General features: G+C 46.7%; 61 protein-coding genes and 6 tRNA genes (1 of these 67 cut by a window edge). 42 read left to right on the top strand and 25 right to left on the bottom strand.

Annotated elements, in window-relative coordinates:
* Positions 1-124 precede the first annotated feature (124 nt).
* Positions 125-829, top strand: a complete 705-nt coding sequence (locus tag B0187_RS03005) for a tRNA1(Val) (adenine(37)-N6)-methyltransferase (protein ID WP_078236381.1) — start codon at positions 125-127, stop codon at positions 827-829.
* On the opposite strand, the gene B0187_RS03010 is transcribed toward B0187_RS03005, so the two are convergent.
* The gene (locus B0187_RS03010; protein ID WP_078236382.1) at positions 818-1,441 is read right to left on the bottom strand and encodes a ubiquinone biosynthesis accessory factor UbiJ; all 624 of its coding nucleotides are present in this window, start codon (positions 1,439-1,441) and stop codon (positions 818-820) included. The genes B0187_RS03005 and B0187_RS03010 overlap by 12 nt on opposite strands.
* A 9-nt stretch (positions 1,442-1,450) precedes the next feature.
* Entirely contained in the window at positions 1,451-2,221 is a 771-nt protein-coding gene (gene ubiE, locus B0187_RS03015) for a bifunctional demethylmenaquinone methyltransferase/2-methoxy-6-polyprenyl-1,4-benzoquinol methylase UbiE (protein ID WP_078236383.1), read from the bottom strand.
* A 136-nt stretch (positions 2,222-2,357) separates the two neighbouring features.
* On the opposite strand from ubiE, the gene yceD reads away from it, so the two are divergent.
* From yceD to sohB, 7 genes are all read left to right on the top strand, one after another.
* On the top strand, positions 2,358-2,882 hold the full coding sequence (yceD, locus tag B0187_RS03020) for a 23S rRNA accumulation protein YceD (RefSeq protein ID WP_078236384.1): 525 nt from the start codon (positions 2,358-2,360) through the stop codon (positions 2,880-2,882).
* 16 nt (positions 2,883-2,898) lie between these two features.
* Positions 2,899-3,069, top strand: a complete 171-nt coding sequence (gene rpmF / locus B0187_RS03025) for a 50S ribosomal protein L32 (protein WP_011608316.1) — start codon at positions 2,899-2,901, stop codon at positions 3,067-3,069.
* 18 nt (positions 3,070-3,087) lie between these two features.
* Positions 3,088-4,116, top strand: a complete 1,029-nt coding sequence (plsX, locus tag B0187_RS03030) for a phosphate acyltransferase PlsX (RefSeq protein ID WP_078236385.1) — start codon at positions 3,088-3,090, stop codon at positions 4,114-4,116.
* 176 nt (positions 4,117-4,292) lie between these two features.
* A complete protein-coding gene (gene menD, locus B0187_RS03035; RefSeq protein ID WP_078236386.1) occupies positions 4,293-6,002 on the top strand; it encodes a 2-succinyl-5-enolpyruvyl-6-hydroxy-3-cyclohexene-1-carboxylic-acid synthase in 1,710 nt (569 codons plus the stop codon).
* On the top strand, positions 6,002-6,772 hold the full coding sequence (menH, locus tag B0187_RS03040) for a 2-succinyl-6-hydroxy-2,4-cyclohexadiene-1-carboxylate synthase (RefSeq protein WP_078236387.1): 771 nt from the start codon (positions 6,002-6,004) through the stop codon (positions 6,770-6,772). The genes menD and menH overlap by 1 nt, the downstream gene beginning before the upstream one ends.
* A 56-nt stretch (positions 6,773-6,828) precedes the next feature.
* Positions 6,829-7,155, top strand: coding sequence for a thiosulfate sulfurtransferase GlpE (gene glpE / locus B0187_RS03045; protein WP_078236388.1), 327 nt, complete (start codon positions 6,829-6,831; stop codon positions 7,153-7,155).
* A gap of 18 nt (positions 7,156-7,173) precedes the next feature.
* Positions 7,174-8,232: a protease SohB gene (gene sohB / locus B0187_RS03050; RefSeq protein ID WP_078236389.1), complete on the top strand. Its 1,059-nt coding sequence runs from the start codon at positions 7,174-7,176 to the stop codon at positions 8,230-8,232.
* 54 nt (positions 8,233-8,286) lie between these two features.
* On the opposite strand, the gene B0187_RS03055 is transcribed toward sohB, so the two are convergent.
* From B0187_RS03055 to B0187_RS03080, 7 genes are all read right to left on the bottom strand, one after another.
* On the bottom strand, positions 8,287-9,468 hold the full coding sequence (locus B0187_RS03055) for an NRAMP family divalent metal transporter (protein WP_078236390.1): 1,182 nt from the start codon (positions 9,466-9,468) through the stop codon (positions 8,287-8,289).
* Between the two features lie 60 nt (positions 9,469-9,528).
* Entirely contained in the window at positions 9,529-9,771 is a 243-nt protein-coding gene (locus tag B0187_RS10175; protein WP_143413755.1) for a hypothetical protein, read from the bottom strand.
* Positions 9,755-10,492, bottom strand: coding sequence for a 5-oxoprolinase subunit PxpA (gene pxpA / locus B0187_RS03060; RefSeq protein WP_078236391.1), 738 nt, complete (start codon positions 10,490-10,492; stop codon positions 9,755-9,757). The genes B0187_RS10175 and pxpA overlap by 17 nt, the downstream gene beginning before the upstream one ends.
* Positions 10,479-11,405, bottom strand: a complete 927-nt coding sequence (locus tag B0187_RS03065; protein ID WP_078236392.1) for a 5-oxoprolinase subunit C family protein — start codon at positions 11,403-11,405, stop codon at positions 10,479-10,481. Before B0187_RS03065 ends, pxpA begins: the two co-directional genes overlap by 14 nt.
* Positions 11,402-12,046 carry a 5-oxoprolinase subunit PxpB gene (gene pxpB, locus B0187_RS03070; RefSeq protein WP_078236393.1) on the bottom strand — a complete coding sequence of 215 codons (645 nt, stop codon included), beginning with the start codon at positions 12,044-12,046 and terminating at the stop codon, positions 11,402-11,404. The genes B0187_RS03065 and pxpB overlap by 4 nt, the downstream gene beginning before the upstream one ends.
* A gap of 440 nt (positions 12,047-12,486) precedes the next feature.
* Positions 12,487-13,053 carry an elongation factor P hydroxylase gene (locus tag B0187_RS03075; protein WP_078236394.1) on the bottom strand — a complete coding sequence of 189 codons (567 nt, stop codon included), beginning with the start codon at positions 13,051-13,053 and terminating at the stop codon, positions 12,487-12,489.
* Positions 13,054-13,204: 151 nt separating this feature from the next.
* Positions 13,205-14,893 (bottom strand): protein-disulfide reductase DsbD, encoded by a 1,689-nt coding sequence (locus B0187_RS03080; protein WP_078236395.1) that lies wholly within the window; start codon positions 14,891-14,893, stop codon positions 13,205-13,207.
* Between the two features lie 246 nt (positions 14,894-15,139).
* Between B0187_RS03080 and rlmN the strand changes: the two genes are divergently transcribed.
* A complete protein-coding gene (rlmN, locus tag B0187_RS03085) occupies positions 15,140-16,306 on the top strand; it encodes a dual-specificity RNA methyltransferase RlmN (protein WP_078236396.1) in 1,167 nt (388 codons plus the stop codon).
* A gap of 19 nt (positions 16,307-16,325) precedes the next feature.
* Complete coding sequence (gene pilW / locus B0187_RS03090; protein WP_078236397.1) at positions 16,326-16,880, top strand: type IV pilus biogenesis/stability protein PilW; 555 nt, start codon at positions 16,326-16,328, stop codon at positions 16,878-16,880.
* Positions 16,881-17,216: 336 nt separating this feature from the next.
* Here the strand turns inward: pilW and recN are convergent, their stop codons facing one another.
* From recN to B0187_RS10415, 3 genes are all read right to left on the bottom strand, one after another.
* Positions 17,217-18,896 carry a DNA repair protein RecN gene (recN, locus tag B0187_RS03095; RefSeq protein WP_078236398.1) on the bottom strand — a complete coding sequence of 560 codons (1,680 nt, stop codon included), beginning with the start codon at positions 18,894-18,896 and terminating at the stop codon, positions 17,217-17,219.
* Positions 18,897-18,975: 79 nt separating this feature from the next.
* The gene (locus B0187_RS03100) at positions 18,976-19,179 is read right to left on the bottom strand and encodes a cold-shock protein (protein WP_078236399.1); all 204 of its coding nucleotides are present in this window, start codon (positions 19,177-19,179) and stop codon (positions 18,976-18,978) included.
* Positions 19,180-19,215: 36 nt separating this feature from the next.
* A complete protein-coding gene (locus B0187_RS10415) occupies positions 19,216-19,344 on the bottom strand; it encodes a hypothetical protein (RefSeq protein ID WP_281247594.1) in 129 nt (42 codons plus the stop codon).
* 154 nt (positions 19,345-19,498) lie between these two features.
* Here B0187_RS10415 and proQ point away from each other — a divergent pair, with 154 nt between their 5' ends.
* The 9 genes from proQ (at position 19,499) to B0187_RS03145 (ending at position 28,106) form a co-directional block, all read left to right on the top strand.
* Positions 19,499-20,035 (top strand): RNA chaperone ProQ, encoded by a 537-nt coding sequence (gene proQ / locus B0187_RS03105; RefSeq protein WP_078236400.1) that lies wholly within the window; start codon positions 19,499-19,501, stop codon positions 20,033-20,035.
* A gap of 51 nt (positions 20,036-20,086) precedes the next feature.
* Positions 20,087-22,093: a carboxy terminal-processing peptidase gene (gene prc / locus B0187_RS03110; protein WP_078236401.1), complete on the top strand. Its 2,007-nt coding sequence runs from the start codon at positions 20,087-20,089 to the stop codon at positions 22,091-22,093.
* A gap of 90 nt (positions 22,094-22,183) precedes the next feature.
* Complete coding sequence (locus tag B0187_RS03115) at positions 22,184-23,782, top strand: L,D-transpeptidase family protein (protein WP_078236402.1); 1,599 nt, start codon at positions 22,184-22,186, stop codon at positions 23,780-23,782.
* Positions 23,783-23,914: 132 nt separating this feature from the next.
* Entirely contained in the window at positions 23,915-24,472 is a 558-nt protein-coding gene (mepK, locus tag B0187_RS03120; protein WP_078236403.1) for a peptidoglycan L,D-endopeptidase MepK, read from the top strand.
* 14 nt (positions 24,473-24,486) lie between these two features.
* The gene (locus B0187_RS03125; protein WP_078236404.1) at positions 24,487-25,116 is read left to right on the top strand and encodes an MBL fold metallo-hydrolase; all 630 of its coding nucleotides are present in this window, start codon (positions 24,487-24,489) and stop codon (positions 25,114-25,116) included.
* A 223-nt stretch (positions 25,117-25,339) separates the two neighbouring features.
* Positions 25,340-26,293: a beta-ketoacyl-ACP synthase III gene (locus B0187_RS03130; RefSeq protein ID WP_078236405.1), complete on the top strand. Its 954-nt coding sequence runs from the start codon at positions 25,340-25,342 to the stop codon at positions 26,291-26,293.
* Positions 26,294-26,521: 228 nt separating this feature from the next.
* The gene (gene trmB / locus B0187_RS03135; RefSeq protein ID WP_078236406.1) at positions 26,522-27,283 is read left to right on the top strand and encodes a tRNA (guanosine(46)-N7)-methyltransferase TrmB; all 762 of its coding nucleotides are present in this window, start codon (positions 26,522-26,524) and stop codon (positions 27,281-27,283) included.
* On the top strand, positions 27,280-27,744 hold the full coding sequence (locus B0187_RS03140) for a CreA family protein (RefSeq protein ID WP_078236407.1): 465 nt from the start codon (positions 27,280-27,282) through the stop codon (positions 27,742-27,744). Before trmB ends, B0187_RS03140 begins: the two co-directional genes overlap by 4 nt.
* 20 nt (positions 27,745-27,764) lie before the next feature.
* Positions 27,765-28,106, top strand: coding sequence for a YggL family protein (locus B0187_RS03145; RefSeq protein WP_078236408.1), 342 nt, complete (start codon positions 27,765-27,767; stop codon positions 28,104-28,106).
* Between the two features lie 47 nt (positions 28,107-28,153).
* Here the strand turns inward: B0187_RS03145 and B0187_RS03150 are convergent, their stop codons facing one another.
* Positions 28,154-28,522 (bottom strand): helix-turn-helix domain-containing protein, encoded by a 369-nt coding sequence (locus B0187_RS03150; protein ID WP_078236409.1) that lies wholly within the window; start codon positions 28,520-28,522, stop codon positions 28,154-28,156.
* Positions 28,523-28,631: 109 nt separating this feature from the next.
* Here B0187_RS03150 and B0187_RS03155 point away from each other — a divergent pair, with 109 nt between their 5' ends.
* The 6 genes from B0187_RS03155 (at position 28,632) to yggU (ending at position 31,289) form a co-directional block, all read left to right on the top strand.
* Complete coding sequence (locus tag B0187_RS03155; protein WP_078236410.1) at positions 28,632-29,144, top strand: hypothetical protein; 513 nt, start codon at positions 28,632-28,634, stop codon at positions 29,142-29,144.
* A gap of 8 nt (positions 29,145-29,152) precedes the next feature.
* A complete protein-coding gene (locus tag B0187_RS03160; protein WP_078236411.1) occupies positions 29,153-29,416 on the top strand; it encodes a hypothetical protein in 264 nt (87 codons plus the stop codon).
* A gap of 50 nt (positions 29,417-29,466) precedes the next feature.
* Positions 29,467-29,715: a hypothetical protein gene (locus B0187_RS03165; protein WP_078236412.1), complete on the top strand. Its 249-nt coding sequence runs from the start codon at positions 29,467-29,469 to the stop codon at positions 29,713-29,715.
* Between the two features lie 121 nt (positions 29,716-29,836).
* Positions 29,837-30,304 carry a hypothetical protein gene (locus tag B0187_RS03170; protein ID WP_158078220.1) on the top strand — a complete coding sequence of 156 codons (468 nt, stop codon included), beginning with the start codon at positions 29,837-29,839 and terminating at the stop codon, positions 30,302-30,304.
* Between the two features lie 146 nt (positions 30,305-30,450).
* Positions 30,451-30,996, top strand: coding sequence for a YggT family protein (locus B0187_RS03175; RefSeq protein ID WP_245797001.1), 546 nt, complete (start codon positions 30,451-30,453; stop codon positions 30,994-30,996).
* Positions 30,996-31,289: a DUF167 family protein YggU gene (yggU, locus tag B0187_RS03180; RefSeq protein WP_078236414.1), complete on the top strand. Its 294-nt coding sequence runs from the start codon at positions 30,996-30,998 to the stop codon at positions 31,287-31,289. The genes B0187_RS03175 and yggU overlap by 1 nt, the downstream gene beginning before the upstream one ends.
* Before the next feature lie 37 nt (positions 31,290-31,326).
* On the opposite strand, the gene erpA is transcribed toward yggU, so the two are convergent.
* On the bottom strand, positions 31,327-31,668 hold the full coding sequence (gene erpA / locus B0187_RS03185) for an iron-sulfur cluster insertion protein ErpA (protein ID WP_078236415.1): 342 nt from the start codon (positions 31,666-31,668) through the stop codon (positions 31,327-31,329).
* Between the two features lie 209 nt (positions 31,669-31,877).
* Here erpA and rpsU point away from each other — a divergent pair, with 209 nt between their 5' ends.
* The 3 genes from rpsU (at position 31,878) to rpoD (ending at position 35,961) form a co-directional block, all read left to right on the top strand.
* On the top strand, positions 31,878-32,093 hold the full coding sequence (rpsU, locus tag B0187_RS03190) for a 30S ribosomal protein S21 (RefSeq protein ID WP_005598703.1): 216 nt from the start codon (positions 31,878-31,880) through the stop codon (positions 32,091-32,093).
* 163 nt (positions 32,094-32,256) lie between these two features.
* A complete protein-coding gene (gene dnaG, locus B0187_RS03195) occupies positions 32,257-33,996 on the top strand; it encodes a DNA primase (RefSeq protein WP_078236416.1) in 1,740 nt (579 codons plus the stop codon).
* A gap of 99 nt (positions 33,997-34,095) precedes the next feature.
* The gene (gene rpoD / locus B0187_RS03200) at positions 34,096-35,961 is read left to right on the top strand and encodes an RNA polymerase sigma factor RpoD (RefSeq protein WP_078236417.1); all 1,866 of its coding nucleotides are present in this window, start codon (positions 34,096-34,098) and stop codon (positions 35,959-35,961) included.
* A gap of 186 nt (positions 35,962-36,147) precedes the next feature.
* Here rpoD and argH read toward each other — a convergent pair whose 3' ends face one another.
* Positions 36,148-37,527: an argininosuccinate lyase gene (gene argH / locus B0187_RS03205; RefSeq protein WP_078236418.1), complete on the bottom strand. Its 1,380-nt coding sequence runs from the start codon at positions 37,525-37,527 to the stop codon at positions 36,148-36,150.
* 327 nt (positions 37,528-37,854) lie between these two features.
* Between argH and dusB the strand changes: the two genes are divergently transcribed.
* From dusB to B0187_RS03235, 6 genes are all read left to right on the top strand, one after another.
* Complete coding sequence (gene dusB / locus B0187_RS03210) at positions 37,855-38,817, top strand: tRNA dihydrouridine synthase DusB (RefSeq protein WP_078236419.1); 963 nt, start codon at positions 37,855-37,857, stop codon at positions 38,815-38,817.
* A 15-nt stretch (positions 38,818-38,832) separates the two neighbouring features.
* The gene (gene fis / locus B0187_RS03215) at positions 38,833-39,126 is read left to right on the top strand and encodes a DNA-binding transcriptional regulator Fis (protein WP_078236420.1); all 294 of its coding nucleotides are present in this window, start codon (positions 38,833-38,835) and stop codon (positions 39,124-39,126) included.
* Between the two features lie 252 nt (positions 39,127-39,378).
* A tRNA-Ser gene (locus B0187_RS03220) sits at positions 39,379-39,473 on the top strand.
* A 13-nt stretch (positions 39,474-39,486) separates the two neighbouring features.
* Positions 39,487-39,563: transfer RNA gene (locus tag B0187_RS03225), tRNA-Arg, on the top strand.
* A 61-nt stretch (positions 39,564-39,624) separates the two neighbouring features.
* Positions 39,625-39,701 (top strand) — tRNA-Arg (locus tag B0187_RS03230).
* 38 nt (positions 39,702-39,739) lie between these two features.
* Entirely contained in the window at positions 39,740-41,038 is a 1,299-nt protein-coding gene (locus B0187_RS03235; RefSeq protein ID WP_078236421.1) for an NAD(P)/FAD-dependent oxidoreductase, read from the top strand.
* Positions 41,039-41,102: 64 nt separating this feature from the next.
* Here B0187_RS03235 and asd read toward each other — a convergent pair whose 3' ends face one another.
* Complete coding sequence (asd, locus tag B0187_RS03240) at positions 41,103-42,218, bottom strand: aspartate-semialdehyde dehydrogenase (protein ID WP_078236422.1); 1,116 nt, start codon at positions 42,216-42,218, stop codon at positions 41,103-41,105.
* Between the two features lie 175 nt (positions 42,219-42,393).
* Here asd and ygfZ point away from each other — a divergent pair, with 175 nt between their 5' ends.
* Positions 42,394-43,254 (top strand): CAF17-like 4Fe-4S cluster assembly/insertion protein YgfZ, encoded by an 861-nt coding sequence (ygfZ, locus tag B0187_RS03245; RefSeq protein WP_078236423.1) that lies wholly within the window; start codon positions 42,394-42,396, stop codon positions 43,252-43,254.
* A 35-nt stretch (positions 43,255-43,289) separates the two neighbouring features.
* Here ygfZ and hda read toward each other — a convergent pair whose 3' ends face one another.
* The 5 genes from hda to secM form a co-directional block, all read right to left on the bottom strand.
* A complete protein-coding gene (gene hda / locus B0187_RS03250) occupies positions 43,290-44,000 on the bottom strand; it encodes a DnaA regulatory inactivator Hda (protein ID WP_078236424.1) in 711 nt (236 codons plus the stop codon).
* A gap of 158 nt (positions 44,001-44,158) precedes the next feature.
* Positions 44,159-44,560, bottom strand: coding sequence for an 8-oxo-dGTP diphosphatase MutT (mutT, locus tag B0187_RS03255; protein ID WP_078236425.1), 402 nt, complete (start codon positions 44,558-44,560; stop codon positions 44,159-44,161).
* Complete coding sequence (locus B0187_RS03260; protein WP_078236426.1) at positions 44,557-45,732, bottom strand: tetratricopeptide repeat-containing glycosyltransferase family protein; 1,176 nt, start codon at positions 45,730-45,732, stop codon at positions 44,557-44,559. Before B0187_RS03260 ends, mutT begins: the two co-directional genes overlap by 4 nt.
* Before the next feature lie 264 nt (positions 45,733-45,996).
* Positions 45,997-48,714 (bottom strand): preprotein translocase subunit SecA, encoded by a 2,718-nt coding sequence (gene secA / locus B0187_RS03265; protein WP_078236427.1) that lies wholly within the window; start codon positions 48,712-48,714, stop codon positions 45,997-45,999.
* Positions 48,715-48,798: 84 nt separating this feature from the next.
* A complete protein-coding gene (gene secM / locus B0187_RS03270) occupies positions 48,799-49,119 on the bottom strand; it encodes a secA translation cis-regulator SecM (protein WP_078236428.1) in 321 nt (106 codons plus the stop codon).
* Between the two features lie 155 nt (positions 49,120-49,274).
* Between secM and B0187_RS03275 the strand changes: the two genes are divergently transcribed.
* Together B0187_RS03275 and B0187_RS03280 are read left to right on the top strand one after the other, a co-directional pair.
* Positions 49,275-49,592, top strand: coding sequence for a DciA family protein (locus B0187_RS03275; protein WP_078236429.1), 318 nt, complete (start codon positions 49,275-49,277; stop codon positions 49,590-49,592).
* A gap of 22 nt (positions 49,593-49,614) precedes the next feature.
* Positions 49,615-49,986: a copper resistance protein NlpE gene (locus tag B0187_RS03280; protein WP_078236430.1), complete on the top strand. Its 372-nt coding sequence runs from the start codon at positions 49,615-49,617 to the stop codon at positions 49,984-49,986.
* Positions 49,987-50,140: 154 nt separating this feature from the next.
* Here the strand turns inward: B0187_RS03280 and B0187_RS03285 are convergent.
* Positions 50,141-50,230 (bottom strand) — tRNA-Ser (locus tag B0187_RS03285).
* Positions 50,231-50,305: 75 nt separating this feature from the next.
* A complete protein-coding gene (locus tag B0187_RS03290; protein WP_078236431.1) occupies positions 50,306-50,617 on the bottom strand; it encodes a BolA family protein in 312 nt (103 codons plus the stop codon).
* Positions 50,618-50,698: 81 nt separating this feature from the next.
* On the opposite strand from B0187_RS03290, the gene B0187_RS03295 reads away from it, so the two are divergent.
* The 5 genes from B0187_RS03295 to B0187_RS03315 all read left to right on the top strand — a co-directional run bounded on the left by B0187_RS03295 (position 50,699) and on the right by B0187_RS03315 (position 55,305).
* Positions 50,699-51,289, top strand: a complete 591-nt coding sequence (locus tag B0187_RS03295) for a YajG family lipoprotein (RefSeq protein ID WP_078236432.1) — start codon at positions 50,699-50,701, stop codon at positions 51,287-51,289.
* A gap of 201 nt (positions 51,290-51,490) precedes the next feature.
* Complete coding sequence (locus B0187_RS03300) at positions 51,491-52,684, top strand: BaiN/RdsA family NAD(P)/FAD-dependent oxidoreductase (RefSeq protein ID WP_078236433.1); 1,194 nt, start codon at positions 51,491-51,493, stop codon at positions 52,682-52,684.
* Positions 52,685-52,700: 16 nt separating this feature from the next.
* Positions 52,701-55,007, top strand: coding sequence for a Tex family protein (locus tag B0187_RS03305; RefSeq protein WP_078236434.1), 2,307 nt, complete (start codon positions 52,701-52,703; stop codon positions 55,005-55,007).
* 120 nt (positions 55,008-55,127) lie between these two features.
* Positions 55,128-55,214 (top strand) — tRNA-Leu (locus tag B0187_RS03310).
* A gap of 15 nt (positions 55,215-55,229) precedes the next feature.
* Positions 55,230-55,305 (top strand) — tRNA-Gly (locus B0187_RS03315).
* A gap of 119 nt (positions 55,306-55,424) precedes the next feature.
* On the opposite strand, the gene rfbC is transcribed toward B0187_RS03315, so the two are convergent.
* Positions 55,425-55,967 carry a dTDP-4-dehydrorhamnose 3,5-epimerase gene (gene rfbC, locus B0187_RS03320; RefSeq protein WP_078236435.1) on the bottom strand — a complete coding sequence of 181 codons (543 nt, stop codon included), beginning with the start codon at positions 55,965-55,967 and terminating at the stop codon, positions 55,425-55,427.
* Positions 55,968-55,976: 9 nt separating this feature from the next.
* Positions 55,977-56,293, bottom strand: partial view of a dTDP-4-dehydrorhamnose reductase gene (rfbD, locus tag B0187_RS03325; protein ID WP_078236436.1) — the 3' portion only. Its footprint extends 556 nt past the window's final position; 317 of the gene's 873 nt are visible here — the last part of the coding sequence; its start codon lies beyond the right edge, outside the window; it ends in the stop codon at positions 55,977-55,979.

Genomic DNA, 56,293 nt, shown 5'->3' on the forward strand with positions numbered 1-56,293 from the left:
GCAAAATGTTCGGGGTGTGCTTTCTTTTGCTACTTTTCTTTGCACAAGCAAAGAAAAGTAGATCTACAACAAGCGGTAAGATTTTTGAAATTTCCGCATATCAACTAAAAATTCCACCATCACAATGAACGGCTTTCAATTTAAACAATTTTTTATCGCCCACGACCGTTGTGCGATGAAAGTGAATACAGACGGGATTTTGCTCGGGGCGGTGGCGGATGTTGCTGGGGCGAGGAAAATTCTCGATCTTGGGACAGGGACGGGATTGGTGGCGGTGATGTTGGCTCAGCGGACAGTTTCACAGCAGAGCCATATTTTTGCCCTTGAAATTGAGCCGAACGCCTTTAAGCAAGCCTGTGAAAATGTGCGAAATTGCCAATGGGCGGATCGGATTTCCGTGTTGCAGGGCGATGTAATGGGCGAGGATTTTCCGCCAGAAATGGATTTGATTGTGGCAAATCCGCCCTATTTTGAAAGCTCGCTCGCTAGCCGAACGGCGGAACGAGATTTGGCTCGTTGTGCTACCCAAAGCCATTTGGCGTGGTTGGAACAGGGCAAAAAATGGTTGTCGCCAACGGGAAAAATTACGCTGATTTTGCCCGTTGAGGCAGGGCAGAAGTTGCTTTCGCAGGCGGAAACAAGCGGTCTGTTTTGCGTAGAAAAATGGCAGATTTGCACCAAAACGGGCAAGCCACCGAAAAGGTACATTTTGACGTTCAGCCCCACCGCCACGGCGTGCGTTGAGCATCGGCTGGATATTTACGGGGCAGATAATCAATATAGCCCCGCGTTTCGTGAGCTGACGGCGGCGTTTTACCTAAATTTTTAGTTGTGCCAAACGCTCAGCGAGTTGGTTGGTGCGTTTTTCTAATTCACTGACTTGGTCATAAAAATCCACCAGTTGCAAACGATGTACCAACACAGGGCGTTCGTTGAGTAGATTTTCCACCAAATGCTGATTATTTTGCTCAAATTGGCGTTTCGCCTTGCCAAACAGTTTTTTGGCGAAATCAGTCGAGGTCTGGGCGATCACATCACCCACAACAGGCGAGAGCAGTTCGGCAGGATCTTTTTCCAGCTCATCAAGCAAGGTGCTGAAATGTTGCAGGATCTGAATATCCCCCGTCAAAATCAGCGATTTATCATTGATCAGCTCGCTTAATTGCTGTTTAGCGGTCAGTTTCGGCAAAGTTTTGGCAAAAAGTTGCACGCAACAATCCGCTTGATCTTCATAATGGGAAAGCCAGTCGGTGCGGTTTTCGCTAAACACAATGAAAAAACGCAGATCGGGCTGTTTTAGCTCAATTTGTAGAATTTTCCCGTTTAATTTGCGTAAGATCGGCGAAGTTTGGGGCGAACGAGTCAACAACCCATTAAACACCGTTTCCACCGCCCCCACCGCAAATTGCGGCAACATCAGTTGTGCAATCAAATTTTGCATTGTTCGCCCCTAAAATTTGTAGCCCCGATGCAACGCCACAATGCCCGCACTTAAATTGTAGTAACCCACATTGTCGAAACCAGCGTTTTCCATCATCGCTTTGAGTTCGTCCTGTTTCGAGTGCATTCGGATCGACTCGGCGAGGTAACGGTAGCTATCCGCATCATTCACCACCACTTCGCCCACTTTCGGCAAAATGTTGAACGAGTAGAAGTTGTAGAGGTGGCTCAACGGTTCGATAATTGGTTTGGAAAATTCCAACACCAGCAAGCGACCGCCCGGTTTCAGCACCCGATACATTGAGCGTAGGGCTTTGTCTTTGTCGGTAACGTTGCGAAGCCCGAAACTAATCACCACGCAATCGAAAGTGTTATCGGCAAAGGGCAAACATTCGGCGTTGGCTTGCACATAATTGACATTGCCGACCACGCCCAAATTCCGCAATTTTTCTCGCCCCACTTCCAACATTGAGCTGTTAATATCTGCCAGCACCACCTCGCCCGTTTCGCCCACAATGAGAGAGAATTTAGCAGTAAAATCGCCCGTGCCACCAGCCAAATCCAGCACTTTTTGCCCTTTTCTCACCCCACTGCAATCAATGGTAAAGCGTTTCCAAACCCGATGAATGCCAAACGAGAGCAGATCATTCATCAAATCATATTTGCCTGCGACACTATGGAAAACTTGGGCGACAAGTTGCTGCTTCTCTGCTTTGGCAACGGTTTTAAAGCCAAAATGGGTGGTTTCAGCTTGGGAATTTTGCGGTTGTTGTTCGTTCATTTGCGGTTAATTAAAAAGAAAATTTGGGCGATACCATAGCAAAAAAGCGGTCAGATTTCCGCAAAAATTTGCAAATTGACAAAAATGCGATTTTTCCTTTGACTATTTTGCTTTCTATCGGTAATATTCGCACCCTATGCAAAAGGTAAAACTACCCCTCACGATTGACCCATACAAAGACGCTCAACGGCGAATGGATTATCAAGGCTACATTTCCAGTAGTTTGTTAAACCGTTTGGATCAATTCGTAGGTAAAGTGCTAAGCGATGCACAAGTTACTCTCTCGCTGTATGTCGATCCACAAAAATTGACGGTCGTAAAAGGCTCGGCAACCATTGATGTGGAATTTGATTGTCAGCGTTGTGGTAACCTATTTACGCAAACGCTCGACTGCACATTTTGTTTCAGTCCAGTGTCAAATATGGATCAAGCAGACGACTTGCCCGAGATTTATGAGCCTATCGAGTTAAACGAATTTGGCGAAATGAATTTGTTGGACGTAATCGAAGATGAATTTATCCTCGCATTACCGCTCGTTCCGATGCACGAACCAGAACACTGTGAAGTGTCCACGCAGGAACAGGTTTTTGGCGAATTACCCGAAGATTTGGCGAAGAAACCGAACCCGTTCGCTGTATTAGCTAATTTAAAGAAAAACTAAACTAGGAGTATAGCCAATGGCTGTTCAACAAAATAAGAAATCTCGCTCACGTCGTGATATGCGTCGTTCACACGATGCTTTAACTACCGCTGCTGTATCTGTGGATAAAACATCAGGCGAAACGCACTTACGCCACCACGTTACTGCGGACGGTTACTACCGTGGTCGTAAAGTTATCAACAAATAATCTCTTTCGAGGTATCAGTTGAGTCGTCTGACGCTTGCGTTAGATGTAATGGGCGGGGACTTTGGTCCCCGTATTGTTATCCCAGCGGTAGCTACGGCATTGAATCAACATTCAATGCTTTCTTTTCTTTTATATGGCGATCAAGCCATCGCCCAGCCTTATCTCAATAATCTCACGGCAGAACAACAACGCCGCATTACTTTCGTTCATACCCCCCAGCAAATTTCGCCCGATTTACCCCTTGCCACGGCATTACGCCAAAGCAAAGGTTCATCAATGCGAATGGCGATTGAAGCCGTTGCCGAAGGCAAGGCGGACGGTTGCGTCAGCGGTGGCAGCACGGCGGTGTTAATGGCGTTGGCAAAACGCTTGATCCAACCGCTTCCCAACATAGATCGCCCTGCTTTGACCTCGCTGATCCCCACGATGAACGGCAAATCGAGCGTAATGCTCGATTTAGGGGCGAATGTCGAAGCGGATCAGCACCAACTCACTCAATTCGCCGAAATGGGCAACATCTTCGCCGAAGTGATGTTAAAGCTCGTTTTTCCGCGAATGGCGTTGCTCAATATCGGTACGGAAGATAACAAAGGCAGCCAAACCGTGCGAGACACCCACCAAGCGTTAAAAATGCGTAACGACTTGAATTATTTAGGTTTTATCGAGGGCGACAAGTTGATGAACCACCTCGCCGATGTGATCGTGTGCGATGGATTAAGCGGCAACATCGCCCTCAAAACCCTCGAAGGGGCGGTGAAAAACGTGCTTTCGTTCTTCAAAACCCAAGAAGGCGACCTCTGCCGCCTCGCCAAACGCTACCTGTTGCGACTGATTTTCTACCGCTACTACCGCAAACTCAAACAGATCAACCCCGACCGCCACAACGGTGCCACCCTGCTCGGCTTATTGTCCGTGGTGGTCAAAAGCCACAGCGGTGCAGGCTCAAACGCCTTTTACTACGCCATCGAATACGCCCTTTCCCAAATCGAAAACCAAATCCCCCAAAAAATCTCGCAGGGGTTGGGGAGGTTTGGGGATTTAGCTTAGTAGGTTTAATAAATGACAAATTGATGAAACCTCTCAACACAGAATGATGGGTGGATAACAAGGGGTGGATTTATACGAAATTTCCTCTTTTCTCACATCATTCCCCCAACTCAATAAAGAAACAATTCAAAATTTTTGCTACAATCACGCCATTATTTTTTAGCCGAGAAAAATTTATGAACGCAACATCAACCTTTAACCGCACTTGGGCAAGAGTGGTGCTGAATGCACTGATTCGCTATGGGGTGAAGCATTTTTGTATCGCCCCTGGTTCTCGCTCAACCCCGCTAACCTTAGAAGCCCTCGCCCTGCAACAACAACGGGTGGCTCAATGCCATAGCCATTTTGATGAGCGTGGTTTGGGCTTTTTTGCGTTGGGGATCGCCAAAGCGACTAACGATCCCGTGGCGCTCATTGTTACTTCTGGCACGGCGGTGGCGAATCTTTACCCTGCGATTATTGAGGCGAGTTTGAATCATCATAAATTGATTGTCCTTTCGGCGGATCGCCCCCCTGAAATGATCGGCTGTGGCGTGAATCAAGCCATTGATCAGCAAGGGATTTTTGCGAAATATCCTGTGGCGAACCTGAATTTACCAAAGCCGAGCCGTGATTATGCAGCGAGTTGGTTGGTATCATCGGTGGAACAAGCCTGCTCGACTCAGCAACAAAAAGGCGGTGTGGTGCATATCAATGCCCCGTTTGCCGAGCCACTTTACGAGGCGGACGAGCAAGCCATTGGCATTGATCCGTGGCTGAAAGCGGTGCAAAGTTGGCTAAGCAATCCGCAAGCGAAGTGGATTGATAATCAAGCCACCCAAAGTGATGTGTTGATGCACGCAAATTGGGATTATTGGCGTACCAAAAAAGGCGTGGTGGTGGTCGGCAAACTGCCCCTCGAACAAGGGGTAGGAATTAAAGCCTGGGCGGAAACCCTCGGCTGGTGTTTGATTAGCGATGTGCAATCTTGCATTGAGGCGAGCTTGCCTTATGCGGATATTTGGCTCTCAAACAACATCGTGCGTCAGCGGTTACTCAATGCCGATATTGTGGTGCAATTCGGCACGCAGATTGTGAGCAAAAGGGTCAATCAATTCCTTGAAGCCTTTCAAGGGGAATTTTGGCAGGTCGATCAATATCAAGATTACCTCAACCCATTCGCCCACCGCCAAACTCGCTTTGTGGCACAAGCTCACCACTTCTTGCGGGTGCATCCGCCCCTTCGCAACAAACCGTGGCTGTTAGAACCCCTTGCATTGTCGCAATTTTGTGCGGGCTTTATTGAAAATCAAGTGGGCGGCAATTTGAACGAGGCTTCCCTCGCTCGTAACATTCAAGATGTGTTGGCTCAAAACGGCAATCTGTTTATCGGCAACAGTTTATTTGTGCGTTTGGTCGATGCCCTCTCTACCCTGCCAGTCGGCTACAACGTGCTGACCAACCGTGGGGCGAGTGGGATTGACGGCTTAGTCGCCACCATCGCAGGCGTGGCACGCGGCACAGGCTTGCCGACGGTAGGCGTGATTGGCGATGTGTCCGCCTTGCACGATCTCAGCTCGTTCGCCCTACTTCGCCAAATCACCCACCCAACCATTTTATTTGTGGTAAACAACAGCGGCGGGGCAATTTTCGATATGTTGCCAGTGGATAACGCCGCCAAAGACGAATTTTACCGCACCGCCCATAGTTTCGACTTCGCCCAAATCGCCGCGATGTTCGGCTTAGATTACGCCTGCCCGTTCACTTGGGCGGATCTCAAAATCAAGCTCAAACAAGCCTACGGTCGCAAAGGGGTAACGGTGGTGGAAATTAAAGTCAATCCACACGACGGCAGCAACCTTTACAAATCCCTCATCAAACAAATTTCTCAGGCAGAAATCGCTTAATGAAAACGCCGAACCGCCCACCGCTTGCCGTGCTGTTTCTGCACGGCTTGCTTGGTTCAAAGCAAGATTGGGCGGACGTTTTCCGCCACTTGCAGAAATTTCCCCAAATCCAACCCCTTGCAATTGATTTGCCCTTTCACGGCGAGAATGTTAATCAAGGTTGCCTCGATTTTGCCGAAGCGAGAACGTGGTTAGATCAGCAAATTCACACCCTGATCGGCTCTTGCCCATTTTGGCTGGTGGGTTATTCCTTGGGGGGGCGGATCGCCCTTGATTACACCCTTTCGCAACGCAATCCTAACCAACTAGGGGCGATTTTAGAGGGGGCGAATTTGGGTTTAAACAGCGAGGAAGAACGGCAAGCCCGTTGGCAGAATGATCTACATTGGGCGAACCGTTTCCAAAATGAACCTCTCGAACAAGTGCTTAATGATTGGTATCAACAGCCCGTTTTTGCTCACTTAACCGCCGAACAGCGAATAAATTTGATCGCCAAACGAAAACATAATCAAGGGGATAAAATCGCCCAAATGTTGCAAGCGACCAGCCTTGCCAAACAGCCGTTTTTTGAGCCAAGCAAGGGGGCAGATTTTGAAAAATTTCTGCATTTTGTGATTGGCGAGCGGGATCAAAAATTCCGCCAACAAGCGGAAAAATATCAGCTATCCCACCGCTTGATCCCCCACGCAGGGCATAACAGCCACCAAGAAAATCCGCAGGGTTTTGTACAGACATTATTAGAAATTTTACTCAATATAGAATCGCAATAATTGCATTATGTTTTACACTTTTATGATATAGTCCACCTTCTTTTTTAAGCGAGAACATTATGGAAACTTTTAGCGAAATTAGCCCACAACAAGCGTGGGAAATGATGGAAAACGAAGGGGCGGTGTTGGCGGATATTCGTGATCGCCAACGCTTTGCATTCAGCCACCCCGTTGACGCCTTTCACTTAACCAACGAAAGCTACGGGCGTTTTTTGGACGAGTGCGATTATGAAGATCCCGTGATTGTGATTTGCTATCACGGCGTCAGCAGCCGCAATACGGCACAATTCTTGGTGGAACAAGGCTTTGAGCGAGTGTATAGCGTAAAAGGCGGTTTTGAGCAATGGGTAAAATCGGATTTACCGATTGAAACCGCTTACTAATCAATAGGATAGCAATTTATGTGGAAAGAAATTCTACTCAATTACGGCATTTTCTTGCTGGAACTTTTGACGGTATTCGGCATCGTTGCCGTGGTGGTAATGTTGATCATTGAATCTCGCAAACAGACCGAAAACGGGGCGATTTCGATCACCAATTTAACCGAAAAATATCAAGATCAAATCAAATCGTTGCAAAGCGTGTTTCTCAGCGAAGCGGAACTAAAACAGCAGGAAAAAGCCGAGAAAAAGGCGGAAAAAGAGAAAGCCAAAGCCGAGAAAAAACGCCTCAAAGCGGGGGAAGAAAAGCCCGAAGAGGAACAAAAATCTCGCCTGTTTGTGCTAGATTTTCACGGCGATGTGGAAGCCCACGGGGTTGAGGGGTTACGCAAAGAGATCGATGCGGTGCTTGCCCTTGCAGACCCGAAGCAAGATGAAGTGTTGCTCAAATTGGAAAGCCCTGGTGGCGTGGTACACGGTTATGGTTTGGCAGCTTCCCAGTTGCAACGCCTAAAAAATCATCAAATTCCGCTCACGGTGGCGGTGGATAAAGTCGCCGCCAGCGGTGGCTATATGATGGCGTGCGTAGCGAATAAAATCGTCTCTGCCCCGTTTGCGGTGATCGGCTCAATCGGCGTGGTGGCACAAGTGCCAAACATTCACCGTCTATTAAAACGCTTTGATGTGGACGTGGACGTAATGACCGCCGGCGAATACAAACGCACCGTAACCCTCGTGGGCGAAAACACCGAAAAGGGCAAACAAAAATTCCAACAAGAACTGGAAGAAACCCACGTTTTATTCAAACAATTCGTGAGCGAACACCGCCCGCAGTTGGATATGGACAAAATTGCCACTGGCGAACATTGGTTCGGCAAACAAGCCCTTGAATTGCAACTGGTCGATCACATCGCCACCAGCGATGATCTCGTGCTTGACGCAGTAAAAGAGAAAGAGGTGATCGAAGTCAAATACCGCCAAAAGAAAAGCCTTACGCAACGTTTCGGACGCCAGCTCGAACATAGCCTTGAAAATGTGGTTTATAAGTTGTTGAACAAGGCTAGATCGGTGAAGTTTTAGTCTTGCAAGGGGTTGGATTATCGAAATTTTCGGAAATTCTACCCCTTGTCTTAATTAACCCACAAAGTATTTGATTAACGTCTGTCCGCTCAAAATCGCCATTGAGACTACCACAATCGCCCCTGAAACGGTGAGCCATTTCGGGTGTTTGTAGTCGCCGATGATGTTGGCTTTGTGAGCGGCGATCAGGATCAAGCCGAGCGAGATCGGTAGGATCAAGCCGTTTAATGTGCCGACAAAGACTAACACTTGGGCTGGTCTGCCGATGGTAGCAAGCACGGCGGTGGAAGCCACGATAAAGGCAACGATAAAGCAGTTTTTGTGGCGTTGGATAAACGGATTAAAGCTCGAAATAAAGGAAACGGATGTGTAAGCCGCACCAATCACAGACGTAATCGAAGCCGCCCAGATAATCACGCCGAAAATCATCAAGCCCACGTTGCCTGCGATATATTCAAACGGGGTTGAGGCTGGGTTTTTCGGGTTGAGTGCTACCCCTTGCGACACCACGCCGAGTACTGTGAGGAACAGGGCGATTCGCATAATTGAGGCGATCAAAATCGCTGACACCGAGCTTTTGGTTACCTCGCCCAATGCCTCTTTGCCCGTTACCCCCTCATCAAGCAAGCGGTGAGCCCCTGCGAAAGAGATGTAGCCGCCGACCGTACCGCCCACGAGGGTAACAATTGCAATCGCGTCTAATTTTTCAGGGAAGAACGTATTGCTGATCGCTTGCCCTACGGGTGGATTGGCTTTGACTAGCACGAACAAGGTTAAGCCGATCATCACGAACCCCATTACTTGGGCGAAGCGATCCATAACTTTGCCCGCTTCTTTGAATAAGAAAACGCACACCGCAATCGCTCCGCTGATAATTGCCCCCACTTCGGGCGACAAGCCGAACAGGATATTAAAACCCAAGCCAGCCCCGCCCACGTTACCGATATTGAACGCCAAGCCACCCATTACGATCAGCAAGGCAAGGAAATAGCCCGCCCCTGGGAAAACCATATTGGCGATGTCTTGGGCTTTTTTGCCCGACACCGACACCACTCGCCAAATGTTGAGCTGGGCGCCGATGTCGAGCAGGATTGAGAGTAAAATCACAAACCCAAAACTTGCCATTAGGGTTTGGGTAAAGGTGGCGGTTTGAGTTAAGAACCCCGGCCCGATGGCTGAGGTCGCCATTAAGAATGCCGCGCCCACTAAGGCACTGCGGCGAGAATTACTAGACATTGTGTTGCTCCTGTTGTGTTTGTTTTTTATTGGATTTAGGAAATCCATAAATCGTTTTTTCTACTTTCTTTGCTTCGCCAAAGAAAGTAGCAAAGAAAGGCGACCCAAACATTTTGCTTTGTTTCGCTTGTTGCTAATTTCTACGGTCGATTTGTAAACTCGCCAGCAAGCTGGCTCAAACAGTACAAATCGACCTTGAAATTTGACGCAACTGCTCAACGCAAAATGATGGGAAGATTGAGCAAGCGGTGCGATTTGATGAAATTTAAAAAAATCCCACCGCTTGTTACGCCCTAATTTCAATCCCCCTCGTGGTCAATTCCGCTCGGATTTTTTCGGCGAAAAGCAGGGCGTGGGCGTTGTCGCCGTGTAGGCAGATACTTTCCACTTTGATGTTGATCGTTGAGCCGTCAAGGGCGGTGGCGGTTTGGGTGGTGATCATTTGGATTACCTGCTCAATCGCTTCTTGTTCGTCTTCGATTTTGGCTTGGGGGTGAGAGCGTGGCACGAGTGAGCCGTCGGGTTGGTAACGGCGGTCGGCGAACACTTCGGAAATCGTGCCTAACCCTACCTGTTCCGCCACACTCAACATCAAACTGCCCGATAAGCCCATTAGTTTTAGATTAGGGTTGAACTGGTGGACGGTTTCCGCAATCAAGCGAGCCAATTCGGGATCACGACTGGCTTGGTTGTATAACGCCCCGTGCGGTTTGACATAGCTGATCGGCACGCCTGCGTTGTTGCACAAGGCTTGCAACGCCCCGAGTTGATAGAGCAAATGGGCTTTGAGTGCCTGCGGTGGCAACTGCATTTCACTTCTGCCGAAATTTTCTCGGTCGGGGAAACTTGGGTGCGCCCCCACTCGTACGCCGTGTCGTTTGGCAACAGTGAGGGCGTTTTGAATGGTGATCGCATCGCCCGCGTGCAATCCGCAGGCGATATTGGCGGACGAAACCACGCCCAGTAAGGCTTCATCAAAGGCAAAGCCCTCGGCGAGGTCGGCGTTTAAATCAACGTACATCATTAGCAATCCTCTGAATTTGGTGTAGGTAAATCGCATTTTTTTGCTGTAATCGCACCGCTTGTTCGGCGGTAATCGGCTCAAAATAGATTTGACTGCCGAGCCGTGTTTGAGCGAGCCGCCCTAAATCAGCGTATGCTACGGTGGCAATTTTGGGATAGCCCCCCGTGGTTTGAGTGTCCGCCATTAGCACAATCGGCTGACCGTTCGGCGGCACTTGTACCGTGCCGAATTGCACCGCGTGGGACAACATTTCCAGCGGTTGAGTGAGGTTCAACGCCTCGCCCGTCAAGCGGTAGCCCATTCGGTTACTGCTACTGCTTAATGTGTAAGGGCGAGTGAAAAAGGCGGTTTTAGCCTCGTCTGTAAAGGCATCAAATTCGCTGGACGGCACGACCCGAATTTTGCTTTGGAACGGAATATGGGCAATCCCCACGCTCGGCAAAATGTCGCCCTCGCCGAGGGGAAGCTGATCGCCAGCTTGCAACGCACGTCCCTCGAATCCGCCGAATTTGGCTCGCAGATCAGTGCTGCACGATCCCAAGGTTTTCGGCAGATCAAAACCGCCTGCCACGCACAAATAGCCGTACATTCCTTGCACCGCTCGCACCAGTTGCAAGGTTTGCCCCTTGCGAGCCGTATAACGCCAGTAGGAATGAATCCGTTCCTCGCCGAGATAGGCTTCATACAACGCCCCTGTCAGGCAAAAAGTGGTGTCTCGCTCGAAAACTACGGTCAAACCGCCGAGGACAATTTCCACCGCGGGGCTATTTTGCTCATTACCGACCAACAAATTACCCGCTTGCAGAGCGAGGGAATCCATTGCCCCACAATGCCCTACGCCGTAGCCACGCAGTCCGAACCGCCCCAAATCCTGTACACTGGCGAGGGCTTGCACTTGAACCACTTTCATCATAATTCGATACTCTCTGCAAAAAATTGAACGGAATCCCCCGCTTGTAGCAAGGTGGGCGGCGATTGATCCGCTTGGAACAGGGCGAGATCGGTGCGTCCGATAATCTGCCAGCCCCCTGGGGACGCAAAGGGGTAGATCCCCGTTTGGCTACCGCCGATCCCGACCGAGCCAGCAGGCACGGAAAGACGAGGCTCGGCACGGCGAGGGGTATGCAGATGTTCGGGCAAACCGAACAGATAAGGGAAGCCAGCTTGAAAGCCGATCATTGCCACCGTATAGGTTGGGGCGGTGTGGCGTTTGATGATTTCGGCAGGCGTGGTGTGATGAAATTTCGCCACTTCGTAAAGATCCTCGCCTCGCTCGCCACCGTAGTGAACGGGGATTTTGATCAAACGAGGCTGATAATCCGCCACTTGCACGGTTTCCCACAAGGCAAAAAGTTGCTCACGCACCTTGGCAAGATCGGCATTTAAGCGGCAGAAAACCGTTAAATTATTCATTCCGATCACGACTTCCGCACAATCCGCCAACGGCTCAATCGCCTTGCCAAACGCCCATAATTTCTGCTGCTTGGCAAGTTCCGCAGGGGGCGGAAGCGAACAAAAGAGGGTGTATTCGCTGGTTAAATGGATACTTAACATTGCATTCCCTTTGTTAAAAGAAAGTTGCAAATGTTATAAATGAATTTGTAATGAAGTGTCAAGATATTTGGATTAAAAAATTTAATTTATAAGGTAAAAAAATTTAGGGGAAGGAAATTGATTAGAACAAGGGGTAAGATTTTTGAGAATTTCCCTTGTAGATTAAGGGCGGATATAAAATCCGCCCCTACGAATAATGATCTTGCTCGAATAAAACCCCCGTCATTTTGCGTTGAGCGGTTTCGTTAATTTCAAGGGCGATTTGTACTGTTTGAGCTTGCGAAGCAAGCGAGTTTACAAATCAACCGTAGAAATTAGAAACAAGCGAAACAAAGCAAAATGCTCGGGGTCGCCTTTCTTTTGCTACTTTTCTTTGGCGAAACAAAGAAAAGTAGGGATATTGGAATGATGATTTATTCTTTGTTCTGCCAAAGTAACAATTAGATTTTATCTAAATCAAACCTCGCCAAATCAATTCGATTTTCTGTGCCGTAAAAAGCACTTAACGCTTGGCGTAGGATTTCGGCACGCTTTGGTAAGCCTTTTTCGGCGTAGGTTTTGACTTGTGCGTAAACGGCTTGTTTGAAGGCGGAATTATCCCCTGCGTTGCCCGTGAGGTTGTCGGCACTGGCGAAATAGCGGAAATTGGCGGCGGTGGCTAAGATCCATTCAATCGCTTGGGGCTTGACTTCCACCGATTCAAATTCCCGTTGTCGTTCGGCGGAACGTCCGTCTGGTTCATACCAGTAGCCAAAATCTTCCAATTTGCGGCGTTCTTTGCCTGCCACTAGCCAATGGGCGATTTCGTGCAAGGCACTGCTGTAATAGCCGTGGGCGAACAGAATCACGTTGTAAGGGCGTTCGCTCGGCACGCCGTCTTCGTCCAAAAATTCGGGCAGATAGATCGGGTAATCGCCGCCACGTTCGAGGCGGGTGTTAAATTCTTCCGCAAAACATTGATCGAAAATGCGGATAATATCTTCAATTTTGTGGTTGTCTTGGTTCATCTTTTTCTCGTTAAATTCAAATGTTAAAAAGTTGAATGCGAGGAGTGATTGTGGGGGGACGCGAGCATCGCGTCCCTACAATAAATCGCATTTTAACAGCCAACGCCCGTAGGGACGCAATGCTTGCGTCCCCTTTGTTTCGTCCCAATCGTTATAAATTATTCAACCAATCGTAAAAGGCGTTGGCGTCCAAAAAGCCTGTTACCCGTTTTTCGGTCAGTTCTTTGCCATTTTCATCGAAAAAGAGAATGGTCGGCAAGCCAAGCACTTGGAATTTCTGCATAAAGGCGGTGTTGGAGGGGCTGTTTTGGGTCATATCCACTTGTAGCACCACCATTTCCGCCATTTTGTTTTTCACGTTCGGGTCGGTAAAGGTATATTTTTCAAACTCTTTACAAGCAACGCACCAATCGGCGTAAAGGTCGAGCATTACCTTTTTGCCTTGGCTGGCGAGCAGTTTTTGATCGAGTTCAGCGAGGGTGAAAATCCGTGCAAGCGGTGCTTTTTGCTCGATTTTTTGCGTTTGGAAGATCCAATCCACATAAGGCTTGGCACTGATCGCAAAGGCAAATAATAGCCCTAATCGCACCGCTTGTCCGAGCTTGTTGGCGGGCATTATCGCAATCAGCCACGCGAGGAAAGCAAGGGCGAGGGCTGACCAGAGATAAGGCTCGTAAGCAGGATAAACACGGCTGATAAGAAATACGGGCAGGGCAAGCATTACAAAGCCGAATGCGGTTTTGACATTAAGCAACCACGCCCCCGATTTTGGCAAAATTTGGTTGCCGAAAAGGGTAATCAGCACCAACGGCAAGCCCATTCCGAGGGCGAGCAGGTAGAGGGCAAGTCCGCCCGTGAGCAGGTCGCCACTTTGTGCCACATAGAGCAACGCCCCCGAGAGCGGTGCGGTGGTGCAAGGCGAGGCGATCAAACCTGCGATCATTCCCATTAAAAACACACTTTTGATCGAGCCACCTTGTTGCTGTTGACTGAGGGCGTTCAGTTTTTGTTGCCACGCGTTCGGCAATTTCAGTTCAAACAAGCCGAACATCGACAGGGAAAGTAGCACGAACAACGCCGCCATTGTGAGCAACACGGGCGGACTTTGCAGGGCGATTTGGAACGGCAAGCCGAGAGCGACCACCACGAAGCCCATTAGGGTGTAAGTGATCGCCATTCCTTGCACATAACAGAGGCTCAACAGCAAGGCTCGGCGAGGGTTCGGGCGTTGTTGCTTGCCGATTACAATCGCCGACAACAACGGCAACATCGGCAGCACGCAAGGGGTGAACGCCAAGCCTAAGCCCAATACGAAAAACCACACAACGGAAAATCCGTTGTTAGAAAGCTGGCTGGCAAGCTGATTTTGCGAGCCGTTAGGTTGAGCGTTGGACGGGCTGGAAGCTGTCGGTTCCGCCAATTTTTTTGCCGAAATTGGCACGCTGACCGTTTCGGGTGGATAGCAAAACCCTTTGGTGCAACCCTGATAACGCACTTCAAGGCTGGCGTTTTCGCTCGCCTGTTCAATCGGCACATTTAACGCCAACTGATTGCGGTAAATTTCCACCTCTCCAAAAAATTCATCATTATGTTTAATGCTTGGCGGAAAAATTGGCTGGGCGACTTGGCTAGCTAACCCTTTGATTTGTATCTCTTTTTTGTAGAGGTAATAACCGTCCGCAATCTGCCAATCAAGGGCGATTTGCGAACCTTGCTGTTGAGCCGAAAAGGCAAACGCCACTTGGCTTGGTAGATATTTCGGTTTGTTATCAAACAGCCCCGCCTGCAACGGCACGGCAATCAAAAGCCCTAACCAAAGGGCGAAAAAACGCTTCCACATACTTTTTTCCTACGAAATTAGGGCGGTAATTTTAGCGATTTTTGTGGCGGTGGGGGCAAAAATTTTCAAAAATCCGACCGCTTGTAACGATTTTTGTGATCTCGATCGACTAATTGAAATGAAAAACTTTCCCATTCGGCGAAAAATCGCTAGCCTTACGCCTAAGACATCAGTAAAATTCGCCTCTTTCTTTATTCCGCAAAACTAACCCTTTTGCCACAAAACGTGTAACAACGAGGCACTTTGATGACTGCACAAACAGCGTGCGAACCGCAAAACGTGGCGGTGGCACATCCAAAATCTGACAAAATCAATCTGTTAAATTTAACTCGCCAAGAGATGCGAGAACTCTTTGCCGAAATGGGCGAAAAGCCGTTCCGCGCCGATCAGTTGATGAAATGGATCTACCATTTTGGCGAGGATAATTTCGATAATATGAGCAATATCAACAAGGTATTGCGTGAAAAATTAAAGCAAATCGCAGAAATTAAAGCCCCCGAAGTGGCGGTGGAACAGCGTTCGGCGGACGGCACGATCAAATGGGCAATGCAGGTGGGCGATCAGCAGATCGAAACGGTGTATATTCCCGAAGCGGATCGAGCGACTTTGTGTGTTTCGTCTCAGGTGGGCTGTGCCTTGGCGTGTACTTTCTGCTCAACGGCTCAACAGGGCTTTAACCGCAATTTAACCGTGTCGGAAATTATCGGGCAGGTGTGGCGAGCCTCGAAAATCATCGGCAATTTTGGCGTAACGGGCGTGCGTCCGATTACCAACGTGGTAATGATGGGAATGGGCGAGCCGTTGCTCAATATGAATAATGTGATTCCTGCAATGGAAATTATGTTGGACGATTTCGGCTACGGCTTGTCGAAACGCCGCGTAACCCTTTCCACCGCGGGAGTTGTGCCAGCTTTGAATATGTTGCGTGAGAAAATTGACGTGGCGTTGGCGATTTCGTTGCACGCCCCGAACGATGAATTGCGTGATGAAATCGTGCCGATCAACAAAAAATATAACATCAAAATGTTAATGGAAGCGGTTAATCAATACCTTGAAGTGTCGAATGCTAACCACGGCAAGGTTACGATTGAGTATGTGATGTTGAACCAGATGAATGACGGGGTGGAACACGCTCACCAGTTGGCGGAAGTGTTGAAATATACGCCGTGTAAAATCAATTTGATTCCGTGGAATCCGTTCCCACAAGCCCCTTATGCGAAAAGCTCGAACACGCGGATCGACCGTTTCCAAAAAACCTTGATGGAATATGGTTTTACCGTGATTGTGCGGAAAACCCGTGGCGACGATATTGACGCAGCGTGTGGACAGCTCGCTGGCGATGTAATCGACCGCACCAAACGCACCCTTGAAAAACGTAAATTTGGACAGGGGATTAACGTTACCCAACAATAATTTTAGAGAGGAACAGCCTATGCCATTTGCAAAAATTTGTCGAAATCTCACCGCTTGTTTGATGATTTTTGGCCTAGTAGGCTGTTCCTCACTTTCTTCTCAACCGCAATCCAACCGTGAATTTAACCGATCCGAAGCGGTGAAAGCTCGCATCAATCTCGCCCTTGCCTATTTGGAACAGGAGGATTACCCCAAAGCCAAAGAGAACATCGACAAAGCCCTCAATCACGACCGTCAAGATTATCTGCCCTATTCGGTGCTTGCCTACTATTATCAGCAAACGGGCGAGGTGGAAAAAGCCGATCAAACCTACCAACAAGCCCTTACCCTCAGTCAAAACCGCCCAGATGTCCGCAACAATTACGGCACATTTTTGTGCAAACAAGGACGATTTGAGGCAGCCTATCAACAATTTGATTCTGCTCTCACCAGCGATCAACCCTACTATTTCCAAGCCGACACCCTCGAAAACATCGCCTTGTGTGCGAAGTCGCAAAATAACAAAGCGAAATTTGATGAAACCTTAGCCAAGTTGGAAAAACTTGATCCAGAGCGTGTGGGGAAGTTTCGTTAAGTTTTGTTAAATAAGGAAATTTTCAAAAATCCTCCCCCTTGTATCTGTTACTTTCTTTGCTCGTGCAAAGAAAGTAACCAAAGAAACACGCCCCGAGCATTTTGCTTTGTTTCGCTTATTGCTAATTTCTACGGTCGATTTGTAAACTCGCCTACTACGTAGGCTCAAACAGTACAAATCGCCCTTGAAATTGACGCAACCACTCAACGCAAAATGACGGGGAATAAGCAGGGACAATGTCCCTGACTAATTGATAACCTAGTACGGCTTGCCGTGCTAGATGTTTCAAGCGGTAGGATTTTGAAAAATTTCGCTATTTGCTTGAAACAAATTTCCTTATTCAACCGCTGCTAAATCCAACATTTCTTGGGCGTTGGCGAGGACGGCTTCGGTGATTTGGCTGCCGCCGAGTAAACGGGCGAGGGCGTTTACCCGTTCTGTTGGGGAAAGTAAGCTCATTTGCGTTTCGGTTTGGTTGTTTTCCACATATTTTTGTACGTTAAAGTGGTGGTTGCCGTAGCTTGCTACTTGCGGTAGGTGGGTTACGCAAAGCACTTGGCATTTTTTGCCGAGTTGGCGTAGTAGTTTGCCGACCGTGGTTGCGGCGGCACCGCTGATACCGACATCCACTTCATCAAAAATAATGGTTGGGGTGGATAATTTATTTGCCGTCAGCACTTGCACCGCAAGGGAAATGCGAGAGAGTTCGCCGCCCGAGGCAATTTTGGCGAGGGGTTGTGCAGGTTGCCCTAAGTTACTGCGTAAGTTAAATTCGACAAAATCCGCCCCGTTTGCCGAGAGTTTTTTCGGTTCGTGTTTGATGTCGATGAAAAATTCGCCGTTTTCCATTGCAAGGTGCTTGATTTGCTGGGTAACTTGTGCCGAGAGTTTTTGGGCAGCATCAAGGCGTTTTTGATAGATCTGTTCTGCCAACACAACGCATTGTTGGTAGGCTTGCTGTTCATCAGTGATGAGCTGTTCTTCATTTTCTTCAAAATCGACCAATTTTTGCCATTCTGCTTGTAATTTTTTGTGTTGTTGCCAAAGATTTTCGGGGCTAATGTAATGTTTGCGGGCGAGGGAAATGGTTTTGGCGATCCGTTCATCTAACTCGTTTAAGAGTTCGGGATCTTGCTCAATTTTGCTGGCGAGGGCGGAAATTTCGGAACTTGCTTCTTGCACTTGGATCAAGGCTTCGTTCAGCATATCTAACGCTGATTGGTAGTTGTTATCCACTTCCACCAAATCTTCCAAATGGCGGATTGCTTTGTAGATCAAGGAATCCGCATTGAGATCATTTTCGCTTAATAGATCCAACGCCGATTGCGAAAGTTCGGTTAATTCTTCCGAATTGGATAAACGGCTGTGGTTTTCTTCCATTTCCTCAAATTCGCCCTCTTTGATCGCAAATTCGTCCAATTCTTCCACTTGATATTGTAAAAGTTGCTTGCGAGCTTCGTTCTCTTGGCATTGTTGGTGGAAGTTTTTGACTTGGGTGTGCAATTTTCGCCACTTGTGGTATTGCTCGCTCATTTGAGCCAGCAGAGAGTGAGTGGTGGCGTAGCTGTCTAACACTTCCAGTTGATATTCGTTTTTGAGTAGCAGTTGCGGGGCGTGCTGCCCGTTCAAATGGATAAGGTATAAGCCCAATTCACGCAGTTGTGAAATGGGAAGCGGTCGGTTATTCACAAAGGCTTTGGAACGCCCTTCGAGGTTGATCATTCGGCGTAAAATGCACTCGTGGGGATTATCTTCATCAAGCAATTCGTGTTCTTGAAGCCAACGGAAAGCAGGGCTGTTCGGTTGCATTGTGAAAGTGGCGGTGATGTCAGCTTTGTCCGCCCCGTTGCGGATCATACTGCTTTCGGAACGGTAGCCAAGGCACAAACCGAGAGCGTCAATCGCAATGGATTTCCCCGCCCCTGTTTCGCCCGTGATCACGGACATTCCCTCGTTTAAATCAAGGTTGAGGTGGCGAACGATGGCAAAATTGTTGATGGTGAGTTGAGTGAGCATAAAAAATACCTATACAAATCTGCTGTATAGGTATATAGTATAACTGAATTTTTAAACAGTAAAGTGTTTTTTTACAGTATTAGATGGTTTTTACGTTTACCGCTGAATCGCCACGATCCGATTGTTGTAATTCGTAAGAAACTTTTGCCCCCTCTGGTAAGGTGCGGTAGCCCTCTGAGGCAATGCCAGAGAAGTGAACGAAAACATCTTTGCCACCTTGATCTGGGGTGATAAAGCCAAAACCTTTGGTTGCATTAAACCATTTTACGATGCCTGTTTGCATTGGATAATCCTTAATGAAAAAGTAAAAAGAAGATAGCTATAAGCGGGTTGCTAGGCTTAATTGCAGGGCTTGGGGAAATCTCGGATTTTCGGCAAGGGATACAATGAAGAAAATGCCTGTTAGACACACGACTAAATAGCCGTTCGGCATTAGAACACTTTTCAAAGGGGAAAGCAAAACAAATTTTTGACACAATTTCACGAAATTTACAGATTTTTCGTGGCGAAATGAGGATTTATCTTGCGAAAATGTGGACTAAAACCAGCAAATAAAATATAGTACACCACAATTTTCTTTGATCTTATGAATGGAACTTGGTATGTCTGAACAACAAATTGAGGTGCAAAATAATAAAACTGCACCAAGCCCAAAAGAAGTGATTGCTTATTTGGTTGAAAAATTCCCTGCTTGCTTTTTTGACGGCACAAATGGCGAAGTGAAACCCTTGAAAAAAGGGATTTTTCAGGATTTAGCCACTGCCTTAGAGGGCGATGAAAAAGTGAGTAAAACCACCTTACGCCACACGTTACGCGTTTATACGAGAAGTTGGCGTTATCTGACCGCTTGTCAAGAAAATGCCGAGCGTGTTGGGCTAAATGGCGAAGCCTGCGAAGTGATTACCGCCGAAGAAGCGGCTCACGCGGCGGAAGCATTGGCGGAATCGAAAGCGATTTATCAAGCCAAAATGGCGGAAAAACGCAAAGAAGAACGTAAGGAACAGCGTAAAGCCTACTTCAAGCAAAAAGCCAAAGAAGAACGGGCTAACAAGCGGTCGGATAAGCCGAAAAAAGCCCCAGCAGCGGCGGCAACGGCAGAAAGTTTAGCGGCTCTGGCGGATAAATTCGGTAAGAAATAATCTTTAACATCGCATAAGTGGATTATGCGATGTTTTCTATTTAGGTATTTTATGAAACAGAAAAAATTAAGTTACCTTGCTGCCCTTTGTGTAGGGGCGATTTTTTCCACATCGGTGGCGGTTGAACCGCAAATCAAGGCGGATCAATTAGTTTTGCCAAAGACCACTGAACAGCACAAACTTTCTACCAAACGTGTTACCGCTCGTTTGACCCAATCCCATTACCGCAAATTTACCTTAGACGATGAATTTGCCGGCAAAATTTTTAATCGCTACATTGATTGGTTAGATGGTTCGCACAACACTTTTTTGCAATCGGATGTCGATGAATTGCGTGAAAAATATAGCAAAATTTTAGACGATGAGTTGTATGAGGGGAAATCTGATGCAGCCTTTGCGATCTACGATTTATTCAATAAACGCCGTTATGAGCGTTATAAATATCAACTATCGTTACTCGATCAAGAACCTGATCTGAAAGGGCAGGATCAGATCGAAAATGATCGTGAAAAAGCCCCGTTCCCGAAAAATACCGCAGAAGCGGACGAACTGTGGAAACAACGGGTGAAAAATGATGTGATCGGCTTGTATCTAAAAGATAAAAAATGGCCAGAAATCAAGAAAAGTTTGACTAAGCGTTATAATTTGGCGATTAAGCGTTTAACCCAAACCAAAGCGGACGATATTTTACAAACCTATTTGAATGCGTTTTCCCGTGAGATCGATCCGCACACCAGCTATCTCTCACCGCGTGCTGCGAAGGCTTTCCAAGAGAGTATGAACCTTTCGTTAGAGGGGATTGGGGCAACCCTTTCGACCGAAGACGATATGACCGTGATTAAATCCCTCGTGCCAGGGGCGCCTGCGGCGTTGAGCAAGAAAATTGCGGTGGGGGATAAAATTGTCGGGGTCGGTCAAGAAAAAGGCGAAATCGAAGATGTGATCGGCTGGCGTTTAGATGATGTAGTCGATAAAATCAAGGGTAAAAAAGGCACAAAAGTTCGCCTTGAAATTGAACCAGAAAAAGGCGGTAAGGCGAAAATTATTACCCTTGTGCGAGATAAAATCCGCCTTGAAGATAGTGCGGCAAAATTAACCATTGATAAGGTGGATGGAAAATCCGTTGCAGTGATTAAAATTCCATCGTTCTACATCGGCTTAACCTCAGATGTGCGTAAATTACTTGATGAAATGAAAGCGAAAAAAGCGGAAGGTTTGATCATTGATTTGCGTGATAATGGCGGTGGTTCATTAACCGAAGTGGTGGAATTGACGGGCTTATTTATTAAAGAAGGCCCTGTGGTGCAGGTGCAAGATGCCTTTAACCGCATTAAGGTTCACGAAGATCCGAATGACGGTGTACAATATGACGGCAAAATTATGGTGATGATTAACCGCCATAGTGCTTCGGCTTCGGAAATTTTTGCGGGCGCAATGCAAGATTACAACCGTGCGATTATTGTGGGGCAAAAAACCTTTGGTAAAGGCACGGTGCAACAAGGGCGTTCCCTCAACTTTGTGTACGATTTGGATCAAGAGCCACTCGGTTCGATTCAATATACGATCCAAAAATTCTATCGTATCAACGGTGGCAGTACCCAGTTGAAAGGGGTGGAAGCAGATATTCGCTTCCCTGAAATTATCAATGCCGAAAAAACGGGCGAAAGCTACGAAGATAATGCGTTACCGTGGGATAAAATCCCTGCGGCAAATTATGCGGAAGTGGGCAAAGCCCGTGATGCGGTGGCGGATTTAACCCAAAAACACGAAGAACGGATTAAAACCGATCCTGAATTTGTGCGAGTGAAAGAGGATATTGCGATTCGCCGTGAGAAGGATAATCGCAAATATACGTCCCTCAACTTAGCCGAGCGTCAAAAAGAGAACGATGCCGAGCAAGCAAAACGGTTGAAAGATCTCAATGATCGCTTTAAACGTGAGGGCAAAAAGCCATTAGCCAATCTTGATGATTTACCAAAAGATTATGAAGCACCAGATTTCTTCTTGAAAGAAACCGAGAAAATGATGATCGATTGGTTGCAAATGGATAAAAAATAGCTATACTTGCCAATTCCAAACCGCTATCTGTTGATAGCGGTCTGTTTTTGGAAAATATTTACCTATAATGATTGAAGATAAAGGACTTAAATGAAAACCTTTAAATTATTACCTTTTGTTGTGTTATCAAGCACAGCATTGGCTAACACAGCCCAAGTTGTGGAAGCACAATCAACCGCCGTTCAAGTGGCTCAACCTCAACAAGTGGTAGCACAGCCCGTAGCGGACACCGTTTTACCGCAATTAAGTTTTGAAGCTCAACAAGCTCGTGCGGCAGAATTAGCGAAACAAGCAGATTATGCGGTGGAACAAGAGCAAATTCGTCAAGAACAAGCTCGCAAGCAAGCCGAAGCTGAAAATAAAGTGAAACAAGCGGTAGGAAATAACGCATTATTGTTAAGCCAAACCACCGCAAAAATTTATGCGGACAATGGTTTCTCGCCGATGTGGAATGATAAATCCGCGGAGAAACAGTTCTTAAAAGAGTATGGTGTGTTTGTGGCGAGTGGCGTTTCAGCGAAATCAGCCAAGGCGTTGCAACAAATTTTAAATCAGCCAGAGGGAATGGCTCGCGATATTCTTTTGACGGATAGTTTCCTTGATTACCTTTACTACAACAAAAACGTTTATCGCAATGCGAACCAATGGTTATACAACTTAGGTTCATACAGCCCGAAAGCCCCAAGCAGTGAGTTAATTTCAAGCTGGACGAAAGCAGTGCGTAACGGTAATGCAGGTTCATTTGTCGCAGGGCTTGTGCCGCAAAACCACATCTATCAACAAACCGTACAAAAATTGCTCTCAATGTCGCCAAATGGCGTGGCAAGTTCAGCCAAAAAAGCGACCAAAGGCAAGAAAGGCAAAAATAACGCAGAACCGACCGCTAGCGATGATAGCGTAGCAACGGGCAGTTCTTCATTCTACAAACTTGCCTTGAATGCTCAACGTTTACGCATTATTCCAAGTTTCAACAACGGGATTTTCGTGAACATTCCAAGCTACCAAATGTACTATTTCCGCAATGGTCAGCTTGCGTTGCAATCAAAAGTCATCGTGGGGCGTGAAGAGCGTAAAACCCCAGTGCTTTACAGTAAATTGAGCCAAGTGGTGGTAAATCCACCTTGGACCATTCCACCAACGATTTTATCGCAAGACATTATGCCGAAATTGGCTCGTGATCCAGGTTTTGCAGAGCGTAGTGGTTATGAAATCTTCGACAGAAGCGGTACGAAAATCAACGCACGCAGTGTGAATTGGAAACAATATGTGAATAGTAAGAATATTCCTTACACCATTCGCCAAAAAGCGAGTGATGATAGTGCCTTGGGTAAATATAAATTCAATATGCCAAGCACCGATGCGATTTTCTTACACGATACCCCAAGCCGTAGCTTATTTAACAAAGAGAACCGTGCGATTAGCTCTGGTTGCGTGCGTGTTGCGAAAGCAGACGAGTTTGCGACCCTCTTGTTAAAAGAGGCGGGCTGGTCAGAAGAGCGTAAACAAAATACCTTGAATAGTAACAAAACGACATTCGTAGGGATTCGTTCAGATAACCCAGTTTACCTTTACTATGTAACTTCTTGGGTTGAGAATGGCAAAGTTTACAGCTTGCCAGATATTTACAAATTCGATACCCGAATTCCAAAAACGTCAATTAACTGGGCGAAATTGAGAAGCGAAATCTAACCGTTAATAAAAAATTCCGAGAAATTTTTTATTTTCTCGGAATTTTTTCTATCTTTAATGGTCTTAGGCTAACTTAATCAGAATTTTTGGGAATAGATTTATTCCCAAAAGCAATCGAGATGAGAGGAATCAATGACACAAATCAATGTTCAACGCCGTAAGTGGTTATCACTGGGTGGCTTAGTGTTGGGGGCAAGTTTATTGCCAAGTCAGGCAATGGCAATTCTTTCAACGCCAGCACCGTTAGCATTGCGTTTTCGCAATGTGAATACAGGGGATACCCACGCAGCTAAATTCGTTGGCGGAAATCTAGGTTCATCGGATTTAACCTCGTTAAATTACCTAATGCGTGATCGCCATACCAACCAAGTAAAACGTATCGATCCACAACTTTTCATCAAATTAAACCAATTACAAATGCGTTTAGGATTCCGTAATGCAGAAATTTTGGTATTGAGCGGCTATCGTTCCGCCCAAACCAACGCTGCTTTACGCCGCAATCGTTCAGGCGTTGCGAGCAACAGCTACCACATTCGTGGCCAAGCCGTTGATTTCCAAATTTCAGGCGTGGCGTTAAGCCAAGTGAGAAATGCGGCGGAAAGCTTGAACAATGGCGGTGTCGGCTACTACCCTCGTAGTAACTTTGTTCACGTTGATACAGGTCCTGTCCGTACTTGGCGTGGTGTGTAACAAGCGGTCGGATAATGTTTAATTTACAGATTATTCCCGTTAGCCCTTTTCAGCAAAATTGCTCGATCATTTGGGATCAGCACAAGAATGCGGCGATTATTGATGCAGGCGATAACGCCCAACAAATTATCCAATTTGTGGAATCGCAAGGGCTAAATCTACAAAAACTCTTGATTACCCACGCTCACCTTGACCACATTATGGCGGTGGAACAGGTTCGAGATCATTTCAAAGTACCGGTGGTTGGTTCACATCTAGCCGACAAACCACTGTTTGAGCGTTTACCCGAAACGTGTCAACAATTTGGCTTACCGCCTGTCAAAGCCTTTCTACCTGACCAATGGTTAAATGAGGGCGATAAAGTTGAAGTGGGCGAATTAACTTTTGATATTCGCCACCTACCAGGACACGCCCCAGGGCATATCGGTTTCTTTGATTTTGCCAACAAAATCGTATTTAGCGGCGATGTGTTATTCCAAAACAGCATCGGTCGTACTGATCTGTATATGGGCGATTATGAGCAACTGATCGACACAATCCGCACTAAAATGTTTGATTTAGACGATGATTTCATCATTATCCCTGGACACGGTGCTCACACCACCATCGGGCAAGAAAAACAAAGTAACCCATTCCTAAAATAGTATTGAAATATAAATAATGGGCCTAAAGATTGATTATTTTTAGGCCATTTTTTATTAAACGTTAATATACGTATTGTGTAAAAGTTCCAGTTCCGATAGATCGGTAATATTTTCCAAAATCCCACCCCTTGTATTCAGTATGATCTAACTGGTTTGATTTCTTCCGCCAACTTGCCGAATTTTAAGGTATAATGCCCTCATTTTTTGATTTTAGAGAATAAATATGTACAGCAAAATTTTAGCCACGGGAAGCTATTTGCCAGCGAAGGTGCGGACAAATGCGGATCTCGAAAAAATGGTGGAAACGTCAGACGAGTGGATTACCGAACGCACGGGGATTAAAGAACGCCGTATCGCAGACGAGAACGAAACCGTTGCGACAATGGCATACGAGGCGGCGAAGCAATGTTTTGCGATGTCGCCGATGGATGTGAATGAAATCGACCTCGTGATTGTTGCCACCACCAGTGCCAGCCACGCCTTCCCAAGCACCGCCTGCCAAGTGCAGGGCTTGCTTGGCATTCAAGATGCGATCGCTTTTGACGTGGCAGCGGCTTGTTCGGGCTTTGTTTATGCGTTAAGCGTGGCGGATCAATTCGTCCGCACGGGTAAAGTGAAAAAAGCCCTCGTGATCGGGGCGGATCTCTTTTCTCGCACCCTCGATCCCGAAGATCGTGGCACGATCATTCTGTTCGGCGATGGGGCAGGGGCGGTGATTTTGGAAGCCTCAAACGAGGCAGGGATTTTATCCACCCACCTACACGCCACCAGCGAGAACGCCGAAGTCTTGACCCTCAAAAATATGAGCCGAGCCACCGATGCCGACCCAGCCTACCTCGAAATGCAAGGCAATGCGACGTTCAAAATTGCGGTGCGTGAGCTTGCCAATGTGGTGGAAGAAACCTTGACCGCGAACAATTTGGACAAATCCCAAATCGACTGGCTCGTGCCGCACCAAGCTAATTTACGCATTATTTCTGCCACGGCGAAAAAACTGGATATGGATATGTCGCAAGTAGTCGTAACCCTAGACCGCCACGGCAACACGTCCGCAGGCAGTATCCCAACCGCCTTAGACGAAGCAGTGCGAGATGGACGCATTCAACGCGGACAACTCATTCTACTCGAAGCCTTTGGCGGCGGTCTAACTTGGGGATCGGCGTTGGTAAGGTTCTAACAAGCGGTAGGATTTTTTAAAATTTTTGTATTATTGCCCCCTTCCCCTACTGCGTAGGGTACTTCCCCCGTAAACGGGGGAAGATCCTATAATGATTGAAGGGCAAGATCTGCCCCCGCTTGCGGGGGAAGTGGTTGAGCAAAGCGAAACCGAAGGGGGCGAAATAAATATATTCCAATAAAAGCACAAAAACATTTTCAAAATAAAATACAGTAATTTAAAAATAAAATGGAACAACAAAAAACTTTCGCGGATCAGAAACGCAAAACCGTTGAACGGGCGGAATTTACTGCCGATGGGCGTTATCTTCGCAAGGTGCGTAGCTTTGTGTTACGCACGGGGCGGTTGAGTGATTATCAGCGTGATATGATGAATGATAACTGGGCGACAATGGGGTTGGATTATCAAAATCAACCCTTTGATTTTAAAGCAATTTTTGGCAATGATAACCCTGTTATTTTGGAAATCGGCTTTGGAATGGGGCGTTCGCTGGTGGAAATGGCAGAACAAAATCCCGACCGCAACTACATCGGGATTGAAGTGCATACCCCTGGCGTGGGGGCGTGTATCGCTTACGCCAAAGAGAAAGGCGTGAAAAATCTGCGAGTGATCTGCCACGATGCCACTGAAATTTTGCGAGATAGCGTTGCCAATGGCTCGTTGGGCGGGTTACAACTCTATTTTCCCGATCCGTGGCAAAAAGCGAAGCACCATAAACGCCGTATCGTGCAGCCTGCATTTATTACGCAAGTCCTTGAAAAATTAGGCGAAAATGGCTTTATTCATTTTGCGACCGATTGGCAAAATTATGCGGAACATATGCTGGAAGTGCTACAACAATTTGCGGATAAATTGCACAATACTTCGCCGACTAACGATTATATCCTTCGCCCTGATTTTCGTCCGCTGACCAAGTTTGAAGAACGCGGGCAGAAGCTCGGACACGGCGTGTGGGATCTCTATTTCATCAGAAAAGGGGAAACATTATGAAATGGGTAAAAATTTTTGCGTTTCTGACCGCTTGTAGCTCGGTCGCAATGGCGAGTGATACGCGTGTGATCGGCTCGGTCGATACCAACTTCAAGCTACTCGGCAAAGACGATCGAATTGAGATCGCCACGTTCAACGATGAAAAAGTGCCGCAGGTGGCGTGCTACATTTCCTACGCCAAAACAGGCGGTTTGAAAGGGGCAATCGGGGTGGCGACCGATAGTTCAGACGCTTCGATTCATTGCGTACCAAACGGGGCGGTGGACAAAGCAATGTTCGACAAATTGCCTCAAAAAGAGCAAGTGTGGAAAAAACGCTCGGATCTGTTCTTCAAAACAATGCAAGTGGTGCGTTTTAAAGACGCCCAAAACAACGCCTTGGTCTATTTGACTTACAGCGACAAATTAGTGGACGGCAGCCCGAAAAATGCGATTACTGTCGTGCCAATCACGTTTAAATAACCTCAACTAAGGAGTAAAAAATGGCTCAACCTCAACGCAACCGCAGACAACGCAAAAAAATGCACCTTGCGGAATTCCAAGAACTCGGCTTCCTCGTGAAATGGCAATTCAAAGAAGGCACGGGCATCGACCAAATCGACAGCGTGGTGGATCGCTTTATTGATGAAGTGATCAAACCGCACGGCCTTGCCTACGAGGGCAACGGCTACCTACATTGGGAAGGCTTGGTGTGCTTAGAAAAAATCGGCAAATGTGATGAAAATCACCGCCAATTAGTGCAAAACTGGCTCGAAACTAACGGCTTAACCCAAATCGAAATCAGCGAATTATTCGATATTTGGTGGGATTTTCCGACCGCTTAATTGAACTAAAAAGAAAACCACCGCAAGGTGGTTTTTTGTTATTCAAGCTATAAAACCGTTTCCAGAAAAACCAACAAACCTCTTTTCTTATCGGCACTTAAACGGTCGAGGTGGGCGACTAGGCGATTGCGAATGCTATCTTCGGACACGGGGATAAATTTTTGCTGATTATCCAACCGAAGATCTGACAGGCAATCAATAAAAAACCAACCAATTTCCGTATTCAGCACCGTGGCGATTTCCACCAAATGAGCCACATTGATCTTATTTTCCCCTCGTTCATAGCGAGAAAGTTGCTGCTGGGCAATGCCGATTTGTTCAGATAGTTCCGCCGCACTAAACCCCAGCTCTTTTCTTCGCTGTTGGATTCGCTTTCCAATCAATCTATCTGTTTCCGTTACCGAGAGTTTCGACATTGCTCAAACCTTTTTAGCTATCTTTTATTGCTATTTTGTTGCTGTTTTACTCTTTTAAAAATATCTGTTATAGTACATTTATTCATAATTGTTTAGTTAAGGATTGATTTTGCAACATCCATTTACTTTAATTCACTGGTTCGGACCATTTCAGCTTGATGAAATCTTAGAAAATGCGGAATGGAAATATCAGTCAGGGTTATATTTTGCCACGGGCAAGTTGAAGGGCAGTCGTAGCGAAAGTGAAATTCTCTATTGTGGCATTTCTGAACAATCTTACGCTTCACGCTTTAAATTTCACCATAAATTACCGCTTATCACGAGAGAGCTGGAAATTTGGCTGGGGCAAGTGATTTCCACGCCTTATCCCTCACATCAAGGGGCATATAAAGCCTATTTGAAAGAGCCTGAAAGATTGCTCACTTATTTTATGCAACCCGCATTAAATGAAAAAAATACCATTTTTGTGCCGAGGGAAGGAACGGTATTAAATTGTTGGTTTAAACCCAATAAGCAACCACGCAAAAACCGATTAGCCACTACATTAAATTTACCCGATGTTATGTCTTGGAATGGTAGCCAATGGCGGTCGGGTAATTTAATCATTGAAGAAAATGAATAGGGGGAAAAATGGCAAGATCCACAACCAGAGAACTTGAACGTTTAATTAAACTTCGTGAACAAGGTAAAATTTCTGCATTAGAATTTTTAGCATTGCGTCAAGAATTGATGTCTGGTGTTTCTATACAATTGCCAGAAGAAAAGGATACTAGTAATAGAGATGCCTTTTTTGGATTTCTTTTTCTTCTTTTATGTGCAGGTGGTTATTATCTTTACAATAATATGGATTCAATATTTAAGAAGGATGATAAACCTAAAATGGTGCAAAATTAACGGATAAACAATGCACACAAATTTGGAAAGATGAAGGATATTTTAATGCTATGCGTTCTGCATGTCCGAATTTGATTAATAGTGATCAATCTGATTTCTCTTTAAAATTCCAAGATTATGCGAAGAAAAATAAATGTTCACAAACGGATAATGAAGCTGTTGAGATTAGTCGTAATACTCAAATGAACATCAATCAGAAGATTGATGAATCACAGAATGCAGAGGGTGGATTGAGTGCGTTTTGTGAATCTCAAAGAAACTATTTCAGCAAAGTATTGAAAAAATATGGTCTCAATTAGTTCTCAATATTTATATGCCATTCCTATATTATTCTTATTATTTTCATTGATAGGAATAATTAGAGGAAATTCTGGAAAAATCACGGTTTTTTATAATTACTGTGATTTTTCATTAAGTTTAATGCCTGCGATTGTTATTCTCTTTCCCGTTTTTTTAGCATCTATAACTGCCGATAGAGAAACTAATTTCAGTAATTTTTTCAAAATGTTTAAATTGTATAATGGGCATCTCTATTTAGCATTAAGTCTTGGTATCGCAATGTTTCTGAGTTTAATCATTAGTATTATTGCGAATAGAGCATTATTTGCTACGCTACAAAGTTGGTGTGCAAAAATGCTCTTTTCAATCATATTTTTGATTACGATTCCTGCCACATTTTGTTTGAATATTTTGGCAATTATCCTTTTCTTTTGTGGTGGATTTGTTTTTGTCGGGGCAAGGAAAAAACATAAATATGAGCGACAAAGTTCATTTAATAAAAAAATGGGTGGTGCATTTTTATTGAATATGCTTTTGACCTTTTTTGTGATGAGGTGGTTTATCCGAAATATCTTACCTAATTTATGTGAACGCCACGATTTTTGGTAAATTATAAGGACGCAACGCGTCCTTTATTTTTTTGGAAATTTCACAAAATCCCACCCCTTGCAAAGTAAGGCTGTGAGGAACGATCTTGTCCCATAATCCCTTTCCTTATATACTGACCGCCCAATTTTTACATAAGAGAAACCAAAATGGATAGTGTAAATAATGTGCTTTTTATGTTGTTGAGCGTGGTGATCAGCTTTTTTAGTTTTGTGCTGGTGCTGCGGACGTGGTTGCAGTTTTGCCGTGTCGATGCCAATTTGCCGATTTCACAAACCTTGCTACGCCTCACTTCGCCGTTGGTGAATCCGTTGAGTAAATTTATTCCCACCATTAAAAATATCAATGTGGCAGCGTTATTACTGGCGGCTGGGCTGGTGGCGTTGCAGTTTATTTTATTTGGCTGGGGTGTGCCGAGTGCGGTGTTGGTGGGCTTGTTGAGTTTGTTGAAAACTTTCGGGCAAATTCTGTTTTTCACCACCCTGATCCGTGCCTTGATGAGCTGGGTAACGCAGGGCAATCACCCCCTTGATTACACGGTGGCTCAAATCACCGAACCCGTGCTGGGGCTGATTCGCCGAGTGTTGCCGAGAACGGGAATGTTAGATTTTTCGGTAATGGTGCTGGTGTTTATCCTTTACATTTTGAATAGCTTGCTGACCCAAGCGTTCGGAATGTTGTGGATCGTTGCCTAATGCAAGCGGTCGAATTTTGCCAAAATCCGCAGGGGCTTCGTCTGCGGATTTTTTTACAGCCGAAGGCAAGCCGAGATCAGATCGTTGGCTTGCACGATAACGAGCTGAAAATTGCGATCACCGCCCCGCCCGTTGATGGGCAGGCGAATGCCCATTTGCTCAAATTTTTGAGCAAGCTATTTAAAGTGCCGAAAAGTAGTATTGTGTTGGAAAAAGGCGAGTTGCAACGGCATAAGCAAATTTTTGTGCCAGAGCCAAAGCAAATTCCTGCGGAAATTGAAAATTTGAGGTAAAAAAGAGGGCGTGATGAACGCCCTTTTTGATTGAGTTTTAAACGCTAAATGATGAACCGCAGCCGCAAGTTGAGCTGGCGTTGGGATTATTGACCACAAAACGCGAGCCTTCCAAACCTTCGGTGTAGTCCACCGTTGCCCCGATCAGATATTGCAAACTCATCGGATCAACCACCAAACCAACGTTTTGATTTTCAATGGTTAAATCGCCCTCGTTCACTTTATCGTCAAAGGTAAAGCCATATTGAAAACCGCTACAACCGCCGCCCGTGATGTAAACCCGCAAGCGTAAATTTGGGTTATCTTCGCCCTCAATTAGCGATTTAACTTTTTTGGCAGCGTTGTCGGTAAAGATCAACGGAATTTGAATATCACTCATTTTTTGCTTTATATCAATTTTTGAAAGTGTGGCATTATCTAACAATCTTACTTTGCAAGCAACCAAAGAGCGGAAAAATCTTCGCTTTTTCTGCATAAATTGCCCTTTACTTTGCCGATTGTTTGGGCTAGAATACCGCACCTTTTTTAGTTCTATGTCGCCGATGTAGGCGATTTTATTTAACCATATATTTTCTGAGGTGATGGCTTATGCCAGTAATTAAAGTTCGTGAAAATGAATCATTTGACGTTGCATTACGTCGTTTCAAACGCTCTTGCGAAAAAGCAGGTTTATTAGCAGAAGTTCGTGCTCGTGAATTCTACGAAAAACCAACTACTATTCGTAAACGTGAGAAAGCGTCATTAGCAAAACGCCACGCTAAACGTAATGCTCGTGAGAATGCACGTAATACACGTTTATACTAATTTTCTCTTTTTGAGTTAATTTTGCTAAAACCGTGAAACCATTTTGGAATCACGGTTTTACTGTTTTTAACGCTCACACAAGCGGTCGGATTTTTAAAAATTTTGTCAAATCTTACCGCTTGCAACGCTTCTTGCCGACCAACCACACGCAAACGAGGGCAAAATGAAAGGAATAATTCCACGTTCGTTTATTGATGATCTTGTTGCTCGCACCGACATTGTTAGCTTAATTGATTCAAGGGTTAAGCTCAAAAAAGCGGGGCGTGATTATCAAGCCTGTTGCCCGTTTCATCACGAAAAAAGCCCCTCGTTCACCGTCAGCCAAAGCAAACAGTTTTACCACTGTTTTGGTTGTGGTGCACACGGCAACGCTATTGGCTTTTTAATGGAATTTGACAAGCTAGAATTTGTGGAAGCGGTGGAAGAATTAGCCGCTTTTCACGGCTTGGAAGTGCCGCGTGAGAACAATCCGCAACGAGACGGCAAACCTCACGCCAGCCTTAAAACACGGCGGACGTTGTATGAATTGCTCGACCAAGTGGCGAAATTCTATCAGCAACAACTCGCCCAAAATCCCGATAGCCAAGCCTATTTGCAGCAGCGTGGTTTATCCCCTGAAATTATTGAGCGGTTTGAAATCGGCTTTGCCCCCAATTCAATGGACAGTGTTCTGCGTCAATTTGGTCGCAATCAAGAAGAAATCCAGAAATTATTTGAGACGGGAATGCTTTCCCGCAATGATCGTGGCTCAATTTACGACCGCTTTCGCCACCGTGTGATGTTCCCAATTCGGGATAAACGCGGACGAGTGATCGCCTTTGGTGGGCGGGTTACTAGCCCCGATGAAAAGCCGAAATACCTCAATTCCCCCGAAAGCGCCACCTATCACAAGGGCAGCGAGCTTTACGGCTTGTATCAAGCCTTGCAACAGAATGAAAATCCTGACTTTTTGTTCGTGGTGGAAGGCTATATGGACGTGGTGGCGTTAGCCCAATTTGGGATCGACAATGCGGTGGCGTCCCTTGGCACGGCAACCACGGGCGAGCAAATTCAGCTAATGTTCCGCTGCACCGAGCAGGTGATCTGCTGCTATGACGGCGACCGAGCAGGGCGAGAAGCGGCGTGGCGAGCGTTGGAAAATGCCCTGCCATTCTTGCACGATGGGCGGCAGCTCAAATTTATTTTCTTGCCAGACGGGGAAGATCCCGACACTTTCGTTCGTTCGCAGGGCAAACAGGGCTTTGAGCAATATCTCGAACAGGCGTTATCGTTGAGTGATTTTCTGTTTGAGAGCCTGCTCGCCCAAGTGGATCTATCTAGCAAAGAGGGCAAATCGAAACTCGCCAGCCTTGCGATTCCGTTGATCAAGCGAATCCCTGGCGAAATGCTACGGGTCTATTTACGCAACATTTTGGGGCAAAAACTCGGTATTTTAGATCCCGCCCAACTGGAAGCCTTGTTGCCCAACGCTCAACACGTTCAACCCAAAGCGGAAAAACAGCAAATCAAACGCACCCCAATGCGATTGCTGGTGGGATTGTTACTACAAAATCCTGAATTGGTGCAACACGTTCCCGATATTTCGCCGTTGCGAAGCCTGAATGAACCAGGGTTTGATCTGTTTTGTGAATTGGTGGAAGTCTGCCGAGCCAAAACGGGCATTTCAATGGGCGTGTTGCTGGAACAGTGGCGAGGGCAGGAAATTTATCGCACCCTTGAAATTTTGGCGAAGTGGGATCATCTTGTTGCCCCTGAAAATGTGGAAAGCACCTTTCTGGAAACCCTTGAATTTCTTTACGCCAAATTGGTGGAACGGCGGATCGAAGAGCTGATCGCCAAGGATCGCACGGGCGGTTTATCGGCGGACGAAAAGCAAGAACTCGCTTTGCTGATCGCCCAATAGGATCGCAAGGGGTCAGATTCTCACAAATTTTTGCAACCTTTAACGAACAAAGTGGTATAATCTGCCACTATTTTTGCTCGCATAACAACGGATAACATTATGGAACAAATTGATCAACAATTAGAACAACAATCTCAGCTACAACTTCTGATTGCTCAGGGGCGAGAGCAGGGCTACCTCTTGATTTCAGAGGTTCACGACCACTTGCCCGAAGAGTTGGTTGATGCGGATCAGCTCGAAGATATTATCCAAATGATCAACGATATGGGGATTCAGGTGCTTGAAACCGCCCCCGATACCGATGAATTGATGTTGGCAGAAAATATCGCCGATGAAGATGTGGTGGAAGAAGCCACCAAAGTGCTTTCTACGGTGGAATCGGAACTCGGCAGAACTACTGACCCTGTGCGTATGTATATGCGTGAAATGGGGACAGTGGAACTCTTGACTCGTGATGGCGAGATCGAAATCGCCAAACGCATCGAAGAAGGGATCAACGAAGTGCAATGTGCGATTGCGGAATATCCCGAAGCGTTGAGCGGGCTTATTGTTGCCTATGATCAAGTGGAAGACGGCACAATGCGTTTGTCTGATCTCGTTACCGCTTTCGTTGATCCGAATGCACAGGAAGAAGAAGCGAAAGATGATGAACCACATTTAGACGAAGATGCCGAAGGCGAAGCAGATCTGCCAGAAGCCGATGAAAGCGAAGATGAAGAAAGCGAGGGCGGTGGCGATGCGAGCGATGATAACAGCATCGACCCAGAGCTTGCCCGTGAAAAATTCTACGCCTTAAAAGCTCAACACGAAAAAGCGTTACAAGCGATCCAAAAATATGGTCGCAGCAGTGCCAAATCGAAAAAGCAAATTCAAGCGTTATCCGATGTGTTCCGTGAATTCCGCTTAGTGCCGAAACAGTTCGATCTACTTGTAGAATCAATGCAAAAAATGATGAAACAGGTGCGTGCGGAAGAGCGTCAAATTCAAGACTATGCAGTTAACAAGGCGAAAATGTCGAAAGCAGCATTTTTGAAAGCCTTCCAAGGACACGAGACCAGCCAAGAGTGGATCGAAAAAGCGATCAACGCTAAAAAAGGTGGAGCACCGAAACTTGCCAACTATGTTGATAAAATTCAAGTACATATCATTAACTTGCAAAAGCTTGAAGAAAATTCTGGCTTAACCATTACCCAAATCCGTGAAATCGGTGGCCGTATTTCAAGTGGTCAGAGAAAAGCACGTTTAGCCAAAAAAGATATGGTGGAAGCCAACTTGCGTTTGGTGATTTCGATTGCGAAAAAATACACCAACCGTGGCTTGCAGTTCCTCGATTTGATTCAAGAGGGCAACATCGGCTTGATGAAAGCGGTGGATAAATTTGAATACCGCCGTGGTTACAAATTCTCAACTTACGCAACCTGGTGGATTCGCCAAGCGATCACCCGTTCGATTGCGGATCAGGCTCGCACGATTCGAATCCCTGTGCATATGATCGAAACGATCAACAAACTCAACCGCATTTCTCGCCAATGCTTGCAAGAAATGGGGCGTGATGCGACCCCAGAGGAACTCGCAGAACGTATGGGAATGCCAGAGGATAAAATCCGCAAAGTGTTGAAAATCGCCAAAGAGCCGATCTCAATGGAAACCCCAGTGGGCGATGATGATGATTCACATTTAGGCGATTTCATTCAAGACGAAACCCTTGAATTGCCATTAGATTCCGCCACCGCCGAAAGCCTACGCCTCGCCACCAAAGAGGTGTTAGAGGGCTTAACCCCGCGTGAGGCAAAAGTGTTGCGTATGCGTTTCGGCATTGATATGAACACCGACCACACCCTCGAAGAAGTCGGCAAACAGTTTGACGTAACCCGCGAGCGTATCCGCCAAATCGAAGCCAAAGCGTTACGCAAACTACGCCACCCAAGCCGTTCAGAAACCTTACGCAGTTTCTTAGACGACTAAATGAAAGAGAACAAGCGGGCAGTTAGCCCGCTTTTTTAATGATATTATGCCTAGATCTCCATTTACTTAATAATGTTATTTGCAATAAAAAAGGGCGGATATAACATCCGCCCTGATTTTTTTGCCTTGTAAGCGGTGGGATTTTGTGAAATTTCACTTATCCCACCGCTTGCATTTTTCTTTTCCTTAACTATTTTCCAACTTCGCTTTCGCAGCAGCAATCGCTTCTGCTACGCGTTGTGGGTTGACGCCGCCTTTGGCACTGCGTTTTTCGAGGCAGGATTCAAGGGATAGGATTGGATAAACGTCCTCGGCGATGCTTGGGTGGAATTGTTGATATTCGGCGATGGTTAAATCTTCCAACGGTTTGCGTTGGCGGATGCCGTAAACCACCGCTTCGCCGACAATGTGGTGGGCTTCACGGAATGGAATCCCTTTCGCCACAAGGTAGTCGGCAAGTTCGGTCGCATTTGAGTAGCCTTGTTGGGCGGCTTCGCGGGTGCGGTCGGTATGCACTTGAATATCTTCTAGCACCAACGCCCCGATTTCCAAGCAGGCTTGCCACGTTTCCATTGCGTCAAAAATGCCTTCCTTGTCCTCTTGCATATCTTTGTTGTAAGCAAGCGGTAAGCCTTTGAGGGTGGTTAATAAACCGCTCAACGCCCCAAATACACGCCCTGTTTTGCCGCGGATCAGTTCGCAGGCATCAGGGTTTTTCTTTTGTGGCATTAGCGATGAACCCGAAGTTACGCGATCCGAGAGATCCAAAAATGCCGATTCGCCGCTGTTGAAGAAAATTAAATCTTCGGCAAAGCGGGATAAATGCACCATACTGATTGAGGCGGCGGAAAGCAATTCTAACACGTGATCGCGGTCGGAAACGCTGTCTAGACTGTTGCGGGTGGCGGTGGCAAAGCCGAGATCCACGGCTAAGGCATCACGATCCATAGGATACGCCGTGCCAGCCAACGCCCCCGAACCGAGCGGGCAGGTTTTCATTCGTTTGAATGCATCGGTTAAACGGCTGTAATCACGGTCGAGCATTTCATAATATGCCATACACCAATGGGCGAAAGTAACGGGTTGAGCCCGTTGCAAGTGGGTGTAGCCCGGCATTACTGCGGTTTGGTTTTGTTCCGCCACTTCCACCAATTTGCCCTGTAAATTGCGGATTCGCTCTTGCAACGCAAGGGTTTGAGCCTTGCACCACATTTTCATATCTACCGCCACTTGGTCGTTACGGCTACGCCCCGTGTGCAATTTTTTGCCGAGATCGCCCACTTTTTCGATCAATTTGGATTCGACCCAGCTATGAATATCTTCCGCATCATCACGCAGAATAATGGCTAAATTTGGCTCGATCTCCGCACGCAATTCTTTGAGGGCGGCGACTAATTGTTGATGTTCCGCTTCGGTTAAAATCCCCACCGAAGTGATCGCTTTCGCCCAACCGATTGAGCCGTCAATATCTTGCAACGCTAAACGGTAGTCGAAACGAAGTGAATCGTTAAAATATTTGAATTTTGCGTCTGCTTCTTGCGTAAAACGCCCGCCCCAAAGTGCCATAGTTGATTATCCTTGTAACGAAAAATAAGAAAAGGCGGTTCAGCCCGCCCGTTAATGGCGATTATTTTGCATAATTATGCAAAATAATTCAATAATTATTTACAATCTGACCGCTAGTTTAGCAAATTTCAGCAAATTTGACTAAGATCATTGGCTCGGCTAAAAATTTTAAAAATTGCCGAAAAATTAGACTTCCCAAACTAGGAAAAAATGCGTATTATACGCACCCTTAAATCAGCGATGCTGAGAAAAGGTTTGAAAGTACGGCTTGCCGTACTTTTTATTTGGGAAATTCTCGGGTTAAATTTGCAACAGCGAAGGTAAACAATGCGAATCGGACAATATGAACTGAAAAACCGTATTTTCCTCGCACCGATGGCTGGGATTACCGATCAGCCATTTCGCCGTTTATGCAGTCAGCTAGGGGCAGGTTTGACTTTTTCTGAGATGATGTCCACCAATCCTGATGTTTGGCACACGGAAAAATCTCGATTACGTCTTGCACATCATCACGAAATCGGGATCAATGCGGTGCAAATTGCAGGATCTGATCCAACAGAAATGGCAGAAGCCGCCAAAGTGAATGTGGCGTATGGGGCAGAGATGATTGATATCAATATGGGCTGTCCCGCCAAAAAGGTGAACAAAAAAATGGCAGGATCTGCCCTTTTGCGTGAGCCAGATTTGGTCGCTCGCATTTTAGATGCGGTGGTGAATGCGGTTGATGTTCCTGTAACATTAAAAATTAGAACAGGCTGGGATCAGGACAATCGAAATTGCGTAGAAATTGCTCAAATCGCTGAAAAAGCGGGCATTTCTGCTTTGACGATTCACGGTCGCACCCGCAGTTGTCTTTTTGAGGGCGAGGCGGAATACGACAGTATCAAAGCCGTCAAACAAGCGGTTTCAATCCCAATTATTGCTAATGGTGATATTACTTCGGCAGAAAAGGCAAAATTTGTGTTGGATTACACAAAGGCTGATGCGGTAATGATCGGTCGAGGCAGTTTCGGACGACCTTGGCTTTTTCAAGAAGTAGTCAATTTTGTTGAACACCAGCACGTTTCAACGCCAACACTTGAACAAAAGTGCCAACTGATGTTTAAGCATATCGAAGACTTACATCACTTCTACGGTGAAGAAAAAGGCTTCCGTATCGCTCGCAAACACGTTGGTTGGTATGTTGAACAGTTAATGCCCAATTCACATTTTAGACGTACTTTTAATGCGTTGGATTCCACTTCGGCTCAACTCAATGCGTTAGAAGATTTGATTAAAACTCTCTTATAAGTTGGATAGAGGACAATGTTAGAACAACCTACAAATAACCCTTTAACGGTAAAAATGTTAAATGCACAATCGCAAGAAGTTGTAAAACCACTTCGAGACAATGTAAAAGCGGCATTAAAAAACTATTTAGCACAGCTTAACGGTGAAGATCCGACAGAATTATACGAATTAGTATTATCTGAAATCGAACACCCAATGTTAGATATGGTAATGCAATACACCCGCGGTAACCAAACCCGTGCCGCCACAATGCTCGGTATCAACCGTGGCACATTACGCAAAAAATTAAAAAAATACGGTATGGGCTAAACCTCAATCCTGATTTTCAGACCTCGCTACGGCGGGGTTTTTTGTTATTTGCGGAAAATTTGTTCAATCAGCAAATTGCAAGGGGTAAGATTTTGGAAAATCCTACCGCTTGTAAATCCGCCAAAAGAGACCTAATTTGTCGCCATTTTGCCGAATAACTCGCCAAACGTGCAATTATTTCAGATTTTTTAGAAAAAGCGTTTGACATATTTTCAAATCCTAGTAATATGCACGCCCACAAACCAAGTGAGTGGTGAGATGGCCGAGCAGGCTGAAGGCGCTCCCCTGCTAAGGGAGTATAGGGTTAAAAAGCTCTATCGAGGGTTCGAATCCCTCTCTCACCGCCATTTACTTTATCACGCACCCGTAGCTCAGCTGGATAGAGTACTCGGCTACGAACCGAGCGGTCAGAGGTTCGAATCCTCTCGGGTGCGCCATTTTGTTACTACTCTAAATAAAATGGTCGCTGATAAACTAAATTCCTCACAATTCAAATACGCACCCGTAGCTCAGCTGGATAGAGTACTCGGCTACGAACCGAGCGGTCAGAGGTTCGAATCCTCTCGGGTGCGCCATTTCAAAGCAAATTCCTTTAATCTTTCCAGTTAATTTTATGCTGACTTTTGCATATCAAGAACATGTTAATTCCTATTACGCCGATTCTCGCCAATTTACCCTTGAATTTCCACCGCTAAACGGCTCGCAATCCGCCGATGTTTGCGTAATTGGGGCGGGCTTTTTAGGGCTTTCCACCGCCTTAGAACTTGCCGAACAGGGCAAAAGCGTTATCGTGTTAGACGGGGCAAGAGTGGGCTTTGGGGCATCTGGGCGTAACGGCGGACAGGCAATCAACGGCTTTGAAGACGGCATTGATGAATATGTCGAGCAGGTCGGCGAGCAGAAAGCCCAACAGCTTTGGCAGATGTCGTTAGAGGCGATTGATATTATTGACGAACGTGTCGCCAAATATGGCATTCAATGCGACTGGAAAAAGGGCTACGCCACCGTGGCACTCAACCACCGCCGAATGGACGATTTGATTGCGATTGAGCAAACCAGTCGCGAGCGTTTTGGCTACACCCAGATGCAACTTTGGGATAAGAAACAGCTACAACAGCACCTCGGCAGCGAGCTTTATGTGGGCGGCTTATACGACAGCCATTCTGGGCATTTGCACCCCCTCAACTACTGCTTGGGGCTGGCAAGAGCCTGTGCTGATCTCGGTGTGCAGATTTATGAGCAGTCGCCTGCGTTAGAAATTGAGCAAAAAAGTGGCACGCAAGCGGTGGTTTCAGGCAAAAATTTTACCGTTACCGCCGAAAATGTGGTGCTTGCCACCAACGCCTACATTGACGCTCTTTCCAAGAAAATCACCTTTGGGATTGAGCGAAAAATTTTGCCCGTGGAAAGTTTTATTATCGCCACCGAACCCCTCGATCAAAAAACCGCAGACAGTGTGATTAACAACGGAATGTCGGTGTGCGACAACAACATTATGCTCGACTACTACCGCCTTTCCGCCGACAACCGCCTGCTGTTCGGCAGCGATTCCAGCACCAATGTGGATATGATCGCCAAAATGCGGTCGGAAATGCTCGCCGTTTTCCCTCAACTTGAAAACGCTAAAATCGACTACGGCTGGGGCGGCCCGATTGATATGACCCTCAACGCCACCCCCCACTTCGGACGGGTAAAACCGAACATCTACTTCGCCCAAGGCTTCTCAGGCCACGGCGTTGCCCTCACAGGCTTGGCAGGGCGAATCATCTGCGAAGCCATCATCGGCAACGACCAACGCCTCGCCATTTTTGAAAGCCTCAAAGTCCCCACCCTATACGGCGGCAAATGGCTCAAAAAACTCGCCCTCAAAATCGGCGTGCCTTATTATCGGTTTTTGGATAAATATCGTTAAAGGATAAATTGAAGTAGCAAAAAATCGCCCTAAGTATTTAGGGCGATTTTTTATAAAGGAATTCTTATTTAGTTAATTGTACCAAAATTCTACGCACTGGCTCTGCCGCACCCCACAATAATTGGTCGCCCACGGTGAATGCTGCGAGGTATTCGCCACCCATTGCGAGTTTGCGTAAACGTCCGACTGGTACGCTCAATGTGCCAGTTACTTTGGCAGGGGTGAGTTCACGCAAGGTGGTTTCTTTGTCGTTTGGAATCACTTTCACCCATTCGTTGTGGGCGGCGATGATTTGCTCGATTTCCGCTAATGGTAAATCTTTTTTGAGCTTGATCGTGAACGCTTGGCTGTGGCAACGCAATGCACCGATACGCACGCACAAGCCGTCCACTGGGATTGGGTTGTCGCTCAAACCGAGGATTTTGTTGGTTTCAGCGTAGCCTTTCCACTCTTCTTTGGTTTGCCCTGTTTCTGGTAATAATTTGTCGATCCACGGGATCAAGCTACCACCCAATGCCGCACCGAAGTTGTCGGTTGGGAAATCGTCCGCACGCATTTTTGCGGTTACTTTGCGTTCGATCTCTAAAATTGATGAGGCAGGATCAGCCAATTCCGCTTTCACGGAATCTTCTAATTGACCCATTTGCACCAGCAATTCACGCATATTTTTCGCACCCGCCCCCGAAGCAGCTTGATAGGTCGCCACTGAAACCCATTCCACCAAATCTTTCTCGAACAAGCCACCGATTGCCATTAACATTAGGCTCACGGTGCAGTTGCCACCCACGAAGGTTTTGATACCGTTTTTCAAGCCCTCGCTGATAACGTGTTGGTTTACAGGGTCTAACACGATGATTGCATCGTCTTGCATACGCAACGCCGAAGCCGCATCGATCCAGTAGCCGTTCCAGCCTGTCGCTTTGAGTTTTGGATAGACTTCGTTGGTGTAGTCGCCGCCTTGACAGGTTACGATGATGTCGAGTTTTTGTAATTCTTCAATGTCGAACGCATTTTTAAGTGTGCCTGCATCTTTGCCGGCGAAAGTTGGGGCTTTTTGACCCGCTTGTGAAGTGGTGAAGAAGATTGGGTTAATGTTGGCGAAGTCGTTTTCTTGTTGCATACGATCCATCAAGACCGAACCCACCATACCACGCCAACCGATAAAACCTACGTTTTGCATTTGTTGCTCCTAATAGAATGAAGTTGTGTTTGAAAGTTGAGATAAATACTAAATCTTGCTAGGAAAATCAACGTCTTTTGAGAAAAAAGATCAATTTATTCTGATATAAGATAAATTTTGCCAAAGATCGTGTATATTTAGCAGCAAAATAACCCTAAAAACAGCAAGGAACAGTATGACAACCGAAAATCTTTGTGTCGCCCTCTCACAATATAAATTGATTGAAATCGCAGGGGCGGACGCGGAAAAATATCTACAAGGGCAGCTCACTTGCGATGTGAGCAAACTCAGCGAGCAACAACACACCCTCACGGCACATTGCGATCCGAAAGGCAAAATGAGTGCCTTATTCCGCCTTTATCGCCACTCGGCGGAACAATTTTTTGCGATTATCCGTCAAGATTTACTGCCCGAAGCCCTTACGCAGCTCAAAAAATATGCGGTCTTTTCCAAAGTGAGTTTTAGCGAGTTAGCTCAGCCGATTTTCGGCACGACAAGCGGTCAGATTGCGGAAAATTTTAAGGATCAAGCCACCATTTTAACCCTCGCAGGCACGCCCACTCGCTACCTGTTTTGGGGCGATATTCAGCCTGAAACCAACGGCGAACCAAGCCAATGGGACTTGCTCGAAATCCAACAAGGCGAGCCGATTTTATTGAAAGCGAACCAATTTGAATTGATCCCACAAGCCGTCAATTTACAAATGCTCGAACAGGCGATTTCCTTTACCAAAGGCTGCTACATCGGGCAGGAAACCGTGGCTCGTGCCAAATATCGCGGGGCAAATAAACGGGCAATGTTCACGCTAGTTGGCGACTGCTCAACCCAACCGAATTTGCCTGAAATCGGCGGTGCAGTCGAATTACAACTCGGCGAAAACTGGAAACAAACTGGCACAATCTTGCAGGCGATCCACGCCGAAAACCGCCTCTGGCTACAAGTGGTGCTAAACAAAGAAACCGAAACCACCGCCAAATTCCGCGTTAATGGGGTGGATTTAGTGGTTTATCCGTTGCCGTATGCGTTAGAGCCATAAATTTTCAACTTGTGATAAAGTGAATTATTGGAAATTTAAAGATCTAAAATCTCTTTCACAAACGGCACGGTCAAATTGCGTTTGGCTTGTAGTGAGGCACGGTCGAGGTGGGTGAGTTCGGCGGATAGTACTTGTAGATCTCGCCCAAGGCGTTTGATGAGGAAGTTTGCCACGTCATCGGTTAGTTCTAAGCCTTTGGCGTGGGCGGTGCGTTGTAGGATGATTCTCTTTTGGGTGTCGGTGAGATCGGCGAGTTGGTAAATTTCCCCCCACATTAGGCGGGAACGCAGATCGGGCAGACGGATGTTGAGTTGGTTGGGCGGGCAATCGGCACTAATCAGCAGCAAGGTTTTTTGCTCTTGTCCGAATAATCCCTGCTGTTCACGAATTTGGTTGAACAGGTTGAAAATCGCCAATTCCCATTCCTCATCGCCCGCAATGGTTTGAATATCATCAAGGCAAACCACCGCCATTTGCTCGGCATTGTCCAGCACCATTGGCGAGAAATGTTGTGATTTTTCAAGGGGAATGTAGCTTGACGGGCGATTTTCCAGTAGGAAATGGTTGCTCACCGCTTTGAGCAAATGGCTTTTACCACTACTTTTTCCGCCCCAAATATAGAAAAACGGCTGCTGCACCTGCTCAAAATTTTGACGCAACGAATTTAACAGCACAAGGCTGTTTTCGGCGTAAAAATTATCGAGGGTTTCATCATCCATTTGATGAATGGGTAGTGGTAGTTGCAAGGTATCTCTTTCATTTTATTGAGAAATTTGGCGTAGCATACCCAAAAATCAAGCGGTTGAGAAGAGCTTGCCAAATTTCCCCTGTGGATAACATTGTGTATAGTTTGTGCGTAAATTGTCGATTTGTTGTTGAAAACGGATTTTTTCTGCACAAATTTTTAAGCGATTTCCGCTTTCAATCGTTGAATTAACGCACTGTTGGCAGGTGGAAAAGCCCCCTCGTCAAGGGAAGATTGTTCCAGCCAAAAGCCCTCTTGCCCCTCTCGCCCAAAGGGTTCGCCCACCCATTCTTCCACGAGGTAGAAGAAAAATTCGATCACTTTGGTCGGGTATTCAAATTGAAACGAATCGTAAGGAAAAGCACTCAAAACGTGAATGCCGATTTCTTCTTCCAATTCCCGTTTTAGGGCTTGTTCGGGCGTTTCGCCAGCGGCGACTTTGCCCCCTGGAAATTCGAGGGATTGGGCGAAATCTTGCCCCTCTAAGCGTTGGGTTAAGTAAATTTGCCCAAATTCGTTGCGGATAATCCCTGCGGAAACTTGAATTAACGGTTTGCTCATCGGTTGTCCTCAATCAGCGTTGAAAGTTGTTGCACCACTCGGTCGAGGGTGGATTCCCAATTCAGACTACTCTCTTGGCGGAAAAGTTGCACATTTTCATACCACGGGCTGTCGTTGCGGTTAAGTAGCCAGCGAAAATCGGGGTGGTGGGTGATTAAAATCCAAGTCGGTTTGCCCATTGCGGCGGCAAGATGTGCCACGGAAGTATCCACCGAAATCACCAGATCCATTTGCGAAATCAAGCCTGCGGTGTCGGAAAAATCATTGATTTCGTGATCCCAAAAATGCAGATTTTTGAAGGAATCTGACCGCTTGCGATCCGCCTCGCTCACCTCAATTTGCAAGCAGTGAAATTCCGCCTCAATCCCAAACAATCGGCTAAATTGCTCAAAAGACAAACTGCGAGCCGCGTTACGGTCGTGCTGGTTTGAACCTGCCCACACCACGCCGATTTTCGGTTTGCAAGGGGTCAGTTTCTGCTGAAATTTGGCGATGAAATCTGGCTCGGCTTGCAAATAGGCAGTCGGGCAAGGAATGGTGTCGAGGGTTGTGCCGAAATAGTGCGGCAGGCTCATCATCGACACATAATAATCCAAATTGGCGATGCCCGCCCCGTTCGGCGAGCTTTCCACCCCATAACGGTCGAGGTTGTAATTGAGCAGATTTTCAACGGGGGCGTGATTCACCACAATCACGTTCAGCCCTCGCCGTTTCGCCTCAATCGCATAGCGGACAAATTGAATGTTGTCGCCAAAGCCCTGTTCCGCATAAATCAGCAAACGAGCATCGCCGATTGGCTCGCCCTGCCAGCGAGGAATCGGCCAGCCGTTGTCTTTAAACGTGCCGTGATCGGTTTTCCACCGCCATTCGTAAGCCGCCCAGCCCTCTTGATAACGCCCCAAAATGTTGAGAATAAAGGCTTTGTTGCACCAGCCCATTGCGAAATTGGGCGAGAGTTGCAAAGCTCGTTCAGCATCACGCAGGGCGAGATCATAAAAACCGAGCTGTTTCAGCATATCGGAACGATTGTGGTAGCCGACCGTACTCTGCGGAAAATCCCGCACGAATTGATCGTACAACCGCACCACATTGAGCATCTGCTCAGGGGTATTGGTGGGGCTTTGCAGAATTTGGTCAAAGCGTTGCTGTTCCGTGAGTGTTGAGTTAGGCATTTGAGATGTTTTGTTTGGAAATATGAGAGGTTATGAAATTATTACAAATCTTACCGCTTGTTTGGGATTGTTAGGGGGATTACCCTCTCTCTGCTTGAAATACTGAACGTATTTCAAGCTGTCTCTCTCCCGTGAACGGGAGAGAGTTCTCATTTTTTTGCGATCTTTAAACCCTCGCCCGCTGGCGGGAGAGGGACAGAAATTGGCTTCGTTGAGAAGCCAATTTCAGGGAGAGGGGAAATTTCATAAAATCCCCCCTTGCCATTACGCATACTTCGCTTTGCTGCCGTGGCAGTGTTTGTATTTTTTGCCTGAACCACAAGGGCAAGGGGCGTTGCGAGAGATGTTTTGGTTGGCGAGGGTTTCTTCGTCCATTTCCGCCATTGCTTGCTCTGCCTCTTGTTCGCTCATTTCGTGGTATTGTGCCGATTCCGCGTCCGCAAGGGCTTGCTGTTGGCGTTGGGCTTCTTCCACTTCCTCTTGGCTACGCACTTGGATGCGGCTGAGGATTGAGATCACGTTCGATTTCAGCAGGTCGAGCATATTGGTAAACATCTCGAACGACTCTTTTTTGTACTCTTGTTTCGGATCCTTTTGAGCGTAACCACGCAAGTGAATCCCTTTACGCAGGTAATCCATTGCCGACAAATGCTCTTTCCAAAGTTCGTCAAGGTTTTGCAACACCACGCCTTTTTCAAAGCTACGCATTGTTTCCGCCCCCACGATTTCCTCTTTGGCTTGATATTCCGCTTTGGCGATTTCGATAATACGCTCACGCAGGGTTTCTTCGTGTAAGTCGTTCTCTTGTTCCAGCCATTGTTTGATTGGTAGATCCATTCCAAATTCGACTTTCAAGCGATCTTCCAAGCCCTCGATGTTCCACATTTCTTCAATCGATTGTGGTGGAATATATTGATCGATCACGCTGTTAAACACATCTTGGCGAATGGTTTCGATCATTGTCGAAATATCGTCCGCTTCGAGTAAGTGGTTGCGTTGTTCGTAGATCACACGGCGTTGTTCGTTTGCTACATCATCATATTGCAACAGGTTTTTACGCCCGTCAAAGTTGTGGGCTTCCACTTTCGCTTGGGCGGACGCAATCACTTTGGCAAGCAATTTCGATTCCATTGCCTCGCCCTCTTCGGTAAAGGCTTTACGCATCATATTGAGCTTGCCTTCGTTGAGGTAGATTCGCATTAGGGCATCATCAAGGGATAGGTAAAAACGTGATGAACCTGGGTCGCCCTGACGACCAGAGCGCCCACGCAACTGGTTATCGATACGGCGAGATTCGTGGCGTTCCGTGCCGATAATGTGTAAACCGCCCGCTTGCATTACGGTGTCGTGGCGAGCTTGCCACGCAGTTTTGATCGCTTCGATCTGCTCTGGGGTTGGGTTTTCCAACTTCGCCACTTCCACTTTCCAGTTACCGCCAAGCACGATATCCGTCCCACGCCCTGCCATATTGGTGGCGATAGTTACTGCCCCCGGTAAGCCTGCTTCGGCAACAATTTCCGCTTCACGGGCGTGCTGTTTCGCATTTAACACGTTGTGGGCGATGCCAACTTTATCCAATTCCGCCGAGAGCAATTCCGATTTTTCCACCGATGCCGTTCCTACCAACACAGGTTGTTGGCGTTCGATACAGCCTTGAATATCTTTGATGATCGCGGCAAATTTTTCGCCCTCGCTCTTAAACATTAAGTCGGTGCGATCTTCACGGATCACAGGTTTGTTGGTTGGAATAACGACCGTGTTCAAGCCGTAAATTTGTTGGAACTCAAAGGCTTCGGTGTCTGCCGTTCCCGTCATTCCCGCCAATTTTTCGTAAAGACGGAAGTAGTTTTGGTAAGTGATTGAGGCAACGGTTTGGTTTTCCCCTTGAATGGTAACACGCTCTTTCGCTTCAATCGCTTGGTGCAAGCCGTCAGACCAGCGGCGACCTGCCATTGTACGCCCTGTGTGTTCGTCAATGATCACAATCTCGCCGTCTTTGACGATGTAATCCACGTTCACTTCAAACAATTTGTGAGCGCGTAATGCGGCGTAGGTGTGGTGTAACAACGCAATGCGTGCAGGGTGGTAAAGGGTTTCGCCCTCTTGCATCAAGCCCATTTGGGTTAAGAGGTTTTCCACCTTAACCATTCCTCGCTCGGTTAAGTGAGCCTGTTTGTTTTTGAGATCGAGGGTGTAATCGCCATCGCCCGTATATTCTTCGGTGTCCTCTTTATCCTGCTGGATTAGGTGCGGAATCACTTGATCCACCGCCTGATAAATTTGGGTCGCATCATCGGCAGGCCCAGAAATAATCAACGGGGTGCGGGCTTCGTCAATCAAAATCGAATCCACTTCATCGACCAACGCATAATGCAGAGGGCGTTGGAAACGATCTTCCTTGCGGTGAGCCAAATTATCACGCAGATAGTCAAAGCCTAATTCGCTGTTGGTGGAATAGGTAATATCCGCCGCATAGGCTTCACGCTTCACTTCGGACGGCAAGCCTGGCACGTTCACTGCCACCGTCATTCCCAAAAATTCAAACAATGGGCGGTTGGTTTCCGCATCACGGCGAGCGAGGTAATCATTCACGGTAACCACGTGCACGCCCTTGCCCGTCAAGGCATTGAGGTAGCACGGCAGGGTGGCGGTTAAGGTTTTACCCTCACCCGTTCTCATTTCAGCGATGTTGCGTTCAGTCAGCACCATACCGCCGATTAACTGCACGTCAAAATGACGCATTCCCATTACCCGCTTGCTCGCCTCACGCACGGTGGCAAAGGCTTCGTGTAACAGGCTATCGAGGCTTGCCCCGTCCGCCAAACGCTGTCTAAATTCAGCGGTTTTGGCTTGCAATTCCGCATCGGTTAATTTTTCAAATTCAGGCTCTAATTTATTGATTTGTGCCACACGTTTTTTTAAACGCTTTAAAGTACGATCATTACTGCTACCAAAAATGGCAGTCATTAGTTTTGTAAACATAAAAATTTTTCCATTATTATTTACGCCAAACGGCAAAAATGGTGCGATTGCACCCTTGATTAAAAAGTGAAGAAAATCAAAAGGTTAAGCCGATGGACCTGCTCGAATTGGTGGGGTGGAATGTAGATACAAGCGGTAGGATTTCGCTGAAATTTCGCTGAATCGCACCGCTTGCAACGGCATTTCAAAGGATTGAACCAATGCCGTAAAGAATGGGGTTTGCTGTTCGCTTTCTTGCTCAAAATAGGTTTGAACATAATCGCTAACCGATTGATTTACCACCGTTTTCGGCTCATTTTCCGCTACGCTATTCGGCTGGGCGTGAGGTAACGCAAGCATCGCAAATAGCCCGAAGACTAACTGCGACCAAAACGGCGTTTTTGAAAAAGGACGAAATAAACTCATTGATAAATCAAACGAAACAGAATTTGCGGATTATACGCTAATTTAATCGAAATGGTAAGATAAGGACGGCGGGCAAAATTTCAATCTGTTTTTTCAATCGTTGGCATTTGGATAAATTATTGTTAGACTTTGCCGACCGCCATTGAGGAAAAATGATGAAAAATCACTCAATTAAAAGCATTAGCCAAATTTTACAGAACTCAAACTTACGTTATGTGGTCGAAAAGGCTAATTTGCTGAATGAAATGAATGCCAAAATCCAGAAATTATTACCCGAACAATATCGTGGGCTTTACCGTATTCTTAATTTGGTTGATAATCAGCTCACATTTAGCGTACAAAACGCCACTGTTCGGCAAGGATTGTGGTTGCAGCAGGAAAATTTATTGAAGTTAATCCAAACGGATTTTCCCCAAGTAACCGAATTGCAATTCAAAATCAGCCCAAATTTTAATCAACTTAACCGATTTTAAAATCCAAAAAGAGGACAATCCAATGAAAAAACTCGCCCTTATCGCCGTTGCGGCAACCCTCAGTGCTTGCTCAATGTTACCAAATCAAAAAAGCGTTTCTGGCACTTACCAAGGAGATTTGCCTTGTGCAGACTGCTCGAAAATCAAAGCAGAATTGATTTTGAACGCAGATAATAGCTATCAATATAACACCATTTATGTGAAAAACGGCAAAGAACATAGCTATGCCGACAAAGGCAAATTCAGCTGGGACAGCAAAAACCGTGATTTAATTCGCCTTGAAAAAGAGTCTGGCAATTTGGCGATCAAAGTAACCGACAGTTACGCCGAGATTTGCGATATCGAAGGCAAATGCACCAACAAAGCCGATTACCAACTGAAAAAAGTGAAATAATCCCCACCCCAGCCAAGTGCTGGGGCTTTTTTAGGCAATTTTAGGTAAAAAGAAACCCTCAAACAAAGCGTTTGAGGGCAATTAACCTAACAATACAAAAAGGATTTTAAGTCTATCTATGAAAAAACAGTAATCAATCTTTCGATTAACGGAATGGCGGTGAGAGGGGGATTCGAACCCCCGATACACTTTCGCATATACACGCTTTCCAGGCGTGCTCCTTCAACCACTCGGACATCTCACCAAGCTAATCAAAAAGACGGGCGGAACTATACCGATTTTCCCCTCATCAAGCAAGCGTTTTTGTTGCAAAAGCTGCTTATTGACCGATCCCTAAACAATTTGGCGATTTTGGCACAATCTGACCGCTTGCTTGCCACTCGGCTGGGGTGTAAAGATGCAGAGCAAGGGCGTGTACCCCGTTCGCCAATTCGTCGCTCAAACAAGCATAAACCGCCTGATGCCGAGCAACCGCTCGCTTGCCCTCAAACTGTTGGCTGACAAGGGTTACCTTGAAATGGGATTCCGCCCCACGCCCCGAGCTATGCATATGGCTTTCATTTTCGATCTGCAATTCGCTCGGCTCAAATTGAGCGGTTAATTTTGTGATAATGGTTTGTTCAACGGACATTTTTCCCTCTCGTTTTTAATGGAAATTTGGCGTGAATAATACTATACTTCGCCCAATTTTTCTTACCATTTGAGGTACATTATGAAATTCTCTAAAAAAATTTTACTCGCCACCACCACCCTTGCTGCGGCATTGTTGGCGGGTTGTGCAAATCAATCAAACACCTTAACTTTTGCTACCCCCTCGCCAACGGCGTCCTTTAACACTGCCAATCAAGCAGCGGTGGTGAATGTGATCAGCCAAGATCTTCGTAACTCTCGTGAAATTTCGAGCTACACCAAAAACGGCGAAGTGATCCGCTTAACCGCCTCGCCAGAAGTGGCACAAATGTTCCAACAAGCGGTGCAACAAGATCTCAACAGCAAAGGTTTCACTATTGTGCAAGGGGCGGCAAATGCCAATGTGCAAGTGAATATCAAAAAATTCTATGCTACCGTGGATCAAGGCAATTTACGCTATAAAGTGAACGCCGAAGTGGGCGTGGAAGTGGCGGTGCAAGGCGTGCGTGGTCAATTCGCCAAAAACTTCAACGCCACCCGCGGCTACGAAGGGGCGTTTGGTGCAGATAACGATGAAATCAAACGCGTGCTAAGCCTCGCCTATGAAGATGCGATTCGTTCTATCTATAACGACAACGAAATTGCGAATGCGATCAATCAGTTAAGTAAATAATTGCAAGGGGTGGGATTTTGTGAAATTTCGCCCCCTACCCCCTGCTACGCAGGGTACTTCCCCCGCAAGCGGGGGAAGATCTTAAAACTGCCGCAGAACCTGATCTGCCCCCGCTTGCGGGGGAAGTGGTCGAGCGAAGCGAGACCGAAGGGGGCAGCCACCAAAACAGCGAGAAACAACACATCATCACGAGAAACTTAGATGAAACAATTTGACGCCATTATTATCGGGGCGGGGGCGGCGGGGTTATTTTGTGCGGCTCAATTAGGGCAGGGCGGAAAATCGGTCGCGGTTCTCGATAACGGCAAAAAAATCGGGCGAAAAATTTTAATGTCGGGGGGCGGTTTTTGTAACTTTACCAACCTTGATGTAAGTGCCGAAAATTACCTCAGTCAAAACCCGCATTTCGTCAAATCGGCACTTTCTCGCTACACCCAATGGGATTTCATCTCGCTGGTGGCAAGTTACGGCATCGCCTACCACGAAAAGGAACAGGGGCAACTGTTTTGCGATGAAAGTTCGCAACAGATTGTCGATTTGCTCAATGCCGAATGTCGCAAAGGCAAGGTGGAAATTCTGCTCAAACAAGCGGTGGTTTCCGTGCAAAAATCGGCGGATTTTTTTGAGATTCAGACCGCTTGCGACCGTTTCCAAAGCAAACATCTGATTATCGCCACAGGCGGACTCTCAATGCCTGCCCTTGGGGCAAGTCCGTTTGGCTACAAAATTGCCGAGCAGTTTGGCATTCCCACCATTCCACCCCGTGCCAGCCTTGTGCCGTTCACTTGGAAAGAGAGCGACAAACCGTTCGCCGCCCTGTCGGGCATTTCTCTGCCCGTGAGCGTAACCAATCGCAATAAAACCTTTCGCAACCAAATGCTATTTACCCATCGTGGTTTGTCTGGGCCGGCGATTTTGCAGATTTCTAACTATTGGGATCTGGGTGAAACGGTGGAAATCGATCTGCTTCCAAGCGGTTCGATTTTGGATATTTTGCACGAATTGCGTCAATCTTCACCGAAATTGCAGCTAAAAAGCGTTCTCGCTCGCCATTTCCCGAAAAAATTGGTGGAACTTTGGTTTGAGCAAAAACAGTTGAAAGATCAAGTGATCGCTCAACTGAACAAAGCGGATCTCGCCCAACTGGACGATTTTATCCACCGTTGGCAATTCCTACCGAATGGTACGGAAGGCTACCGCACCGCCGAAGTAACAATGGGCGGGGTGGATACGGATTTTATTTCATCGAAAACAATGGAAGCCAAGCAGGTAGCGGGCTTATATTTTATCGGCGAGGTGCTGGACGTAACGGGCTGGCTGGGTGGCTACAACTTCCAATGGGCGTGGTCGTCCGCTCACGCTTGTGCCAGCAGCATTTTAACCAAATCATTTTGAGACATAAGGAAAGAGAATGTCAGCATTAAATCAACAAATCAGCCAAATCATTGCCGCCGAGTTAGCGGTGCGATCCGAGCAAATTTTTGCAGCGATAACCCTACTTGATGAGGGCAACACCATTCCCTTTATCGCCCGTTATCGTAAAGAGGTTACGGGCGGTTTGGACGACACCCAACTTCGCCATTTTGAGACCCGTTTGATCTACCTGCGTGAGCTGAATGATCGGCGTGAGACGATCCTCAAATCCATTGAAGAACAGGGCAAATTAACGGACGAGTTGAAACTCAAAATCGAACAAACCCAAAGCAAAACCGAGTTGGAAGATCTCTATCTTCCTTACAAACCGAAACGCCGCACCCGTGGGCAGATTGCGATTGAGGCAGGGCTTGAACCGCTGGCGGAAACCTTGTGGAATGATCCGAGCCAAACCCCTGAAACCGTGGCAGAAAACTATGTGAACGCAGAGAAAGGCGTGGCGGACGTGAAAGCCGCGTTGGACGGGGCGAGATACATTCTAATGGAACGTTTCAGTGAAGATGCCGACTTGTTGGCAAAATTACGCCAATATCTCACTGCTAATGCCACCATTGAAGCGAAAGTGATCGAGGGCAAAGAAGCCGAGGGCGAGAAATTCCGTGATTATTTCGCCCACAGCGAACCGCTGAAAAATGTGCCGTCGCACCGTGCGTTGGCGATGTTCCGTGGTCGCAACGAGGGCATTTTGACCCTTTCCCTCAATGCCGATCCTGAACAAGAGGACGGCGTGCGTTCCAGCTATTGCGAAGAGATTATCCGTGAGCATTTGGGGGTGCAGCTGCGTCAGCAACCTGCGGATAACTGGCGTAGCCAAGTGATTAGCTGGACGTGGAAAATCAAAGCCGCCCTACACCTCGAAACCGAGCTAATGGGGGCGTTGCGAGAGCGAGCCGAAGATGAGGCGATTGATGTGTTCGCTCGCAACCTTTCTGCGTTGTTAATGGCAGCCCCTGCGGGTGCGAGAAACACAATGGGGCTTGACCCAGGTTTACGCACGGGCGTGAAGGTGGCGGTTGTGGATAACACAGGTAAATTGTTGGATACGGCGACCATTTATCCACATACAGGGCAAGCGGATCTCGCCGCTAAAACCCTCTACACCCTCGGCAAAAAGCACAATGTCGATCTGATTGCGATTGGCAACGGCACTGCTTCCCGTGAAACGGAACGCTTTACCAAAGAGCTAATCAAAAGCTACGGCGACTGGCAACCGCAAACGGTGGTGGTGAGTGAGGCAGGGGCTTCGGTTTATTCTGCCTCGGAATTGGCGGCGGCAGAGTTCCCGACCCTTGATGTCTCCTTGCGTGGGGCGGTGTCGATTGCTCGCCGTTTGCAAGATCCGCTTGCCGAATTAGTGAAAATTGAACCGAAAGCGATTGGCGTGGGGCAATATCAGCACGATGTCAATCAATCGCAACTGGCTCGCAAGCTCGATGCGGTGGTGGAAGATTGCGTCAATGCGGTGGGGGTTGATTTGAACACCGCATCCGCCCCGTTATTGGCTCGCGTGGCAGGAATGAGCAAAACGCTGGCTCAAAATATCGTGGCATATCGTGATGAAAACGGGCGTTTTAATGCACGTTCCGACCTTAAAAAAGTCCCTCGCCTTGGGCCGAAAGCCTTTGAGCAATGTGCAGGCTTTATGCGAATTTTGGGCGGCAAGAACCCGCTTGATGCGTCCAGCGTCCACCCCGAAGCCTATCCTGTGGTGGAAAAAATCCTACAAGCCACCGCTTGCACCCTTGGCGAGTTAATGGGCAACAGCACCAAAATCCACCAACTCAACGCCCAGCAATTTGTTGATGAACAATTCGGCTTGCCAACCGTAAACGACATCTTCAAAGAGTTGGAAAAACCTGGGCGAGATCCCCGTGGCGAATTTAAAACCGCCACCTTTATGGACGGCGTGGAAGAGATCAGCGATCTTGCGGTCGGAATGATTTTGGAAGGCACGATCACCAACGTTACCAACTTTGGGGCGTTCGTGGATATCGGCGTACACCAAGACGGCTTGGTGCATATCTCAATGCTTTCCAACAGCTTCGTGGAAGATCCATACCAAGTGGTCAAAACGGGCGATGTGGTGAAAGTAAAAGTGCTGGAAGTCGATGTGGCTCGCAAACGCATCGCCCTCACAATGCGACTAGACGACAAACCGACGGACAAAAAAGCCCCAACAAGCGGTCAGATCCGCGAAAAATCTCGCCAATCCGACCGTTCAAATAACCGCAATGCGTTTAGCAATAATGCTTTTGCTGATGCCTTAAAAGGGTGGAAAAAGTAAAATAATAAAGCGGATTTTTGGTTTATAAATCAACACATTGAACGTGTTTTAGGCTTTTAAACGAAAAAGTGAAAAATCCGCTTGCATTGAAAGGGCAAAATCTCTATTATGCACTTCGTTGCCCGAGTGGCGGAATCGGTAGACGCAAGGGATTTAAAATCCCTCGCCTTTCGGGGCGTGCCAGTTCAAGTCTGGCCTCGGGCACCATTTAATTTACTCAATGCGGGAATAGCTCAGTTGGTAGAGCACGACCTTGCCAAGGTCGGGGTCGCGAGTTCGAGCCTCGTTTCCCGCTCCATTTCAAAAAATCTTAAAAGAAGATAGCACCGAGAGGTGCTTTTTTATTGCCTGTTTTTTGTCAATTTCCATAATGAGAAATAAAAAATGCCGAATATGATGATTCGGCATTTTATTTTTTTATGGGAATGTAACCGCTTGTGTTAAGGTTTTTCCTGCAAGATCTTTGGCAGAAAGGCTTGGCTCGCCTTCCACATTCCATTCAATGCCTACGGTTGGATCATTCCAGATCAATGAATGTTCGGCTTTGGGATTGTAGTAATCGGTGCATTTGTACACAAATTCCGCTTCATCGCTGAGAACGTAAAATCCGTGGGCAAAGCCCTCGGGAACCCAAAGTTGGCGTTTGTTTTCTGCGGATAGTATTTCGCCCACCCATTGCCCAAATGTTGGCGAGCTACGGCGTAAATCCACGGCGACATCAAATACTGCCCCAGACACCACTCGTACCAATTTGCCTTGGGTATTTGCCGTTTGGTAATGCAAGCCTCGCAGAACGCCTTTGACCGATTTTGAGTGATTTTCTTGCACGAAAATGCGGTCGGCAACGTTTTGGCGAAACCATTCATCACGGAAAGTTTCCATAAAAAAGCCGCGTTCATCGCCGAAAATTTGCGGTTCAAGCAATTTTACATCGGGGATTTTTGTTTCGATAATTTTCATCGCAATTCCTTAGCCGTATGCCTTGATATTGTTGAGGGCTTGTTGCCAGTCGCTCGGTTTGATCCCAAAAGTTTGTTCAATTTTGCTCAAATTAAGGCAAGAATTGAGGGGGCGTTTTGCAGGGGTTGGGTAATCCGCCGTGGTGATGGGGCGAACAAGCGGTCGTTTTTCGAGGATTTTTTGCGTTTCGGCTTCGGCAAAAATCGCTTGGGCGAAGTCGTACCAACTCACATAAGGCAAGCCTGTGAAATGGTAAATGCCAAACGCATTTTTGCCCGCCAGAATTTGTTCGGCGATGTTGATGAGTGCGGCGGCAATATCCCCTG

Source organism: Haemophilus paracuniculus, from assembly GCF_002015115.1.
Classification (GTDB): domain Bacteria; phylum Pseudomonadota; class Gammaproteobacteria; order Enterobacterales; family Pasteurellaceae; genus Haemophilus_E; species Haemophilus_E paracuniculus.

Coding starts and splice junctions, on each gene's coding strand:
- yceD (WP_078236384.1), top strand. CDS start 2,358: ATGCAAAAGGTAAAACTACCCCTCACGATTGACCCATACAAAGACGCT.
- prc (WP_078236401.1), top strand. CDS start 20,087: ATGAAACAGAAAAAATTAAGTTACCTTGCTGCCCTTTGTGTAGGGGCG.
- pilW (WP_078236397.1), top strand. CDS start 16,326: ATGCCATTTGCAAAAATTTGTCGAAATCTCACCGCTTGTTTGATGATT.
- B0187_RS03275 (WP_078236429.1), top strand. CDS start 49,275: ATGAAAAATCACTCAATTAAAAGCATTAGCCAAATTTTACAGAACTCA.
- dnaG (WP_078236416.1), top strand. CDS start 32,257: ATGAAAGGAATAATTCCACGTTCGTTTATTGATGATCTTGTTGCTCGC.
- B0187_RS03115 (WP_078236402.1), top strand. CDS start 22,184: ATGAAAACCTTTAAATTATTACCTTTTGTTGTGTTATCAAGCACAGCA.
- rlmN (WP_078236396.1), top strand. CDS start 15,140: ATGACTGCACAAACAGCGTGCGAACCGCAAAACGTGGCGGTGGCACAT.
- B0187_RS03175 (WP_245797001.1), top strand. CDS start 30,451: ATGGATAGTGTAAATAATGTGCTTTTTATGTTGTTGAGCGTGGTGATC.
- B0187_RS03305 (WP_078236434.1), top strand. CDS start 52,701: ATGTCAGCATTAAATCAACAAATCAGCCAAATCATTGCCGCCGAGTTA.
- menD (WP_078236386.1), top strand. CDS start 4,293: ATGAACGCAACATCAACCTTTAACCGCACTTGGGCAAGAGTGGTGCTG.
- pxpB (WP_078236393.1), bottom strand. CDS start 12,046: ATGTTAAGTATCCATTTAACCAGCGAATACACCCTCTTTTGTTCGCTT.
- B0187_RS03145 (WP_078236408.1), top strand. CDS start 27,765: ATGGCTCAACCTCAACGCAACCGCAGACAACGCAAAAAAATGCACCTT.
- mutT (WP_078236425.1), bottom strand. CDS start 44,560: ATGAGCAAACCGTTAATTCAAGTTTCCGCAGGGATTATCCGCAACGAA.
- B0187_RS03080 (WP_078236395.1), bottom strand. CDS start 14,893: ATGTGGAAGCGTTTTTTCGCCCTTTGGTTAGGGCTTTTGATTGCCGTG.
- proQ (WP_078236400.1), top strand. CDS start 19,499: ATGTCTGAACAACAAATTGAGGTGCAAAATAATAAAACTGCACCAAGC.
- B0187_RS03010 (WP_078236382.1), bottom strand. CDS start 1,441: ATGCAAAATTTGATTGCACAACTGATGTTGCCGCAATTTGCGGTGGGG.
- pxpA (WP_078236391.1), bottom strand. CDS start 10,492: ATGATGTACGTTGATTTAAACGCCGACCTCGCCGAGGGCTTTGCCTTT.
- B0187_RS03295 (WP_078236432.1), top strand. CDS start 50,699: ATGAAATTCTCTAAAAAAATTTTACTCGCCACCACCACCCTTGCTGCG.
- B0187_RS03165 (WP_078236412.1), top strand. CDS start 29,467: ATGCGTTCTGCATGTCCGAATTTGATTAATAGTGATCAATCTGATTTC.
- B0187_RS03075 (WP_078236394.1), bottom strand. CDS start 13,053: ATGAACCAAGACAACCACAAAATTGAAGATATTATCCGCATTTTCGAT.
- trmB (WP_078236406.1), top strand. CDS start 26,522: ATGGAACAACAAAAAACTTTCGCGGATCAGAAACGCAAAACCGTTGAA.
- yggU (WP_078236414.1), top strand. CDS start 30,996: ATGCAAGCGGTCGAATTTTGCCAAAATCCGCAGGGGCTTCGTCTGCGG.
- ubiE (WP_078236383.1), bottom strand. CDS start 2,221: ATGAACGAACAACAACCGCAAAATTCCCAAGCTGAAACCACCCATTTT.
- menH (WP_078236387.1), top strand. CDS start 6,002: ATGAAAACGCCGAACCGCCCACCGCTTGCCGTGCTGTTTCTGCACGGC.
- B0187_RS03055 (WP_078236390.1), bottom strand. CDS start 9,468: ATGTCTAGTAATTCTCGCCGCAGTGCCTTAGTGGGCGCGGCATTCTTA.
- secA (WP_078236427.1), bottom strand. CDS start 48,714: ATGTTTACAAAACTAATGACTGCCATTTTTGGTAGCAGTAATGATCGT.
- mepK (WP_078236403.1), top strand. CDS start 23,915: ATGACACAAATCAATGTTCAACGCCGTAAGTGGTTATCACTGGGTGGC.
- B0187_RS03150 (WP_078236409.1), bottom strand. CDS start 28,522: ATGTCGAAACTCTCGGTAACGGAAACAGATAGATTGATTGGAAAGCGA.
- argH (WP_078236418.1), bottom strand. CDS start 37,527: ATGGCACTTTGGGGCGGGCGTTTTACGCAAGAAGCAGACGCAAAATTC.
- rfbC (WP_078236435.1), bottom strand. CDS start 55,967: ATGAAAATTATCGAAACAAAAATCCCCGATGTAAAATTGCTTGAACCG.
- B0187_RS03065 (WP_078236392.1), bottom strand. CDS start 11,405: ATGATGAAAGTGGTTCAAGTGCAAGCCCTCGCCAGTGTACAGGATTTG.
- secM (WP_078236428.1), bottom strand. CDS start 49,119: ATGAGTTTATTTCGTCCTTTTTCAAAAACGCCGTTTTGGTCGCAGTTA.
- sohB (WP_078236389.1), top strand. CDS start 7,174: ATGTGGAAAGAAATTCTACTCAATTACGGCATTTTCTTGCTGGAACTT.
- B0187_RS03160 (WP_078236411.1), top strand. CDS start 29,153: ATGGCAAGATCCACAACCAGAGAACTTGAACGTTTAATTAAACTTCGT.
- B0187_RS03290 (WP_078236431.1), bottom strand. CDS start 50,617: ATGTCCGTTGAACAAACCATTATCACAAAATTAACCGCTCAATTTGAG.
- rpoD (WP_078236417.1), top strand. CDS start 34,096: ATGGAACAAATTGATCAACAATTAGAACAACAATCTCAGCTACAACTT.
- B0187_RS03260 (WP_078236426.1), bottom strand. CDS start 45,732: ATGCCTAACTCAACACTCACGGAACAGCAACGCTTTGACCAAATTCTG.
- ygfZ (WP_078236423.1), top strand. CDS start 42,394: ATGACAACCGAAAATCTTTGTGTCGCCCTCTCACAATATAAATTGATT.
- B0187_RS03300 (WP_078236433.1), top strand. CDS start 51,491: ATGAAACAATTTGACGCCATTATTATCGGGGCGGGGGCGGCGGGGTTA.
- B0187_RS03100 (WP_078236399.1), bottom strand. CDS start 19,179: ATGCAAACAGGCATCGTAAAATGGTTTAATGCAACCAAAGGTTTTGGC.
- dusB (WP_078236419.1), top strand. CDS start 37,855: ATGCGAATCGGACAATATGAACTGAAAAACCGTATTTTCCTCGCACCG.
- B0187_RS03125 (WP_078236404.1), top strand. CDS start 24,487: ATGTTTAATTTACAGATTATTCCCGTTAGCCCTTTTCAGCAAAATTGC.
- B0187_RS03005 (WP_078236381.1), top strand. CDS start 125: ATGAACGGCTTTCAATTTAAACAATTTTTTATCGCCCACGACCGTTGT.
- B0187_RS03130 (WP_078236405.1), top strand. CDS start 25,340: ATGTACAGCAAAATTTTAGCCACGGGAAGCTATTTGCCAGCGAAGGTG.
- recN (WP_078236398.1), bottom strand. CDS start 18,896: ATGCTCACTCAACTCACCATCAACAATTTTGCCATCGTTCGCCACCTC.
- erpA (WP_078236415.1), bottom strand. CDS start 31,668: ATGAGTGATATTCAAATTCCGTTGATCTTTACCGACAACGCTGCCAAA.
- fis (WP_078236420.1), top strand. CDS start 38,833: ATGTTAGAACAACCTACAAATAACCCTTTAACGGTAAAAATGTTAAAT.
- rpmF (WP_011608316.1), top strand. CDS start 2,899: ATGGCTGTTCAACAAAATAAGAAATCTCGCTCACGTCGTGATATGCGT.
- B0187_RS03170 (WP_158078220.1), top strand. CDS start 29,837: ATGCCTGCGATTGTTATTCTCTTTCCCGTTTTTTTAGCATCTATAACT.
- B0187_RS03140 (WP_078236407.1), top strand. CDS start 27,280: ATGAAATGGGTAAAAATTTTTGCGTTTCTGACCGCTTGTAGCTCGGTC.
- B0187_RS03235 (WP_078236421.1), top strand. CDS start 39,740: ATGCTGACTTTTGCATATCAAGAACATGTTAATTCCTATTACGCCGAT.
- B0187_RS03280 (WP_078236430.1), top strand. CDS start 49,615: ATGAAAAAACTCGCCCTTATCGCCGTTGCGGCAACCCTCAGTGCTTGC.
- asd (WP_078236422.1), bottom strand. CDS start 42,218: ATGCAAAACGTAGGTTTTATCGGTTGGCGTGGTATGGTGGGTTCGGTC.
- rpsU (WP_005598703.1), top strand. CDS start 31,878: ATGCCAGTAATTAAAGTTCGTGAAAATGAATCATTTGACGTTGCATTA.